Below are 55,637 nucleotides of genomic sequence, written 5' to 3' on the forward strand. Positions count from 1 at the left end.
CTCCCTTCTGTCCGCTCGACTTGCATGTATTAGGCACGCCGCCAGCGTTCGTCCTGAGCCAGGATCAAACTCTCCGAAAAAGTACAAAACCGAAGTTTTGTTTTTCGTCAGCGTTTGACTGACTACCTATGAAGTATCATAGGATTTTTTTATAAAAACTCGAATTAACAGGTACGTTTTGTCTTGTTTAGTTTTCAAAGATCATTTTTTTTCAAAATGGAGCGGGTGATGAGAATCGAACTCACGACATCAGCTTGGAAGGCTGAGGTTTTACCACTAAACTACACCCGCGTGGTTAAATGTTATTGGCGCGCCCGAGAGGAGTCGAACCCCTAACCTTTTGATCCGTAGTCAAACGCTCTATCCAATTGAGCTACGGGCGCTTAATCAGGCGACTTAATTATCTTAACATATCGTTTTTATTAAGTCAACATCTTTTTGAAGTTTGTTTGTCTTATCTGTCTGAGCATCAGTGTTTCAGATGCGTCATCAGCGACGAATAAAAATATACCACGGATCATATAAAAGGGTCAATACATTTTTCTAAAAAAGTTTCATGTTTTTTAAGAAGCGCTCTTTTGTTAGATAAATAGAGTTTCAATCGCCCTAATTTCATTTCTTTCTTCATAATTCTAATGATTCTTAAATAAAATCTTTCTAAATCCAAAGGAGGACAAAACATGGTCACCTAGAATTTTTATTTATTGGAAAATTCTTAATTTTTTCCATGCATTTAAAGGAGGTAGGAGATGATGAAAAAGTTTGTCGCTTTTCAAATCATGATCGCTTTGGTGATAGGAGCTCTTATCGGCCACTTCTTCCCTGATTTCGGAATGGCACTGCGGCCCATTGGGGATGGCTTTATCCGATTGATTAAAATGATTGTAGTCCCTATTGTTTTCTCTACGATTGTCATCGGCGCAGCTGGCAGCGGTGGAATGAAGAAAATGGGCAGTCTCGGATTAAAGACAATCATTTGGTTTGAGGTCATTACGACCATCGTTCTTGGAATCGGACTTTTATTGGCCAACGTGTTAAAGCCAGGCGTTGGACTCGATTTCTCTCAATTAGCTAAGAAAGATATTGGGGAACTCGATGGTTATACTCAAAAGGTCGTCGATTTTAAACAGATGGTTTTAGACATCATTCCAACCAATATCATCGATGTCATGGCTCAGAATGATTTACTAGCAGTGATTTTCTTCGCTATTTTATTCGGTGTAGCCGCAAGCGGCATTGGGAAGGCTTCCGCTCCTGTCCTTACCTTCTTTGAATCAGTAGCACAAATTATGTTTAAGCTCACACAAATGGTCATGGTGACAGCTCCTATTGGAGTTTTAGCATTAATGGCAGCTTCTGTCGGACAATACGGCATTGTTTTACTCATTCCTATGATGAAACTTGTTGGCACTGTATTCTTAGGATTGTTTATTATTCTATTTGTTTTGTTCCCTCTTGTCGCACTGATCTTCCGTTTTAACTACTTCGAAGTGTTGAAAATGATTTGGGATTTGTTTTTGGTTGCCTTCTCTACTACAAGTACAGAAACTGTTCTTCCACAGCTCATGTCACGAATGGAGAAATACGGCTGCCCAAAAAGAATCGTTTCCTTCGTCATCCCGTCAGGTCTTTCTCTTAATTGCGATGGTTCAAGTTTATATTTATCGGTTTCCTGTGTGTTTCTTGCACAAGCGTTTGGTGTCGATATGAGTTTATCACAGCAGCTCCTCATGATGCTTGTCCTTGTTTTAACAAGTAAAGGCATTGCAGCTGTCCCGTCTGGCTCACTTGTTGTTCTTTTGGCAACAGCTCATGCAGTAGGTCTGCCAGCAGAAGGTGTCGCTATTATCGCCGGGGTTGACCGGATTATGGATATGGCTCGAACAGGCGTGAATGTTCCTGGACATGCGGTTGCCTGTATTGTCGTTTCTAAATGGGAAAAAGTATTCCGAGAGTCTGCATGGGAAGTTCCAAAAGCAGGTGAAGAAACAAAAGGAATGTAATGTTTTTTATGAAGGAAAGGGGTCGCCCTTTCCTTTTTTTATGGCAAAAATGTCTGCTTCAGCACGGCTTTACCTTCTTGTTGCAACTGCACCTCCGCATATGCTCCGTTAATGAGGGTCATTTGCGGAGGTACGTGTCCACAATCAATATCGTAAACAATCGGTATGTGTAATTCTTTATGCAATTCTTCATATAGATCCGTATATTCATATCCCTCCACAGGAGTGTCTACTGCACTCCTGCCAAACATGATGCCAGAGCAATGATCAAACCAGCCTGCTAGTTTTAATTGAACAAGAGACCTCTTCATGCTCGCAGCATTTAATTCACAGTTTTCAAAATACCATAGAATGGGTTCACCTTTCAGGTATGTTTCTTGAAAAGCTTTGACATCTCCAAAAGGCGTGCCAGCTAAGTGCCGAATCACATCAATACAGCCACCCATCAGTCTTCCCTTCATCGTCGTCTCTAAGTGATCAACAGTACGCCATGCGGTTGGTTCGGTTAAATGAAAGACATGAATGCTTGGATGGTCATACTGCCATTCCTTTTGATACATATCAGAAGAAAATTGAGTAACGTCCTTTTTCTCTGGAGTGGAAAGTATTTGTTCCCACATAGAAGTCACCTGATCAAGCTCTTCCCCCTGAAGATCCACCAGGTTCGGTCCATGCGCTGTCGCAATGCCTGTGTTTAATGTCAAAGCTAATAGAAGGAGACTTGTATCTGAGTAACCAAGAATCCACTTTTTTTGCATCACTGAGAAATCAAGATGCTCTAACACTTCAATAAGCAGCTGTCCGCCCCATGGCGGGATGATGTGGTCAATCTCATGACAAGTCATCATCCACTGTAACTCATTTGCTCGCTTGATTGCAGGGGCTGATTTCGCTTTTTCCTGCTGCCATACTGTCTCTCCACATATGACTTCATAGCCTCTTTTTTTCATCCGATCGCAAGACAGTTGAAACATCTCATGCAAAGAGGGTTGTACACCTGAGGACGGTGCTGTCACCCCAATCGTTTGTCCTTTTTGCAAAAATGGATACTGGATCATCCTGCTCACCTCCACCTTCTATGAATCTCTCATCTATTCATTGTAAAGAAAATTCCCCTTCTTCAAGGGGAATCTCGTCTTACTCTCTCTGACGCAGGACAGTATATACACCTGCGAAAATACACAAAATCCCAACAAACGAACGTAAGCCCATCTCTTCACCTAGAAGCAGCCATCCAAGGACCGTACCAACGATTGGTTGAAAGAAGAAAAACAGACCACCGCTTGAAGCGTCCATCAGTTGAAGCCCTCTATTCCACAAAAAGAAAGCAAGGGCCGTTGAGATGATACCTAGATACAGAATGCCGCCCCATATTTCCGGTCTTGCCATTTGATGCACATCCAGATGAGGCAAACGAAACAAGACAGGTGGTGTTAATACGATAAAGGCCACAATGATCGCATATGTTGTCGTCACTACTTGAGGATACTTTCCTGGAACTCGTTTCAAAAGAACAGACATGAGCGCCCATGTTAATGCAGCAATAACCAGTGAAAGACCGCCAACAAACTCATCCGTTTGAACAGCGACAGGCCCAATCATCGTCAGCACACCTACTGTAGCAAGCAGAATGGAGACACACTTTCTCATTGTGAAAGATTCTTTTAATAGAAAGAAAGCGAAAAGCACCATAAAAGCAGGTGTGGCCGATGTGATGACGGCACCCATTTGTGCAGACGTATACATTGTGCCAATTTCTTGGGTCACGATCGAAAGAAAGTTGCCAATCAATCCAATCGCCACAATCAGCGGGATATCCTTTTTGTCTAATCGAAAAGAGTAACCCAAACGCCAAATCGTGAACACAAGAACGACTCCAGCTATTGCATATCTCATCCAGACAAGCTCAAGTGGCGGGACCACCGCAACTGTTACTTTGACCACTACATACATACCGCCCCAAATACTAGCAGCTAACGCTAAGTAAAGGGCTCCTATATATTTTTCATTCATTTTTTCCCCTCCGTTACTGGATATATTCACTGCGATATCCACAAACGGAGATCACTCTCCGTTATGGACGGAGGTGATTTGGTACATCATGTTCAAATAAAGGCTTCCATTGCATATCAGTCACCCCAATTGTTTTTATTTTCTGATTACTTTATAACAAAATCTGGTTCACTTCAATCCTTTTTTATCGCCATGTTTCTTCATATAATAGAAGTTCAATAGGATTGACATGATGAATTCGTTTTCTTATAGTAAGTAAAACAATTGATGTTTACACAGAAAAGGAGTAGAGTTCTTTGGATGTTGAAGCTAGGAAACACATTCCCACTGCCGGAAACGAACCGTTTCTTGAGGGAATAAAAGATTGTGTGCCAACCTTGCTTGGTTATATGAGCATTGGGTTTGCCTTTGGAATTGTTGGCATTAGTTCGCAGTTAAGTATATGGGAAATCGCGCTGCTCTCTATCTTTATTTATGCTGGCGCTTCACAGTTTATCATCTGTGCATTACTTGTGACAGGAAGCCCCCTTTCCGCTATTATTTTCACCACGTTCATTGTCAATTTACGGCATTTGTTACTCAGCCTTACGCTTGCCCCCCATTTTACACGCTACTCTGTAAAGCAGAACATCGGGTTTGGTCTTCTGCTTACTGATGAATCCTTTGGCGTAGCGATGAATAAATTAGCACAGCAAGGAAAATTGAATAACAGATGGATGCATGGACTGAATATTACAGCTTATTTATGCTGGATTGCTGCATGTACACTTGGCGGAATATTCGGACACTGGATTTCAAATCCAGAGGCGCTTGGTCTTGATTTTGCCCTATCCGCGATGTTTGCTGCGCTGCTCATTCTTTCTTTACAGACGGTGCCAAAAAATAAGCTCACCCATCGCTTGTCACTTGTTTTATATATGTTTGTTGCGATGTTTGTGCTGCTTCATTTTGTTCCTTCACACGTGGCTGTTTTGTTGGCAACTGTGCTTGTTGCCACTATTGGGGTGGTGACAGATAAATGATTAGTGGTTTTATGTTATGGCTCATTCTTGGCTGTATGATTGTGACCATCATCCCAAGAGTCGTTCCATTTTTATTTGTAAGGAGTATCCAGATGCCAGAAGTGGTGCTCAAATGGTTATCGTTTATCCCCATTTGTATATTTACCGCTTTGATTGCAGAGCATCTTTTCATACATACTACAGCAGGCGTCACCATTCACTGGATGTACCTTGCTGTCTTGGTTCCAACTGTGTTAATCGCTATTTGGACAAAAAGCTTGTCCCTCACCGTTCTAGTAGGCGTCATGCTGATGGGCACAGCTAGATGGCTTTTCTAAAAGAAAAAGCTTAACCGGATGCGGTTAAGCTTTTTGTCATTTTACGATACCGTATATAAAGCCGTCATAGCCTTTTTCGCCAACAGTTTGAATAGCGGTTGCTTCAATTCTCGACTCTTGTTTGAGTAAATCGAAAAATTCACGCGTTCCCTTCACTCGCTCATCTTGATCAGAGGCATGAAGAACTGCTCCATTTCTGACCACATTGTCTGCAATAATGACTGTTCCCTTTTTTGAGAAATGTAACGCCCACTTCAAATATTTCGGGTTGTTTGGTTTGTCTGCATCAATGAAAATCAAATCGAACGGAAGCGTATCCTGCTCTTTTAACTGAGATAAAGTATCTAACGCTTTTCCTTGTAAAATGGTGACACGTTCTGCTAGGCCTGCTCTGTCTATGTTTTGCTGTGCGGTTTCTGCATGATGTCTGACAGCCTCTAATGTCATGAGTTCTCCATCCGCTTCAAGTGCACGGGCAAGCCAAATGGTACTATAACCGCCAAGTGTACCGATTTCTAAAATGCGCTTTGCACCCTTGGTTTTTGCTAACAAATAAAGTAGTTTTCCTTGGGCCGGCGACACATCTATTTCTGGTAACCCGGCTTGCTTATTCTTGATAAGAGTTTGCTCCAATACGTCATCTTTAGCCATCAATTTGTCTTTGATATACTCGTCAACTTTCCCCCATACTTGCTCCAAGTTATCCATCTCCCTTGTTCATGTCTTCTATTTAAATTCTACATGACGGAAGCGAGAATTTATAATCAATTCTTTTCACACACCTATTGATTTTATTGATGAAAGGAATGTGATGATGGATACATGGGGCGAGTGCAAGTATACGCAAACTACTGATTCAGCTTATTTTTCACGTCACCTTTTTTATCTTGAAGCTTTCCTTTTACTTGATCTTTCTTTCCTTCTGCTTTCAGGTTTTGACGATCTGTCGCTTCGCCAAGTTTTTCTTTCACTTGACCTTTGACTTGATTTGTTTTTCCTTTCGCTTTATCCATATGTCCATTTTGTTCACTCATTTGTTCCACCTCCACGTTTGATACTGTTTATTTAGCCTTTTTGCACATGACAAAACATCTGAGTGTGCTGTGTGCGCGTTTCAGGTATGATAGACATAATGGAATGAAAGGTTGGTGGTCTGTTCAATGATCATTTCTGAAAGTACGTTCACTGTACGTGGTGTGACCTATCGTATTCACTCTGCTGCATTAGCAGATGCCAAACAGTTATCAGCTCTCAGACTGAAAATCGATGGTGAAACCGAATATTTAGATCGCGAACCGGGTGAAGCTTTTATTGATGAGAAAGGGTTCGAGGCGTTGATTCAAGAGGATTCCAAGGAATGCCGTCATCTCTTTTTAGTTGCAGATATTGAAGGAGACATTGTCGGTTTTTCAAGATGCGAAGGGCATTCTCTTAAGCGCTCTGCTCACAAAGTAACGTTTGGCGTCGCCGTACAGAAGGCCGCTTGGGGCTATCACATCGGGAAAGAACTTTTAGCTGCATCGATCGACTGGGCAGATCAGCAAGGCATTCAAAAGATGTCACTTCAAGTAATGGAAACCAATCAAAAAGCCATTCGTTTATATGAACACTATGGCTTTGAGATTGAAGGCTTGCTAAAAAAAGATAAACGACTGGCGGACGGCATGTATTATGATACGGTTGTGATGGGCAGGCAGCGACCAGTCTCCTGACCGCTTACATGACATATCCCCAGATCATCGAAATCGCACTATAGATAAGCAGAAGCCCCATGACGAACTGGAACGGCCGCTGATAAAGAGTTAAAAACCGCTTGAATACAGAGCCAAATAAACTCCAGCTAAATGTGCCTAAAAAACCGATGATGGCAAGAATCAGTGTCAATAACATGTATTGCATATTGGACTGTCCATACGGCAGAACAAAAGTGGAAATGACGGTTAATCCATACAAGATGGCTTTCGGATTAATAAATTGCAGCAGCATCCCCGGGATAAAATGATTATAGCGGTCTAGTGTTTCGTCATCTCCGCCTTTACTTTTCATGATTTTGACAGCCAAATAGATCATGTAACTGGCTCCGATGAAAGCCATGACCCAGCCGATTTTCGGCATGACTTGATAAAGAATCATATTGAAGAAACCGCTCAAACACAAAATGACCAAAAATCCGCTCCCAACACCTAAACAAAATCGAAATGTTTGCTTGACCCCATATTTATTCGTAAAGACCATCGCCATGATATTATTCGGTCCAGGGGTAAAGCTGGTAACAAAAGCATAAATCAACATGGAAACAATCAAACTGTTACCTCCTTCTTCATACGTTATTTAGACTTAAAAGTCTTTATTGCGTATATATTACGTTTTATTGTACTATTCAGTCGTTATAAAGTAAATGCAGAAAGGAGTTTTTTTGATGGAGGATGTACAATCGATTATTGCTAGAAATGTAAAACTGCTAAGAGAGCAAAAGAAATTAAGCCTAGAAAAGATGGCTGAGGTAACAAATGTGAGTAAAACGATGATCGGACAAATCGAAAGAGGAGAATCCACACCGACCATCACCACTCTGTGGAAAATCGCCAATGGGTTGAAGGTGTCTTTTAGTGAACTTATTTACGCACCGCAGCCTGAGATTAAGTTTGTGCGAAAAGAAGAAGGACAAGTTTTAACAGAGGACGAGGGAAGGTATCGGGTATATACGACGTTCCCATTTGATGACCTGAGAAAATTTGAAGTCTATCAGGTAGAAATTGATCCTCATGGGTCGTTAAGTGCGGAAGAACATATCGGCGGTACAGAGGAATTGATTACCGTGTTTGAGGGAGCACTTGATTTATCGATCGGTGATGAGCAATACACATTACAAGCTGGCGACTCGATTCGGTTTAAAGCTGACCGTGCCCATGAGTATAAACAATCAGGAGAACAGATGGTACGGATGCAAATGATTCTTTATTATCCCCATTAAAAAAAGCTGACAGGCTTGTCCACCTGTCAGCTTTACATTTTATTTAATTAAATCCTGGATCGCGTACAACCGTTCCAGTAAAGGTAACTCTATATTTTCCTAAACCTAACTCTTCAATTGACGATTGATAGAGAATACCGACCCATCCATCCTTTGCATATGTAATACTTGATGGGATGTTTGAGGTCGTATATGTTCTCGTTTCCGAGACGGTTCGACTTGCTTGTACCGTTACTTCACTGTTTACTTTCCCCTTCGCTTCTACCGGGACAGCGGTGACACCCGCACCCGTTAAAACAATTGCTCCAACCAAAACAGAAGTTATGACCTTTTTCATACAAAAATCCCTCCCTTTTTTTGTTGAACATATTAACCATACCATAATTTAGAACTTTCGTAAGTTATTTTTTCATTTTTTTGAAAATTATGATATGATTGTCTTATGCTGGATAGAGGGTGTTACATACTTCTATGCTTTTATCCTCATCTCGTTTCTAGTGAAACAATTGATAACGGAGGTGATTTCATGAAAAAATGGCTTATCTGTTTTCAACTTGTTTTCCTCTTCACCTTGACGGCCACACCATTTGCTTCTGCTGCTTCATGCCCTACAGTGAAACCATGTGTTATTGATCCTTAAGCATAAGAAAAAGTCGATCAAGCCTATTCCCTTGATCGACTTTTTTGTTATGCTTGTTCGGCTTCCCAGCGGGCAACCTCTTCTCTTACTTTAGGAGCCACTTCTTTTCCAAATAACTCAATAGCTTTCAGCACTTGATCATGCGGCATCGAACCGACCGGTACGTGCAGCATGAAGCGCGTAATGCCTACATTTTTTCGCAGATGAATCACTTTCTCTGCCACGGCATCTGGATCTCCTACATACAATGCACCTTCTAATGTTCTTGCTGCATCGAATGTAGAACGGGTATAAGGTCCCCAGCCTCGTTCTCTTGCTAATGTATTCATGACATGCTGTGTAGAAGGGAAGAATTGATCTGCTGCCAATTCTGTTTCCTCTGCAACAAATCCATGTGAATGGGATGCCACCGTTAATTTCTCAGGGTCATGTCCAGCGTGAATCGCAGCTTGCTTGTAGAGCTGCACGAGCGGTGCGAACTGTCTAGGGCTGCCGCCAATAATGGCAAGGACAAGTGGTAATCCTAATAATCCAGCACGTACGACAGATTCTCTGTTTCCTCCACTGCCAATCCAGATGGGAAGCGGATCTTGAACAGGTCTTGGGTATACGCCGACATCCTGAATGGAAGGACGATGCTTACCGCTCCATGTCACACGCTCTGACTGCTGTAATTTCAATAGTAAATCTAGTTTTTCTTCAAATAATTCTTCATAATCATCTAAGTCATAGCCAAAAAGCGGGAACGATTCAATAAATGATCCACGGCCAGCCATGATCTCTGCACGCCCGTTAGAAAGGCCATCTAATGTCGCAAAATCTTGAAACACACGAACAGGATCTGCCGATGAAAGAACAGTTACGGCACTTGTCAGACGAATATTCTTTGTTTGCGTTGCCGCAGCTGCTAATACGACTGCTGGATTTGATGCGGCGAAATCTTCACGATGATGCTCCCCTACACCAAAAACGTCGAGACCCACTTGATCTGCTAATATAATTTCTTCTACTACTTCACGAATACGCTGTGCGTGGCTGACTGTTTTTCCTGTTTGAAAATCAGGTGTTGTTTCTACAAATGTACTAATTCCTAGTTCCATGAATGGAACCCCCTATCTTATAAATATGTCACAAATTCAGAGACCGGCTTGCGATAGCCTCTCGCTTGTCTGCTCTCTACTTTTTCTTTTCCGAGTGTAATCATTAATACAGGAACCAAATCTGATTCGATGTTTAACACCTTTTTCATTGCTTCGGGGTCAAAGCCGATCATCGGGCAAGTATCCCATCCCTTGTTTTTGGCGGCGAGCATAAATAGCATCGTAGATAATGAAGCATTGCGAATCGCCTCTTCTTTCTGAAAGTCTGATCCTCTCTGCTCATAAAAACTCATCGTCTCTCTGACCATTTCCTCATATTGTTGCGCATTTAAGATGCCGAGCATTTTTAGGCCTTCATAAATGTTTCCTGCTTGCTCATAAGCTTTCGGATCGCCGAGCACAATGATCGCTGCTGAAGCGGATTGCACCTTATATTGTCCAAATGCAGCATCTCTTACCTGCTCTTTAAGCGCTTCTGATTGAACGACGACATATTGCGTATGCTGTAAATTAAAGGCTGAAGGTGCCAGCTTCACTTCTTCAAAGATACTATTAAGCTCTTCTCTCGAAATCGAGATATTCGGCAAAAAATTTGATGCTGATCGTCTTTCACGTACCAATGTATCAAAGCTGTGTGTCATCTTGTTTCCCCTTTTCGTGAAGTTGTTTTGCACCTAAACCGATTTTTTTCAACCATTCAATGAGCTGCTCTTTTTCCTCTGTTTCGATAAAGGACAGATTTTGTGAAATGACATCTGTATGTTTTGGAAAAATATCGTCAAATAGCTGCTTCCCTTTATCTGTCAGTAATACATGGAATACACGTTTATCAGAAGGTGCACATTGTCTTTTGACTAATTCTTGTTTTTCTAATTTGTTGACCACATAGGTGATGCTCCCACTTGGAATGGATAAAATCTCACTAATTTTTTGAACGGGATGTGGTCCCTTACTATACAGTAATTCAAGAATTTGAAAGTTTTCAAATCCGATATCATAACGTTCAATGTCTTTTTGGATATTTGCAAAAAGGGCATGATAGGCTTTCATCCATACTCGGAAAAGCCTTAAGTCTAATTCCTGTTCTTGCTGCACCATGGCAACTACTCCTTTTTCAATAAATCCTAAAACTAGGATAAATTTATCCTAACACTAGGATATTTTCTTGTCAACGTGTTTGTTTGATTAAAAAAAAGACCCCTGTGATTCAGTGATCTTCTTTTAACACAAAGTGCATTTCAGCAATTTGCTTGTATTGATTCACTTGTTGTAATGAAAATCTAGATTCCTGTTCAGTTGGAGGGAAAAGAGGGATTCCTTTTCCAATCATGACAGGTGCGATTTGGAGATACAGCTCATCGACTAATCTTTCTTTTAATAATGCTTGAAGCAGTTCCCCGCCTCCTACTATCCAGATATGCTGCCCCTTTTCATTTTTTAAGTTGTGGATAAACGAGAGAACATCTTCACGAATGATACGGGTTCCTGTATGACTGTCTTGTAAAGTGCGAGAAACGATATAACATGTCTTGTCTTCATAAGGAAACTCATCAGGTGAAAGTTTGAGAACCTGCTCATATGTGTTCCGTCCCATGATCAGCGTATCGACTGATGCATAAAATTCCTCATATCTCGTATCCTCTTCGCCCTCTGTGCCTATGAGCCAATCTAAACGGTGATCATCCCTTGCTAAATATCCATCAATGCTCATTGCCCCATAAAATAGTAATTTCCTTTTCAATCTCACCACTCCCCGCCTGAAATAAGAACGTATATTCCCATTTTAACAGAAAGAATAGAAAAATGATATATGATCAATTCGTTTCTTACGATTCCTGTTCTACCTTCATAAGAAGCTTGTACAAGATGTGCGCAAGCTGCCCCGCTTCGACTGTCATCCCTTCATGAATCCATTCCTCCAGTACACCAACAACACCAGACACAACAAATGAAGCCTCAATCTGTTCACGTTCCGTAATTTGACGCTGATCAAGTTGCCACTCTTTCATGATTTTTTCTTTAAAAAACGCTTTAAATTGATTCGTCGTTGGGCTATTCGGTTTGACAAATAACGTCATCATGAATTGTTTTTCTTTTAAATACTCAGTTGTTTTGTTTAAAAAGGACAGCATATCAAGCGGGTCCTGGCTTGGAAACGATTCATCGTACAGTCCGCCAAGCTGATGAAATAGTTCCTTCTCAAGCTGTTCATGCAAATCAAATACATCTTGGTAGTGCAAATAAAAGGTCCCTCTACCTAAATCCGCTCTTCTAGATAGCTCTGATACTGTAATTTGCTGAACATCTTTTTCCTTTAAAAGCTCAAGAAAGCTTTCCCGTATCGCCTTTTTGGTTTTGATTGTTCGTCTGTCCTTCATCAAACACCCTCCATTTTTGAACAATCTGGCTATACCTGTCTATTTATGAACAAGAGATCATTCATTGCCGATGTTCGGTTTATTTTCCTCTTATTATAATGGACACATGTTCAATAATCTATATCTGTTCAAAAAAGGAGGACCATCATATGCTTCAATTCAGACTTGCTAGAGAGGATGAACTGCCTCAAGTGGCAGCGTTGTTAGATGATTCATTTCAGAACTATTCATTTTTTGATTTATTATGCGAAAAGGTGACCAAGCGTTCTGCTTTCGCCCGTCAGCTGCATTTGATCAATACAAAGGTATATTTTCAGCATCAAATCTGTTTGGTCGGGGTTGAGAACGAGAAAATTGTGTCTGCCGCCCTGTTAAAACATCCCCGTCTTCCTGAACCAGGACTCATGGATTATGTGTTATCTGGTGGGTTAAAGCTACTCTTTACTGGCGGCATATCGGCGATTCAGCATGTGTTCCGTATGTTAAAGGAGGCAAAAAAAGCGTGTTCTTCCTTAAAGAAACCTTACTGGTATTTAGAAGCTCTTGTCGTTGCAAAAGACCAACAAGGAAAAAAACTTGGAAGCCGTATGCTAAAGCAATGTCTTTTCCCCTTTATCGCCCGGCAAGGCGGCGGACTGTTCACACTGATTACACACAACGAGGCCAATCGTCATTTCTATCGAAAAAATGGGTGGACGGAGTTTGATGAGAGAGTACTGCACGGAGAAAACATGTCCCTAGAAAGCTGGAGTTATAAAACCGTGATCAAATAAGGTATCTTCTTCAAGGGATGATATAATAGAAACAGTTCAAACAATGATCATACTTGGAGGAGAGACTGATGATACGACGACTTGATCATATCGTGTTGACTGTACAACATATGGAGGAAACCATTCGCTTTTATACAAACGTATTAGGAATGAAGGAAGAAACTTTTGGAGAAGGCCGTAAAGCCCTTCGTTTTGGCTTACAAAAGATCAACCTTCATGAAGCGGGTCATGAATTTGAACCAAAAGCTGCTCATCCCAAGCCTGGATCTGCTGACTTGTGTTTTATCACCGATTTAGATATAGACAGTTTATTGCTTCATCTTCGAAAGCAGGTTGTTCCAATTGAAGAAGGTCCGGTCAGACGTTCTGGTGCATTAGGTCCGATTGAATCCATTTATATCCGTGATCCTGATATGAACTTAATTGAAATCTCCCGATATATAGAGGAGGCTGATCCATCATGACTCGATTATTCTTGAGACCGATTGAAGAAAAAGATTATCCTGGTATTCATAGAGGATGCCAGCATGCAGAAACACTTTATATGACTGGCACACGCAAAACGTTCACACTAGAAGAAATTCGTTCAGCCTATACCCGTTTTCTGCAGGATGACAGTAGACGAGACTTTGCTATTTGTCTGCTAGACACGAAAGAAATGATTGGGGATGCGGCGATTGTGGATATTGATCCGATAAACCATACGGCAAGTTTCCGCATTGCGCTGCATGGTCCAGAGCATTTTCACAAAGGGTATGGCACTGAGGCTGTTCGGATGGTTCAAACATTTGCCTTTGAGACGTTAGAACTCAATCGGCTTGAGCTTGAAGTTTTTTCCCATAACCCACGAGCCTTTCGAAGCTATGAGAAAGCCGGATTTCAATATGAAGGAAAAAGACGTCAAGCGCTCTATTTCAACGGTGCTTATTCGGATGTCATCATGATGGGCATCCTTCGTGAGGAATACGATAGAATCAAATCATAAAGATGTCCCAGCCTACGAAGGGTCATCTTTTTTAAACAGATGAACCCCTGTAACGATGATCAAACAAATGATAGAAGAGAGAACGATAGAGACGCTTGATATGCTGAGCGCCATCCCTTCCCATCTGCCAATGAAGAAACTGCCGATCAATAAGAGTAATCCAAACATAGTGATACATATCGGGACAATTAGCCTGGCATGGCGATGCCTGCGTCTTTTTCCTGCCCACCACGAGAGACAGAGCACAATGACAGTAAAAATAGCGGTTTGTAGCCAGAACATATCGCATCAACTCCTTTTCTTTTTTATCTTATGACAACGGAGGTTTTTACAATGAATATTAGACCGATTCAAAAGCAGGACAATCCTTTTATCGCGGCCATTATCCGCCAGTCATTAGAATCAGCGAATCTTGCGATTGAAGGTACAGCCTACACAGACCCACACCTTGATCAGCTTTTCGAATACTATCAATCATTGACTCATGCAGCCTATTGGATTGCCGAAGAACATGGTGAAATTGTTGGTGGCGTTGGCATTGCCCCTTTCACAGATGGCATTTGTGAGCTGCAAAAGCTTTATTTAAGCCCAAAAGCACAAGGCAAAGGTGCGGGCAAGAAACTGATGGATACGGCCCTCCAATATGCTGCTACATACTACGATGCTTGTTATTTAGAAACCCGCAGTGAATTAACAGCTGCTACTGGCCTTTATCAACGGTATGACTTTTCTCTTCTTCCTGCACCGATTGAAGGCTCAGAGCATTCTGCCATGGATGCTTGGTATCTCAAAACCTTTTCAGCGTGAGGCATAAAATAAGCGATACGTCTTTGTCCACTGAAAACCTAGCTTCTCTGCCAATTTGGCCGAGGTTGCGTGATGGACATCGCAATCCCAATGCGGTGTCTTCCCTTTTTCAACACAGATGCTGATCATTTGCTGAGCTGCTAACAAAGCCAACCCTTTTCCACGGCAGGCTTCATCTGTCCAAATATCGATTTCCACTCGTTTTTCACTTGAAAAAATAGAGATACATTCACTGACCACGTCTTCACCGTTTAAGATGGCAACTCCGACGCCATTAGATAAAAAGTGATCTACTCCTCCCCAATATGCTTCATAATAGCTGGATGGGAATACTTTGCTTGCGGCAATGACTTGTTCATTCGTGCGTTTGATCATTTCATCTTGATCAGGCACAATCAGATCAGGAGAGGTCAAGTCATAAGAATACGCATGTCTTTGCATTTCATTCAGTTGGGAACCGAAGCATTTTTTCATCATCTCATCTGATGCTGGATTTGCTGAAAACAAAGTGAACCGTCTGTTCTCTCTTTTCTGCTTTTTATAAACATCCACAATGAACGTTGAACATAATGAAAGTGCTGCTTCTGTCCTGCCTGCGACATAATAAATGCCGGTTGTTGTCCCTACAAAATAGACACACGGGTGATCTCGGTGATCCACATATAAATCTCCTTGTATCACCCCATCGAGTATCGCATCTACGAACACTGGATAGGCAGGATCAATCCGCCGAATTTCCTCTTTTACCGCTTCTGTCCTTTGTTGATCTACAAGATACAACATCATTCCTCCATTCACGAACGAGTATCTTTTCATTATAAAGGAAAGCCGCAGACACGCGGTGAATCTTTGCAACAAAAAGAATTCTTCTGCATCAAAGCAACATTCCATCGCATTCGCTTTCATCTATTGCTATGCTCATTGTGAGAGGAGGTTTATGAATGAAATTTCGTTTTTTCTGGAATCAAGAAAAGGATGTGACGGAAGTAGTCGTCATCAGCCATCCACATAATCAAGAGCGTTTACAAAAGATAACATCAATGCTGGAGACTAGTACATCTCTAACGGTCAAAGATCCAAAAAATGATCGGCAGTCTCTTTTACCATTAGAACAAATTGAAGCGATCTCTGCGCTTGGACATCTGTCAAAGGTGATCACGACTCAAGGTACGACGTATTTTCTCAGTAAACGGCTGAAGGATCTGAAGTCGTTAGAGCGTGAACATTTCTATCGTATCAACAATGCAGTCATTCTCAATTTAGCGCAAGTCGACAGCTTTGTCGCTGGTACGTACGCTCGCTTAGAGGTCGAAACCATCTCTAAAAACAGCTACACCGTCAGTCGTCATTACGCCAAATATATAAAGGAGCGATTCAAATGATCAAGGAACTAAAATATCAATTTATGCAAACAGCTTTTGTCTCTATCGTATGGCTGACACTCATACTGTCAATCACTCAATGGTCATCCTCTATCTCTTTTCATTACGTGTGGCACATCATTGCCATCGGGACTTTGGCAGGCATCGTCTTTGGGGTCATGTATCCTTTACTATGGAACTACTTTACCTTCCCAGCACCCATCAACATTCTCATCTCCACTGTCGTCAATTTAGGGTTTCAAGTAGGAGCCGTCGCTTTATATTCGACTACACTGCTCGAATGGATCATGCCTTATTTTATCGGTATAGCCTTTCTCACATTAGTAGGCCATATCATCGCCTTTCTATTTTACAAAAAGCAACAAAATCAAAAACTGGCGCAGGCACTGAATCACCTGAAGCCGCAGCCTTAAAAAAAGAGACCTTATTTGAAAGGTCTCTTTTCTATTATTCTGCTGATGCCTCTTCTGTCGCCTTCCCCTTCCAAATAAGGGTTAAGCCCAATCCAAGAAATAAGACAACACCTGCAAACAGGAATGGGAAATGAATATTTTGATCGAATAAAATGCCGCCAAGTGCCGGGCCAAAAATCGTACCAAGGCTTGTGTAGGTAGAGTTCATCCCTGCGACAAATCCTTGCTGATTGCCAGCGATTTTTGATAAGAAGGTCGTGAGGGCAGGGCGCAATAAATCGAACGCAAGGAAAATCACACACGTCACGATCAGCACAACCATAAAGCCTGACACGACTGTAGAAACAAAAGCGAGAACTGCTCCAACAATCAAGCATAGTTGAATAACTCGTTTCTCCCCAAGCGCATTCACCATTTTACCAAACACGAGGACTTGGATAATGACGGCTACAATTGAACTGACGGTAATGATAATCGCAATATCCTTCGGACCAAATCCAAACTTGTGATTTGTAAACAAGCTAAAGACCGTTTCATATGCAGATAGTCCAAACGCCAGCACAAAGACAATGATGAAGGCGATGAGATAGCTTGGATGAATCGATTTTTTCAAGTCTTTAAAGAAGGTCGATTCCTTCACTTGATCCATTTGTTTCTCTCGCTCTTCTTTTGTTAATGGTTCCTTCAGCATAAACATAGACGAAATCACAGCAATAAATGCAATCCCTGCTGCAAAGAAAAACGGCAGGCGAACGCCATATTCTGCAATAAATCCGCCAATTCCCGGGCCGATGATAAATCCGGTACTAATAGCAGCGGATACATACCCCATTGCCTTTGATCTTTCTTGAACAGTCGTGATATCGGCGACATAAGCGGTGACAGCCGGCATGATAAATGCAGCACTAATACCGCCAAGAACCCTTGCAAAATACAGAACATATACGTGTGTTCCTAAGCCAAAAACGAGTTCTGATAACGCAAATAGAAAAAGGCCTGACACAATCATGATCTTTCTTCCGTATCGGTCTACCCATCTTCCCGCAATAGGTGATGCGATAAGCTGTGCAACGGCAAACGCCGCCACAAGATATCCCATCGTACTGCCCGTTAAATGCATGACATTCATAAAGAGCGGCATGACAGGTATAATCAGACCGATACCTAAAAACGCAATAAATATATTACTTAATAAAATAACAAGTACGGCTTTTTGCTCACGAATCGGTTTTTGCATGATGTTTGTTTCCCCTTTACTGACTCACTTGTTACTCATGATGGTTGGTTCCGTGAATAAACAATGAGATCGCCTCTTTTTGTAATTCCTTTTTCTGCTGCATCGTGTCATTTTTATATAACACGTCTAATCCATAAAATACAGAAAGTAATATTTTCACTTTTGATTCAACATGCTGAATCGACCAGCTGCCATCTTCGTTTCCTTCAAGCAGGATGTCTCTCATCACATCATCAAAGTCTACATCAATCTTGTTCAGCCGCTCCATGACTTCATCTGATGTAAATGCACTGGCACAGAATTCTTCACTTGCTCTCATTAAAGGATAGTTAATCCCCATTTGACTAAGTAGCTCTGCAAACCCTGCGAGCTTATCAATGGCCCGGTGCAGCGTTTGTTTCTCTTCATGCCACGTCTCCATCATGAATCGATGATCCTCTTCCATAATATGAAGGAACAAAAACTCTTTTCCTTTAAAATGATGATAAAGGTTGCCTTTACTTATCTCAGCTGCCTCTAGAATATCTCGCACGGAAGTTTCCGAATATCCTTTTTTCGCAAATAAATCACGTGAAGCGGTGACAATTTTCTGCTTCGTCTTTTCACTTTTTCCAGCCCCGCTCTGTGCACTTGTCATCTATGAACAATCCCTTCTACCTTGCTTTTCTTCACATGGACAAATAAAACCGACCAGTTGGTTTATTTTTTTATTATAAATGGAGATCGCCCATAATACAATGAAAAAGTCATCGACTTCTTAAGGAGTGAATCTAAGTGAAAACAAACAAAACGATCATTTTTGCCCATCACCAAACAGGAAGTATTCTTTGTCCATTGTTGATGAAAAAAGTGGAGGTAGAGGTCATTTTCTCAGTAGTCTATCCTCCTTTTATTTAATTTTTCTTAACATTTAACTTCACTTAAATATTAAGATCGCATATAATATAGGAGAAAAGAGGTGATGTCATTGGATGAGGATATCATTCATTACAGCAAAAAAATCATTGAGTACTCAAATGCACTAGGTTCTATCTATGTAGAAGAGTATCAACGATTCTTAAAAAATGAGTATGCAGATTTAACAAGCAAACAAGAACTGACCCTTGAATTGCTGCGGTCGAAGACGAGAACAATCAATGAACTGGCTGATTATTTCTCCATTTCATCTAGTGCCGCTAGCCAGCTCATATCAAAGCTTGAGCAGCTTGGATATGTGAAAAGAGAGATTAATCCACATAACCGTAGAGAAATCATTGTTGATTTTGCTCAAAAGGGCCATGACTATCATAAAGATATTGAAAAAATTCAGCTGCATCTTATTCAAAAATACTATGCCCAGCTTTCAAAAGAAGATCTAAAAACATTATTATCGCTTTACGAAAAAATCTATCAAATTGCGAAAGAAACGCCTTAACCCGGCGTTTCATGCATGAATATGTAAGTTAGATAAACGATGAAAGGGATGATCAAATGGACAGGATTCATTTGCAAGATGGACGTCATATTGGTTTGTCTCAATACGGTGATCTTGAAGGATTCCCAGTATTCTTTTTTCATGGGACACCTGGATCGAGAGTGATGTTTTTAGATGATGATCCAATCTCAAAAGAGCTTGACATTCGTCTCATTTCTTTAGACAGACCTGGTTTTGGTTTATCTGATCCGCAACCGAACCGCACTATTTTAGACTGGGCAAAAGACGTACAGGAAGTGGCCGATCATCTTGATATCTCCCATTTTTCAGTGATTGGTGTCTCTGGAGGCGGGGCATTCGCTGCTGGTTGTGCCTATCAATTGCCAGACCGCATTCTTTCAGCTGCTCTCGTCTCAAGTACCACCCCATTTCAGGATGGTAAACCGCCTAAAAGTATGCTAAAGGAGAACAAGATTGCCTTTTTCCTCAGTAAAAGAATGCCTTGGCTCTTAAAGGCAAGTTATCGCGCTCAGAAAAAACTCATTGAAAAGAAACCAGAGAAATTCAAGAAACTAACGAAAAAAGGGAACAAACATTTACATCCATCGGATCGGCAATTTCTTCAAACCGATGAGCAACTGGAGCTGATGATGCGGCATTTATACGAAGCTACTCGTCAATCGGTTGATGAATGTATTCATGAACCAGATTTACTCTCACGGTCATGGGCATTCGATATGAAAGATATACAAATCCCTGTGGATGTCTGGCATGGAAAAGAGGATCAGATGGCCCCTTTTGCAGAGATAGAAAGCATTGCTCCCAACATTCCAAACGCCAAAACGCACTATATCGAGCAAGCAGGACATTTTCTTACTGATATAGATGATGTTTGGAGAGACATTTTACTCTCTTTAAAAAAACGGGCTGAACATCAGGTACACATATAAAAAAAGACCCAATGATACGTCGGGTCTTTTTCTTTTTAATACTGCTCGTAATAGGATTGAATTTTATCTGGATCTTTTGTTTTCGTCAGAGCCAGCATGAGTAGAATGCGTGCTTTTTGTGGATTTAATGAATCCGATGAGACAAAATGATGTTCATCATCCATTTTTTCATGTGTGACAATGCCATTTCCTGCACGGCTTGACCTCACAATCACCACGTCTTTTTTCACAGCATCTGTTGCCCCATTGATCGCTTCTGTTGACATCGTTCCATTTCCTGCGGCGGCAACGACAATGCCTTTCGCTCCTGCTTTAACCGCAGCATCATACACATACTTTTGATCATTTTGATAGCCGTATAAGATATCCACTTGCGGCAGTTCTTTTAGCTTTGAAATATCGAATTCACTGTCAGCTGTATGTTTTCTTGTCGGTTCGTTATAAAAAGAGACAACTTCACCCGCCACTTCTCCAATGTACCCTTGCTCAAGAGACTTGAACGAATCGGTTGTGGTGGTATTTGTCTTCGTAATAAAACGAGCAGAGGCAATTCGGTCATTTAATGTCACCATTACACCTTTGCCTTTGGCTTCTTTTGTCGAAGCAATTTTCACTGCATGATACAGGTTAAGCGGGCCATCCGCACTAATGGCAGATGCCGGCCTCATGGAACCCACAACCACCACTGGCTTATCACTTTTTACAACCAAATGTAAAAAATAGGCCGTTTCTTCTAATGTATCTGTACCATGTGTCACCACAATGCCATCCACTTGATCATCATTTAAAAGCTGATTGACTCGTTTCGCTAATTTTAAAAGCAGAGCGTTATCCACATTTTCACTGCCGACGTTCGCTACTTGCTCACCCGTGACATTTGCAATATCCTTCAGCTGTGGTACGGAAGCAATGACTTTATCGATTCCAAGTGCACCAGATTTATATCCAGTCGTATCTGTATTGCTGTCTGAACTACCGGCAATCGTTCCGCCTGTTGCCAGCACCTTAATATTGGATAAAGATTTATTCCCTGTCTCAACAGCCGTGTTTTTTTCTTTTGTTTCACTGGTAGTGCTTTCTTGATTACTTTGATTATTCTCTTGAGTGCTATCGTTCGCACAAGCTGCGGTCACCAATAGTGAAACAGAAAGAAGGGCAGCACCAAACCATTTTGTTACGTTCATAAGATCATCTCTTTTCTTAAATGTGATGAATAATTATCTGTCTATAGGGTTTACTTTATACCATTCCTTCATTCATCAGCATGAGGTGAAAGTCACAGAACCAAATAAAGGAAAAAGGACACTATTATCAAAATTTATTTATACCATAATACCTAAATTGACTTCAGAAATCGTTCTCAACCCATTTATGATAAAATATAGGAAATCTTACAAAAAAGGAGTACATACAGTGCGTTACGTTCAACCATTTTACAAAATTCTACTCACACTATTCTTCAGTTCCATTTTACTCAGCTTGTTCGTATGTTTGTATCCACCGATTCAGGGCGAGCCTGCGTTTATGATGCTTTACACTCCCATCTTTTTTGTTTATTATTTCATCTTTGCGGTACCTTTACAGTTGTTGTTTTCTTTACAGCCCAAGGCTTTTCATCCTCTTTATTTAGCGGCTTACTTACTGATAGCAATGATTGTCATGCTTTTTGTTATGGATGGAATTGAGAGCTCCACATCCCTTCCGATCATGATTGTCAGCAGTCTCATTTACTGGACCTGCGATTCTTTCATTCATCAAAGAAGCATAAAAAAAACACCTAATGTGTAGGTGTTTTTATCTATTCTAGTATGTGTTGACAGTGCTCCACATTATCCAAGACATCTTTCGGCTCGGTGACCTGCTGATCACTAAGAGAATCTATCCTCATTGATTGGAACTTTTTATTTCATGCTTGTGCCAGCGTGTGAAAAGATGGGGTCCTTCAATTCAAAATCAAATGTCTTCCCATCAACGATACCAACTGTTTTTGAACTGTCGTAAAGCTCAAGCAAGCACGCTGCCATTTCTTTTGATGTGTGATATTTCTTGATAGTGCCTTCATATTCGAATTGATCGACATCTAATGAACGCTTTGCAAATTCCGATTCTGTCGCAGCAGGCGCTAATACTTTTGCCTGTAATTTGGCTCCTTTTTCTTTCAATTCTAGGGCCAGTCCTTCAGTAAAGGCGCTCACATAAAATTTCGTGGCTGAATAAGTGACAGCATTTCCGACGACGGTATAACCCGCTCTTGAAGAGATATTGATTAGCTGCGTCCCCTCTTTTTGCTCATAATCACGGACAAACAGAGTGGATAAAATTGTTAACGCTTCAATATTGAGATGAAGCATGTCCCCGATTTTTTTCACATCCTGCTCTCCTATTGAACCAAAATGGCCAAACCCAGCATTATTAATGAACGTATCCAGCTCATCACCAGCTAATGACTCATAGAAAGAATACACTTGCTCTCTGTCTGTTAAATCAACAGACTGGATTTTCACTTGAATATCGGGATATGTTTCTAGAATCTTTTCTTTCAGTTCTTGGAGTTTATCAAGCCGGCGTGCAGCTAAGATCAGATTTTTTCCTCTTGCTGCAAAGGCCAAAGCCGTTTCATATCCAATACCTGAACTTGCTCCTGTAATGACTGTATAGCCCATTGTATATCCCCCTATTCGTATCTTCTAGCTGTTTAAAGTATAGCGAGAGCATGTGACTCTAGTCAATTTTGAAGAGATTCAAAGAGACATGAACAACTGAACGTTCAGCTTTTAATTGGTTTCTTTTGAATCATGTTGGAGAATAGCCTGCTGAGCTTTTTTTGTTAATTTGTGAAAAACCAGTTGATAGGAATGTTCAATTAGCTCTTCGACAAATGAAGATGGAATATCTGCATCAAGATAAATAGAATTCCAATGCGTCTTATTCATGTAATAGCCGGGAATAATTCCTTCATGCATTTCTCTTAATTCTTCAGCGCGTTGCGGATCACATTTTAAAGTGATGACTGGCTTGCGATCGACGTCTCCCCCCATCATGGCGAACATCTTTCCACCTATATGATAACGATCTGCCTGCCACTCAGGTTGATAGTCGTGGGTTGCTCCTTGTAAAGAAAGACAAAATGCCTGTAGTGTCTCTTTTTTCATTCTATTAGCTCCTTTTTAGATGTCTTCTATCTTTCTATTATATCGACTGCTGTGATTGTTGTATCTACACTTCTTTTCAAGACGTCAGCAAGAACAAAAAAAGCACAGAAAAAAAGTCTGTGCTTTTTACTTATATCCGAATATTTCTTATTCAAACGCCTTCTTAAGCTGATCGCTCATCAGATGCCAAGCCTCTTCAGCTATCTCTAAGTCTCCGGCATGAGTGAACGCATGAGGGACTCCTTTAAATTGTTTGTATGTGACATCTACCCCTGCTTCTTTTAACTTGTCCGCATAATGCTCAGCTTCTTCAGCTAGTGAATCCTTCTCAGCTGTGATAACAAGAGCTGGGGGCATTTGTGCTAACACTTCTCTCTCTGCAAAGACCGGAGAAACGAGCGGATTGTGCGGGTCTTGACCTTGCAGGTAGAAGGCATTAAACAGTCTCGCCAATTCAACTGGAATTGCTTCTTCAAACGCTGGCTTTTGTGCTGGATCAGTAGCTAAATCAAGCGGCGGATAGTCAAGCACTTGATAGACAATCGGAAGTTTGTTCCCTTTTTGGATATCAAGCAAACAAACCGCTGTTGCCAAATTCCCACCTGCACTATGTCCACCAATGGCTAATCGATTTGGGTCTATTTGTAGTTCTTCAGGATGTTCATATAACCATTTCATCACATCGTAGCATTCATGAAGAGCGGCCGGGAAAGGGTGCTCCGGTGCCAGCTGATACTCCACATTGACGACGATACACTCCGCACGATCTGCTATGACCGGACACCAGTGATTATCCATTTCAGCACTTCCAAGTATAAAACCGCCCCCATGCAAATTCACGAAAACAGGAAGGGGTTGTTTCAATGTTTTCACAGGTTTAAATACCCACACCTTTGTTTCACCAGCACCAGTTGGGATATCATATTCCATTTTGTTCACTTCAGGAGGGTGGACTGGCTTTAATTCTGATTGACCAGCTAATGAATCTTCAGCTGGTTGACGTAATGACTCAGCCATTTTGATTTGTTCGTCTAAGTTCATGATCTCAGCTCCTATCTTATTCTTTTATCTCTATCCATTCGTTACGAATTTCGTCTTTTCCTTCAATGTCGTCAGAGAGTCGTTGCTTTTTATCTATCTCCCCATTTTTAGCTCCTTTGAAACAAACATTCACCCCTATGAATAAATAAAAAAAGCACTGTGGCGCTAAGTCCTCAGTGCTTTTCATATATTATGATACTTGTTGTTCGACTTTCACTCGTTTAATAAAGAAAGCAATCACCAAGCCAATCACTGTCATAATGACAGCAAAGATAAAGGCATGCTGGACGCCATTTGTAAAGGCGAGTAGCTTATTGACTGGATTTGCGGGTTCAGCCACATTTTCCATAAAGCTGCGCGCTCCTGATGAAAGGATCGAGATACCAACCGCAGTCCCAATCGCTCCTGACACTTGCTGCAATGTATTCATAATCGCTGTACCATGAGGATATAGCTCTGGCGGCAGCTGATTCAAACCGTTTGTTTGGGCAGGCATCATGATCATCGCAATCCCAATCATTAACGTAATATGAAGCGTCACGATATAACCTATGGACGTATTCATACTTAAGTTCGTGAAGCCAAACATGGTCGCTGCAACGATGACAAGACCTGGGATGACAAGCCATTTCGGTCCAAATTTATCAAAAAGCCCACCCATGATTGGCGATAGCAGTCCATTGATAATTCCACCTGGTAATAGCATTAAACCAGCTGTAAATGTAGAAAGTGCCAAGGACGTTTGCAGATATAATGGCAAAATCATCATAGCAGACAGCATCACCATCATACACACTAAGATCAGAAGTAACCCGATCACAAACATTGGATATTTAAATGGGCTTAAATTCAACATCGGTTCTTTCATGTTTAACTGTCTTAGGGAGAACACAAGAATGCCAATGACACCTACAACAATCGCCACAATCACATGCATACTGCTCCAGCCGCCGCCTTCACCAGCACTGCTAAAGCCATACACAATTCCACCGAAACCGATTGTTGATAGCACAATCGATAAAATGTCGATTTTCGGTCTTGTGGGTTCCGTAATATTTTGCATAAAAATATACCCAAATACAAGTGCAGCAACCAATAACGGAAGCGAAATCCAAAAAATCCAATGCCATGTTAACGATTTAAGAATGAGACCAGAGACCGTTGGACCAACTGCTGGGGCAAACATAATAACAAGACCGATAATCCCCATTGATCTACCTCTTTTATGAGGCGGAATGATAACCAAAATCGTATTAAACATCAATGGAAGAAGCAAGGCTGTTCCTACTGCCTGCACCACACGTGCCACCATTAAGATACTGAAGACAGGTGCAACTGCGGCAATAAATGTACCGATGATCGAAAAGACCAGTGAGGTGATGAAAAGCTGTCTTGTTGTAAACCATTGAAGAATGAGGCCTGAAATTGGAACAAGAATCCCTAGTGTTAATAAATAGCCGGTTGTAAGCCACTGAGCAGTCGTTGCTTCAATACCAAAGTCTAATGTTAAACTTCTCAGCGCCATGTTGAGTGCCGTTTCACTAAACAGTCCAATAAACCCAGCTGTGATAAATGAAATAATAATGGGCAGCGTTCGAATGTCGGAAGCTGCTGTTTGCTGTTTGTTCATATTAAGTTGGCTCCTTTTCTTTTTCAATTTTGATGAACCATAAGTAGTTAGACTGGACAGAAATGAGCCACTTCAATGTCTAGGAAAAGACAGACAAAACCTGTCTTTCTGCAGCGAATTGTGCAATTTTTTCGATTGAGTAGCCGGATTCATGAATATAAAACATGAGTTCAGGCGTCATTGGAGAGGACATACATAATGTCGTCAACTCAATGTCTTGTATGTTCGCTTCTCCTTTTACTTTCGCTTCCTCGAGCAAATCACGAATGATTTGTTTGAGTGATTGACTGTAATGACAATCATATACTTTACTTGTCTGCTCTAAATTTCCAGAGATCGTCAGCATCCGGATCCAGTCTAAGTGATGACCAACGATGAGATGGATCTCCTCGAGAACATATTGCAAACGATCTTGAACCGGCTGATCACTGATTTTATTTAAGTAAAGATGCAAAGCAGGGATCAGCTGTTCAAATCTCTCACCAAGAATAGAGAGACACAAATCACTTTTATTTGCATAGCGGCGGTAAAGGGTTCCTTGACCAACACCAGCTGTTTTTGCGATTTTATGCATGCTGACATTCTCTACACCAAACTCTTGAAACAAAGAGAAAGCGACCTCTTCAATTTCCTTTCCAATATCCTTTTCCATGATGCTTCACCTTCATCCACCTTGCATATATCTCTATGTGTAAATCAAATTTCTTTCATTTTCATTAGGACAATTGTACCGGTATTATCTTACGGACAACTGTCCGCTTTGTCAATCATTATTTTTTACCTATCAATTTTCTTTTCATTCTATTAAAAAAACACACTGTTTATCATTATTTAGACCGATTTTCCATTTTGAGAGAATCATGTATGATCAAAAAGAAAACGCTTTCAAAAAAAGAGAGGGGAATGCCTACATGTCTTACCGTGTAAAACGAATGTTGATGCTGCTTGTCACTGGATTATTCTTAAGTTTGTCCACATTTGCTGCAAGTGCCTCGGCACAAACGGGCGGGTCGTTTTATGAACCGTTCAACAACTACAATACCGGGTTATGGCAAAAAGCCGATGGGTACTCGAACGGAAATATGTTTAACTGTACGTGGCGCGCAAACAATGTCTCCATGACGTCGTTAGGGGAAATACGATTATCGCTCACTAGTCCTTCGTATAATAAGTTTGACTGTGGAGAAAACCGCTCCGTTCAAACATATGGCTATGGACTTTATGAAGTCAACATGAAACCAGCCAAAAATGTTGGGATCGTGTCTTCGTTCTTTACTTATACGGGACCGACTGATGGTACGCCTTGGGATGAAATCGACATCGAATTTCTAGGAAAAGATACGACAAAGGTTCAGTTTAATTATTATACCAATGGTGTCGGAAATCATGAAAAAATCGTCAACCTTGGTTTTGATGCAGCAAACTCTTATCACACATATGCGTTCGACTGGCAGCCTAACTCGATTAAATGGTATGTGGACGGTCAATTAAAACATACGGCTACTACTCAAATCCCTCAAACACCTGGAAAGATTATGATGAACTTATGGAATGGTGCAGGTGTCGATGAATGGCTCGGCTCCTACAACGGTGTTACTCCACTTTACGCTCATTACAATTGGGTGCGTTACACAAAAAGATAACCACATCACAAAACCTGTGACAAGTCACAGGTTTTTCTTCATTTAAATAGAGTTCGTTTTTAATTGATGAACTAGTTTTTGTTCATAACTGTGGATAATATCTTCATAACTTTCAATCTTGTAATCTAACCGTTTAATCGTTTCTTCGATTTCCTTTTGTTTGTCTACAAGTCTTTCTCTCTCATTGACCAAAATACGCTTCCTTGAGGACAATGTACGATCCTCTCCCTCGATAAATAAAGCCGTATATTCTCTAAGAGCATCAATTGACAGACCCGCATTTCTCATACATTTAATAAATTCTATCCACTGAATATCTTCTTCTGTATAATCACGAACACCATTTTCATCACGCCTGATCGGTCTAATTAAACCTATATTCTCATAATACCTGAGCGTAGCAGTAGATAAATCGAGCTGCTTGGCGGCTTGTGCTATTTTCATTGTTTTCACCCTTCTCTTCTTTCTCTTACTTGACGATCTCCCTTTTCCCATCATCTCCATTTTTATCGAGAAGACAAGATACTTTTGGCTCAAATCTTGATTCAAGGTTGATGCTAAAGCCTGAATTGAGGCGATCACAGGGTTCTATGTTGACTTAAAGTTCACTTTAAGACGTACAGTATAGAGGAAGGACCGAATCTTACTTTTGAAAGGATGATCCAGAATGTGTCAGACGCACCAATCAAATGTTTTAAGTGTTTCCCATGCAAAAGCAAACTTTGAACGGACAACCATTGAACGAAGAGCACTTCGTCCACATGATATTTTAATTGATATTCAGTTTAGCGGGATCTGTCATTCAGATATCCACAGTGCCTTTGATGAATGGGGCGGCGGTATTTTCCCAATGGTTCCGGGTCATGAGATTACTGGAGTTGTTTCAGCTGTTGGGGATGCTGTCACGAAATTCAACATTGGTGATCGTGTAGGCGTCGGTTGTTTTGTCGATTCTTGCGGTACATGTGAATATTGCCAAAATGGAGATGAACAATATTGCAAGAAAGGAGTCGTTCAAACTTATAATAACCTGGATTATGATGGAGAACCAACTTACGGCGGCTACAGTCAGAAAATTGTTGTGACAGAACGATTTGTTGTCAATATTCCTGACCAGCTCTCCCTCGATGCCGCCAGCCCTCTTCTCTGTGCCGGTATCACAACGTATTCTCCGTTAAAACACTGGAAGGCTGGGCCTGGCAAAAAAGTGGCGATTGTCGGAATGGGCGGTCTAGGTCATGTCGCCATTCAATTTGCACGCGCACTTGGTGCAGAAGTGACTGTATTAAGCCGCTCTATGAATAAAAAAGAAGAGGCGCTGTCATTTGGTGCAAAAGACTATTTTGCTACAAGTGACCCTGATACGTTTAAGACACTAGCCGGTCAATATGATCTCATTCTCAATACCGTCTCTGCCAATATCAACGTGGATGCCTATTTGTCCTTACTTCGTGTTGACGGAACATTAGTAAACGTCGGTGCACCACCAAAGCCAGACAACTTCCATGTGTTTTCATTAATTACGGGGCGTCGCAGCATCGCCGGCTCACTCGTTGGCGGCATCCAAGAAACACAAGAAATGCTCGATTTCGCAGCTGCTCACAATATCGCACCACAGATTGAAGTGATCAACGCAAAACAAGTCGATGAAGCGTATGAACGTGTGCTCAATAGTGATGTGCGTTATCGGTTTGTGATTGATATTTCGACATTATGATCAAAAAATCATGTTCAAAGACTAGCCAGTTTGGCTGGTCTTTTGTTGTTTCAATCAAAATAAAAAAGGCTACTATATGAATAGTAGCTCAAAAGATCGGTTTATATTTTGCGAAAAAGCATATTATGAACGATTTGTACTCCTATTGGTTACTCGATGTATATGAATGATTAAATAGACAAGCTCTTCATCGGTAGGAGTGATCCTATCATTTTTCTCTAGGTATGTGACCATTTTTTGTGCACAGCTATATGCTTTTGGATAACGGTTTTTTATTTGTTCAAAAAGCGAATCATTTTCATCCGGTATTCCCTCTTTAGAGAGAATTCGATAGGCAAAATATCTTAAATGTGTCATAAACCTACTATAATTTATTGAATTTTCGTCTAGTTTAATGCCATAGTGGTATTTCACAATATTGATTAGATCATTCACAATCTTGGTCACTTCAATGGTTTGCTTCATATCACTCCCGCTCTGTTGAGCATTTACAAAATGAAGCGCAATGGACGCAGCTTCTTCAGTTGGCAGTGCAATTTGAAGCCGCTCTTCAACGATTTTTAGTGCCTCTAAAGCCACATGATATTCCTCTTTATGAAATTTTTGAATTTCCCATAAAAGCGGGTTTCTGATATCGATGCCTTCTTGATATCGTGTTATGGCAAAACTAATATGGTCCGTCAAGGTTAGGTAAATATTTTGGTTGAAACTTACGGCTAATTTATTTTCAGCATATTCAATCATGTCTTTTGTTAGTTCTAAATATTCGATGTTAATATGTTCAATGAGTTCAGTCAGCTTGTTGGTTTGACCTTTGTCAATGACAAACTTTTTATCCACTTTCGAAAAGTCTACCTCTTCACTGTTATGCTTATTAAAACCGATCCCTTTCCCCATCACAATCATTTCATGATCCATCTCATCACTTAATAAGATGACATTGTTATTAAAGATTTTTTTGATTTTCATTTAGATCACCCACTTTCCTACAATCCTAAAGAAGAAAATCCAGAGAAAATTTAACGTTCTCATTTTAATCTATCATACTTTATTAAAAAAATACTTTTATCATTTTAAAATGTTAAAGCTGACTAAATGAGATCAGTTCGATGCCTTGTTCTTTCATGTAACCTAACCACTCCTGCTTTAACAATAACTGTAGATCCTCTTCTCGCTCATCATTTAATGAAGAAATTGTTCGCAACTCATCATCAACAAATCCAGGATGGCACGGTATTTCAATCGTTGCGTTTGTCTGTTTATATTTTGCTATCGTATTGATGAGGACAGATTCCTGCATAATGGGAACTGAGAAATCTGCGCATAATACATCTGTCGTTTTCACACCCGATTCGGCTAATTGAGATTTAATGAAAGGATCATCCGTTAAAACATCATCTTTTCTCATAGGAACACGATATTCTTTGGCCAATTCAAGGATGATCTGAAACATCTCTGCATGCATAACACTAAAACCATGATGTGTGTCAATATGTGTCAGTGTTAATCCCGAAGAAAGGAACTTTTCTATTTGGGCTCTGAGCTCTGCACGGACTTCTCCTTTATGAAACGTACTTGGAATCAATGATGGCTTTCGATAGAAATTCCCTTTGCCATCTACAATCGACTGAACCTTCCCACTTTCAAGTATAGGTTTCAATAATGTAAGGTTTAAGTGGACTCCCATTGCTTCAATTCCTGCTTCTTTTGCTAATTCTATAGATCGATCAAAATGTCTTGTATTCGTCAACATCGTGGTATCTGTAATGATCCCTTCTTGCATCCCTTTCAAAATGCCTTTACTCACTGACTCTGTTAAACCAAAGTCATCTGCATTGATAATTAACCTCACGGAAGCACACTCCTTTTCCTGATATTTAGAGACAAACACCAGGTAAAGAATACCTGGTGTTCATATTAAGATTTTTTCTTTAGATTCAGTAAATCTTCGTTCTTTTGAATTTGCTCTTCAACTGGAACAACCGCATCTATGTGCTCATATTGGTCGGAATTTGTGATGACAATTGGTGTTGTCGTCTGAAAACCAGCTTCAATGATTTTATCTAATTCAAATTTGATGAGAGGCTGGCCTTGTTTCACATCATCCCCTTGATTCACCAAACAAGTGAAATACTTTCCATCCAGTTTCACCGTATCTATTCCTACATGGATTAATATTTCGGCTCCCTTTTTAGAAATCATGCCAACTGCATGTCCACTTTCCATTGTAACCGATATGACGCCATCTACCGGGGCAACGACTTCCCCTTGGCTCGGTTCTATCGCAATTCCTTTCCCCATCGCTTCTGAAGAAAAAACAACATCACCCACTTGTTGAAGTGCTTTCACTTGTCCAGAGAGAGGGCTCATGATTGACTCGTTTGTTTCAAGCTCTTTATTCGTAGCGTTGTCTTCTTTTTTCTGTTGATGCTTCAATTCATATCCAAATATGATGGGAAGAACTGCTGCAATAACAATCGTTATCACAATACCTAGGATATAGAGAATCATCGGACTTTGAGCCGGGAACGTAAATACGTTAAGGAAGAAATTAAAGACAACTAATTTTACGTTAAAGATCGCAATCAGCGCTCCTCCAATGGCTCCTGCTACAACCATATAGATCATTGTTTTTCTATGTCGAAGGATAATCCCATATAAAATGGGTTCCGTAATTCCAGATAAAATGGCTGATAGAAATGTCGAACCACTTAAGGCTTTCATATCTTTGTCTTTTGTTTTCAAGAAGACCCCTAAAGCAATCCCCATTTGTGCTGCAACAGATGCTGCTGCCAATGGCACAATTAAATCAGATCCACTTTTAAGATTTTCTAAAATGATAGGCACCATTGCCCAGTGCAGTCCAAACAAAACTAAGAAAGACCAAGACCCTCCAATGATAATACCCGATACAATATGACTGCTATTGATCAAATAATTGACCAAGTCGCCTAACCATGTCCCTAAATAAACACCAAATGGTCCAACGAGCATGGTTGTTAAAGGTACAGTGATCAAGATAGATAAAAACGGAACAGCAAATATTTGAATATTTTTGTGAATGACTTTCTTTAAATTTCTTTCAATGAATGCAAATAGACTGACGGCAATAAATATAGGAAATATTGATGATGCGTAATCTAATAAAGGAACTGGGATTCCTATAAAGGAGACAACGTTTCCTGCCTCACGCAGAGCAGTGAAGTTAGGCTCTAGCAGTGCTGCACCAATAGCACCTGCTACATATGGGTTTGCACCTAATACTCTAGCAATCGTGACTCCTAATAAAATGGGTAAGAAATAAAATACTGCATTACCAGCTGCCGCAAGAACGGCGTACGTACCACTTTCTGGCGTTAATATATGAAGATTTTCTAAAACGATTAACAGTGCTTTCATCAAACCTGCCCCTGCAAAAGCAGGAATTAATGGCGTTAAACTTCCTGAGATTAAAGCAAACACTTTTGATAAAATGGTTTGTTTTTGCTCTGATTTCCCGACGGAATGGTCATCATTAAATTGCCCTTGACGTTCAATTTCTTGATAGACATCAGATACATGACTTCCAATGACCACTTGCAATTGCCCGCTACTTTCAACTACCTTTAAAATGTCTGGATGTTGCTCCAGTTCACCTTTTTTCACTTTATCACTTTGGCTCACCCTAAAGCGCAGCCTTGTTGCACAATGAGTGACACCTTGAACATTCTCACTGCCACCCACCAATTTTAAAATATCTTTTGCTAACGTCACTTTATCCACTTTCATCGCCTCCAGAAAAATAGTTTAAACCAAACTTTTTTACGAGTTCCCCCCTTCAAAACAATAAACATGTTATCTTTCTATGTTGAAATAAAAAAACCTGAATTGAGGCCGGTTAATTGCATCGCAATGCAATTAACTCACATCAATTCAGGTTTCGCCTGCCGAACAGTCACAATCCCTTTTCATATATGTCATTGTCATGAAGATTTGCTGAAAAAAGGTATAAAAAAACCTAAACTGAAACCAATACAATAACAAACATTATTGTACACGTATCAATTTAGGTATCGCCCTTAACGGTCACAATCCTATTATGAAACTGCTTACACATTTAATATAGAGTATTTTTTTAAGAAATACAATATAAATTTTAACTAATTCAATTCTTGTTAAAGAACGTTTGAGTAAAAAAGAAAATAAAATAATTTATGGAAATTCCGCATTTTGTCAATCTAGTATGTTATACTATACACTAACCTTTGAAGCATGAAATTTTTTACGAATACCTTGCACCATCTCCCTACTTGTACGCTGAGTAGGGTTTTTTCATGCAAAAAAAACAGGCCCTCTGTAGAGAACCTGTTTTGAAAAAAGAAGATTAAGCAGTTTTTTGAACGTTAGCAGCTTGAGCTCCACGAGAACCTTGCTCTACGTCAAATGTTACTTTTTGACCTTCGTCTAAAGATTTGAATCCGTCACCTTGGATAGCTGAGAAATGTACGAATACATCGTCGCCTTCTTCACGTTCGATAAATCCAAAACCTTTTTCTGCGTTAAACCATTTTACTGTACCTTGTTCCATGATTGTTGCCTCCTCGTGCGTTTACCACACAATGTATTATACTATCCTTGCCCAAAGTACCCTCAAGACGAAAAGTCAATCTTCATACTATCCTTTACGCCGAACAAAAATAATTACTTTTTATTATAGCATGAATCGGAAATAATTGCAATTTGTTGATTTAAAAGCATATCACACATGACATAGTGACTCAAATAAGAGAGGTGAATTGATGGTAAAAAGAATAATCTAGTTCCGTCTCACTCCAGTAAACTCTTATTGATAAATACTACACATTTTCCGACTCCAGTCTATTTAACCAGTTATGGACTAATGAATGAAACACATCGGGTTGTTCAATCTGCAGGTTGTGACCAGCCATATCAAGCACTGCAAAAGTGGCCCTTGGATAGTCTTCGATCAGCCGCCACGCATCGTGATATCCGACGACATGGTCTTGACGTCCTGTGATCATGAGCGTAGGATACTGAAATTCAGAAGGAATATCGAAAGTAAAGCCATATCCATTTTGAAGAATATTGTTGATGAATTCATGATTTGTTTGTTTAGAAGGAAGGTAAATTTCATCGCGAAACCTCTCCCATTCCGTTTTTCCTTGCACAACCGCCATGGAGCAAAATTCATCCGCCTCTTCTGAAGACAGTTGTGAAATTAAGTGACTGTCACTTTTTAGAACGGTCTTCTCTGGCACGACTCTTTTATCGAATACAGGTATAGTCATTGGAGCCACAAGCAGTAATCCACGAACGGTTTCCCGGCGTGAATGAACAATACCTCTAGCTATGTACCCTCCATACGAATAACCACAAACAATGAACTGTTCATCAGGGATCATCTCGTCCAAAAGACGCAATACCGCTTCTAACATATCATCTGAGTTCTGAATAGATGGATGCGGCTTGGAACGTCCCATCCCCGGTAAGTCTATGTATATTCTTTTCCAACCGCTTTGTTTTTCAAATACCGGTTCCAATGCATGTAACATCACTTGATGGTCAAGTGTCCAACCATGCAATATCACGATCGGAAATCCCTCTCCAATGACTTTATGGTAAATTGACATGTATTTTCCTCCTTTCCTAACCTTCAACATTTTATCACAATTTGAGCAATATTCTTCGTTTCACAGAACTTGATATTATCGTAATGCCATAGATAATGGTTCTATCACTTCGAAAATATAAAAAACCAAAGGTCTATAACCTTTGGTTTCTTAGATGCGGCCGAGAGGACTTGAACCTCCACGGGTTATTCACCCACTAGGCCCTCAACCTAGCGCGTCTGCCATTCCGCCACGACCGCGTGTATGATGTGCTCATATATTCATAAGTGCACTGTTTGAAAAAACAATGCGGGTGAAGGGACTTGAACCCCCACGTCATAAAGACACTAGATCCTAAGTCTAGCGCGTCTGCCAATTCCGCCACACCCGCATGAAAATGGTGAGCCATGAAGGACTCGAACCTTCGACCCTCTGATTAAAAGTCAGATGCTCTACCAACTGAGCTAATGGCTCATCTGCTATGCAGAAAAACATATATAAAAAGTGGCTGGGCTAGCTGGATTCGAACCAACGCATGACGGAGTCAAAGTCCGTTGCCTTACCGCTTGGCTATAGCCCAACGAATCAACATAAAAAAGAAAACATGACCCGTACGGGATTCGAACCCGTGTTACCGCCGTGAAAGGGCGGTGTCTTAACCGCTTGACCAACGGGCCATATGATAATGGCGGAGAAGGAGGGATTTGAACCCTCGCGCCGCTCGCGCGACCTACACCCTTAGCAGGGGCGCCTCTTCAGCCACTTGAGTACTTCTCCATTATGGCTCCGCAGGTAGGACTCGAACCTACGACCGATCGGTTAACAGCCGATAGCTCTACCACTGAGCTACTGCGGAATAATAAGACATGTTTCATTATATCTATGCCAGAAAAATGTGTCAAGAATTTTTAAACGTTTCATTCCTGCTCCATTTGCGACGGCTTTTATAATTTAACATATACTAATATAACAGTCAAGCCTTTTCCCCTTCCTTTTTTAACTTCCCATGACAAATCCCGCAGACATATCGCGTGGTGTCAAATCGGCGCTTCCTCGTATAACGTCTTCCGCATCCTGTGCACACATAATAATGAAGCGTCACCGCTCTTTTTTTCTTTTGAACGGTCTTCAGCGGGGTACAAAAGCGCGGGGCTCCTACTTGCTGCAAGAGTTCACGAAAATCCCTGTCCCGATGCTGATAGCCCTTCCCTTCAAGGTGCAGGTGATAATGACATAGTTCATGCTTAATGATACCGATCAATTCGTCTCTGCCATGCTCCTCAAGATATCGGCGATTTAGCTCAATATGGTGTGTTGTAAGTAAATATCTCCCGCCTGTCGTTTTTAAACGGGGGTTGAAAACAGCTTGATGACGGAATGCCTTACCAAAGAACTGCTCTGAAATGTCTTCTGTTAACTGCTGTAACTCTCTTTCGTTCAATCAAGATCGTTCCTTTCTATAAAAACCTCGAACGGGACAATTTCCCCTTTGCATACATTGAAGGTACACCCACTGTTTTGATCAAAGGAGGAATGGGCGATGCCCAACTGGCTGAAAAATCAGATGCAGAAAGCATTTTATGAGAAAAATCATTATCAAATCAAATTGCTTAATCAATGCTGGTACTTCTATAGAAAAAAGCATTCAGTCACATCAAGGCACACCCCATCCTAAGGTGCGCCTCGTTTTTTGTTTACTCTGGTTTTAGCATCGATAGAGCTACCCGGCCTTTTGCCTGGTCAACGGAGTCTACCCATACGGTCACAATGTCACCAACTGATACCACGTCAAGCGGATGTTTCACAAAGCGGTTGCTTAGCTTTGAAATATGGACAAGCCCGTCCTGCTTGACACCAATATCAACGAATGCGCCGAAGTCTACGACGTTTCTTACCGTTCCTTGCAGCTCCATTCCTTGCTTTAAATCCTCTAATTTCAACACATCCGTTTTCAAAAGAGGTTTCGGTACTTCATCGCGCGGATCACGCTCAGGTCTTGTCAGCTGATCGATGATATCCTGGAGTGTAATTGGACCAATGTCAAGCTGCTGTGCGGCTTCGTCTAGCTTGACCTCTGCGATTTTCTCTTTTAACTGCTCTGTACCAAGATCGTCTGGCGTCATCTTAATCATGCGTAAAAACTGTTTTGTTTCTTTATAGCTTTCAGGGTGAATACCCGTGCGGTCAAGTGGATCTTGTCCATCTGTGATGCGCAGGAAGCCGATACACTGCTCATAAGTCTTTGCACCAAGCCTTGGGATATCCTTCAACTCTTTTCTGCTTGTGAATCTCCCAATCTCTTCGCGGCGCTTGACGATGTTCCCTGCGACGGCTTTTGAAAGACCTGACACATATTGCAGCAGTGCCTGTGAAGCTGTATTAACGTTCACACCGACCTGGTTAACAACCGTCTCTACCACAAAGGTTAACGAGCTGTTTAATTGCTTTTGACTCACATCGTGCTGGTATTGTCCCACACCGACAGATTTTGGATCTATTTTGACAAGCTCTGCTAATGGGTCCTGCAACCTTCTGGCGATGGAAATGGCACTTCTTTCTTCCACTTGCAAGTCTGGAAACTCTTCTCTTGCCAGCGCAGATGCAGAGTATACACTTGCCCCTGCTTCATTCACGATCAAATATGAAACTGGCTGGTCCAGCTCTTGAATCAAGTCTGCAATGAATTGTTCGGTCTCTCTTGAGGCTGTTCCGTTTCCGATCGCAATGACTTCAATGTTCGATGATTGAATGATTTCTTTCACTTTTTGTTTGGCTTCCGCTTTTTTCTGTACAGGCGGATGCGGATAAATGACGCCAATATGATGGACTTTTCCTGTATCATCCACGACGGCTAATTTACAGCCTGTACGAAACGCAGGGTCCACCCCAAGTACACGTTTCCCTTTCATCGGCGGTTGAAGTAGGAGCTTTCTTAAGTTTTCAGCGAAAATATGAATGGCTTGTTCCTCAGCTTTTTCTGTCAGCTCTTTTCGTATTTCCCGTTCAATTGATGGCTGAATCAGGCGTTTATATGCATCATCAATGGCCGCTTCAATGTAAGGTCTCGCCGTCGTTTGCTTGCCTTTTAAGACTTGTTTATCGAGGTAGAAACGAATATTTTCAGCAGGTGGTTCAATGGCTGCTTTCAAAACCCCTTCTTTCTCGCCTCGGTTGACCGCAAGTACACGATGGGGCACAATTTTTTTAATCGGCTCTTGATAGTCGTAATACATTTCATAGACGTTTTTCTCGTCGTTTTCAACGTCTTTTCCTGATGTGACAAGACTTCCCTTTTGGTACGTCTCACTGCGAATCCATTTCCGCATATCTGGATCATCAGCCAGCTGTTCAGCAATAATGTGCTGGGCACCCTCCAGTGCTTCTTCTGCAGTTGTGACTTCTTTTTCTTCATTGATAAAAGCCGATGCTTTCTTTTCAATCTCATCGTTTGGCAGCTGCAGTAAATACTCCGCCAGCGGCTCAAGTCCTTTTGCTTTGGCTACATTTGCCTTTGTTTTACGCTTTTGTTTAAATGGTCGATATAAATCTTCGACCTCTTGCAGCTTATGCGCCTGTTCGATCTTCTGTTTTAATTCATCTGTTAATTTGTCTTGTTCAGCGATTAAGCGAATCACTTCTTCTTTTCGATTCGTCACATTTTGGATATATGTATAGCGTTCAGAAATGGTTTGAATTTGCACCTCGTCTAGTGAGCCTGTCTGCTCTTTCCGGTATCGTGCAATAAACGGGACGGTGTTGCCATCCTCTAATAGCTGGATCACACTTCCAATTTGTTTTGTTGAAAGCTTTAATTCTGTCGCAATTTGTTTCAATAAAAAGTCAGATGTCTTCATACTTTGCATCCTCTCACTGTGTCTTCTCTTTTAGTGTATCAAAAAAACTGGCAAAACAGAAAAAAGGTCAGCTATTTCATGTAAGCTGACCAAGTACATAGGTGAGATCGTCTTTCTTGTCTTGTGTGTATGTTTCAAGTTGTTTGGCGATATCTGCAACTGATTGGCTATGCTTTAAACACATTCGCATGTTTGGCACATTCAGTCCGTCTGAATACATAATGAATGTCGATCCTTTTTCGTAGGAATAGGTGTATGTTTTGTATTTTCTAGGTTTACCTGATAGATATCCTGATGTCGGAAGTGGATAAATATAGTCGCCAGAAGGTGCATTCAAGATAAATCGAATATTGCCAACCGAACAATAGGTAAACTGCTGCTGGGAAAAATTCACCTTTAATATGGCTACAGTGGCCCCACGTTTATTTTTCATGGCCTGATTGCATCTATCAATGAGGGTTGTTACATCCTCATGTCCATATTCTTCGACAATTTCGCTGACTAAAGAAGATGATTCATTGGCGAACTGGCCGCTGCCTAATCCGTCTGCTACAGCACAAATTAGTTCTTCATCATCTGCTTTAATAAAAAAACTGTCCCCGCAGCATGATTTTCCTTCTTTGTTCGATTGATAGATAATGGCGTTTACATGCTCATGCTGTTCGATCTGCTTCATTACCCTAGCTCCATAGACGCATCTTCTGACAATGCATCTCGTAGCTTTTTAACTGCCTTCCGCTGCAGCCTTGATACATGCATTTGAGATATGCCGAGTAAATCGCCTGTTTCTTTCTGGCTTTTATTTTGCAAATACGTGAGATTGATAATTTCTTTTTCTCTATCTGTCAGAACGTGAAGCACACTTTCAAGCATCATTTTTTGGTTTACACGTTCGTACCCTTCTTCTTGTGAGCCGACGACGTCTAAAATCGTCACAGTGCTTCCTTCAGAATCTGCCTCTACGCCTTGGTCAACAGACAGCGCTTGATAGCTTTTGCCCATCTCCATTGTTTCAAGAACTTCTTCTTCTGTTACATCTAGATATTCTGCGATTTCTTGTACTTTAGGTGACTTTTGCGTTTCCGTTGTCAGGTGATCAACTGCCATCTTGATTCTTGGTCCAAGCTCTTTAATTCGTCTTGGTACATGGACACTCCATGTTTTATCACGTAAAAAGCGTTTGATTTCCCCGATAATGGTTGGAATGGCAAATGCCTCAAATGATTTACCGACAAGTGGATCATAACGCTTAATTGCGCCGAGTAGACCAATCATTCCAACTTGTCTTAAATCCTCATGAAAGCTTTTTCCTTTGGAGTATTTCTTCGCGAGCATATCCACAAGATTTGTATAACACTCAACTAGTGTCAGCTGCGCCTGCTCGTCTTGGTTGGATTGATAGCTTTGAATGAGGCGATCCACTTCATCTTTAGTTAGTTTCATAGTTTTGGATGGTTGTGTCATGGTCAACTCGCTCCCTGTTTAAAAACTTTGTCATCGCCACGGTAACTCCGGAGTTTGCTTGCACCTCGACTTCATCCATCAATGTTTGCATTAAGTATAAACCAAGACCTCCTTCTGCCAATTGATCCACCGTGTGAGCAGATGTGTACGGCCCTAGGTCTTCCTGCTTTTGCTTAAAGTCAAAGCTACCGCCTTTATCAGCGACAATGATCTCTAGACGATCTTCATAGACAAGAAAGCGAACCGCTACCTCTCCATCTTCGCCATCTGCACCTTTATAGGCATGCTGAACTGCATTTGTACATGCCTCACTGACGGCAATTTTCAAGTCCTCAATCTCTTCGTAGGCATAGCCCATCCGGCTTGCAACGCCTGAAAGAGTCAGACGAATGATGCCTACATATTCTGGTTTCGCCGGTATTTTCATCTCGATTAGATCTACTGATTCGTTCATTGTACCCCACCCTCTGACTTTGCAGAAATGTCAATGATGTCCTTTAGTCCAGTGATTTCAAACAATCTGATAAGCCGATCCGACAAGTTCTCAAGCTTTAATGATCCTCCTGCTTTTTGAGCCGCTTTGAACAGCCCAACAAACACACCTAAACCTGTACTATCCATGTAAGTAACATCTTTCAGACAAATGTCAAGATGCTCTCCTTTCTCTGCTTTGGGCATAAGGGTTTCTCTCAGCTCAGGAGCAGAGTACACATCGATTTCTCCGCTGACACTAATTTTCGTCTTATGATCTATTTGATGCTCTTTTACAGACATATTCATTATGCATTCACCTCGAAATTCTTGTTTCCTAAAGTTTTATATACCCGCATATTCACTTTCTAAACCTTTCTTTTAAGGACAAGTAAAGTAAAGTCATCGTGAAGCTGAAAATCTTGTAATTTGAGTAAGCTTGCATAGATAGCGTCGACCATTTCCTGCGCTGAATAGGAAAGATGCTCTGCTATGAGCGCTTTGATATCTTCGCGCTCTAAGAAGCCGTCCTCTGACTTGGATTCGGTGACCCCATCTGAAAATAAGATCACCATATCTCCTACGTCCAAATGTTGCTCATATTCCCTGTAATCAAAGTCTGGTGCGATTCCAAGAACAAGACCCTTTGCATCTAAATCGTAAAATTGATTCTCTTTTTTGCAATAGAAAAAGCCCGGCTCATGTCCAGCCGATGCGTACTTAAATTCATGTGTTTCTTTATTATAGCTGCCATAAAACATGGTGATAAACATGCTTGGGTCTACGTTTTGCTCGACCACACGATTAAGGGTTTTGAGCACTTTCGTTGGGCCGCTGCCTGACTCTGGCAAGGAATCCATCGCATACTTAATCATCGACATACAGAGCGCAGCTGGAATTCCTTTCCCAATGACGTCTGCAATCGCGATATTGATTGTATCGTGATCTGTTACGAAATGGTAATAATCCCCACTCATCTGTTTTGCCGGCACACTGATGGCTCCGATATCAAATGTGTCTCCTTCTGGAATTTTCGTTTCCAGAAGGGTTTGCTGAACATTTGCAGCAATTTCAATTTCCGACTTAATTTCTTGCTGGATGCCTCTTAGTGTTAAATGCTCCTGGTAGGCAAGGCCATATCCAATCATCACTTCAATTAAGAAGTCTAGTGAATGAAAGACATCTTCCGGCAAATCAGGGTAAAGCTCCTGAATCACTTTTCGGTGAACACTCACTATTTCTTCAGGAGGTATTTGATGCTCAATGGTTTTTCGGCTAAATTTTTGAGCTTGATAAAGCGATGTTTCAGTTAAATCACTGATATAACGACTGAGCAGCTGATGATACCGCTGCTCCATTACCTCCTTAAAATCCATGGTTTCCCTCCTAGCGAAGCCACTTGACAGCTTGTATCTCAGTTCCTTGTTCTGGTGCAGAATCTAATGTGAAATCATCCATCAGCCTTCTGACTCCCGGAAGACCTGCTCCGAGTCCGCCTGATGTTGAGAATCCATCTTCCATCACTTTGCGTATATCCGTAATACCAGGCCCCTCATCGGCTGCGATGACTTTGAGTCCACGCTTTCCGCGCTCCATTACTTCTTCTATACAAATCTGACCTTTACCAGCGTATAAATAGATGTTACGAGCTAATTCTGAAATGGCCGTCGTAATTCTTGCTTGGTCAACTGTTCCAAAACCAAGTTCTTTTGCAACATTGCGCCCCAATTGTCTTGCTGCGACTATGTCCCATTCCGTCAATATTTTTACACAGGATTGGTCTTTCATATCTATTCCCCCAATTCCCGCTTCAGTGTCTCAAGCCCTTGTTCAAGATCTAGTGCTGTCTGAATTTCTTCCAGCGAAATGCCAAGTTCAATGAGCGTCACAGCAACTGCCGGCTGTATTCCTGTTAATACAACTTTTGCCCCCATGAGCTTAGACATGGTAATGACATCACCTAATACCTTGGCGATAAATGAATCAATCATATCGACAGACGTTAGATCGATGACAACACCGTTTGCTCCTGTTTCATGAATTTTATTCAGCAAGTCTTCTTGAAAATGAAGAGCTGTTTGGTCATCAAGCTCCCACTGAATCGAAATCAGAAGACAGTTATATAGTTTTAAGATTGGAATCTTCGGGTGATTTCTCACTAGGTTATCCCTCCAATGAAACAATTTTTCGATTTGTCATTTCCAAAGCAGTTTGAATTCCTTTTTGAAGGGTATTCTTTGTTGTAACCTGAGATAAATCAATTCCGAGGTTAACGATCGTTTGAGCAATTTCGGGGCGAATACCGACCAGCAAACATTTCGCACCTACTAATCTCACAGCCTCGGACGCTTGAATGATGTGGTGCGCAACCATCGTATCAACAACAGGAACACCCGTGATATCGATCAAGACAACCTGTGAACGATGCTTTACGACACCATTCAGTAAATTCTCCATAATTTTTTTCGCACGTTCTGTATCAATTGTTCCAACAAGCGGCATGACGGTGATATGCTCAAATACTGGGATCAGCGGGGCAGACAGTTCCTGCAGCGCGATTTTTTGAAGGTTCACGGTTTTTTCCCATGAGATGGAATATTGATTCAAAATTTCATTATGAATCGGTGTGATGAATCGATCAATTTGCCAGATGAGGTCATTGCTCTCTTCTGCTGTATCTTTGTCGTTGTTCATTTTTTGATATAAATGAGTACGGATTTCTGTTAGACCATTTGCCAGTAACTTAAGTGATATACCCATTTGAACAATTTTTAAAGCAAAAGTTTGCATTTTTTCTTCAAAATCTTCGGCATATCCCTCAGAAAGAGAGGCAATAATGAGCTGAACATATTCCGAACAGATGGTTTCATACATTTTGTCGTTCAGCATCATGTCCGTTTCTTCTTCACCGAGTCGTTTAAAAATGTCCGTCCACTCTTTTTCTAATTCCTTTTGATGCTCTCTTGCGAATGCTAACACGATATGATTCGACATGTTTTACCCCCTGCGTACATAAAAAGCACTTCTTTTAGTCTTTCTTCATTATAACGTTAATAAAAATTGAACACAAAAAAAAGTTGCTCACAAGAGAGCAACCAAATCTCACCATATTAAAAATCAATAAGAGCCAAACTAACTTGTAAGGCTTCATCAACCTTCTCCATCATCTCATCATCAAGATGTGTGATTTTATCTGTCAATCTTTGTTTATCTATCGTACGAATCTGTTCCAAAAGAATGACAGAATCTCGTTCAAAGCCGTATCGCTTTGCATTAATTTCGACGTGAGTCGGTAATTTCGCTTTTTGTATTTGGGCTGTTATGGCTGCAACGATAGCAGTCGGGCTGAAGCGATTTCCAATGTCATTTTGAATCACCAATACCGGGCGAACCCCGCCCTGCTCGGAGCCAACAACAGGAGATAAATCAGCAAAGTAAACATCACCGCGTTTAACAATCAAATGTTTAACCCCCGCTGACTAATCGCTCAACTGTATTCTCAGCCTCAAATTCTGCGTATTGTGCCTCTGAAGAGATATTCAGATTAATTTTCGCCATCTCCATGTAGCCGCGTCTCATCGATTCACGATTTTGTCGAATATTACGTTCACGAATATACGTTTTTGTCGCTCGGTAGATCAATTCATTTCTTGTTACCTTATCCTGCTCTGCTACTCGTTCGATTTCAGACATCAAAGCCTCCGGCAGTCGAATCTTCATTTCGTTTGTTGCGCTGGATTCAGACAAAAAACATACACCTCCACAAAACTTACGGATACCGTTTCGATCCATTCCAAGACTAATCATACCATTATTCAATGCACAAGCAAAGCTGTTTTTTCATGATTTCTTATTAGAACATGAAGCGGCTCGCCACCCGTAAATCAAGATGATAATGGAGTTCCTCTTTCCCATTATACGCTTTTTTCCGAAAATCATACGGTATTTCCAAAATCTCTAAAAAAGGGAGAATGTTTATGATGCCTTTGTAGAATAAAAGAGAACGATGTCAGTTTGAACATCGTTCCCGTGGATGCTGTTTATAAAAAGCTTGGACCGCCTTGAAGTAGCGGATTTCGTACATGAACCCTTTCGCCGTCCTCTATATAGACTCTTGGGACGCGGTAGCCAACAGAACATGTGACTTCGTAGTTAATGGTTTCAAGCCGCTTGGCTATTTCATCGACGGATATCTTGTCTTCGCCTTGTGTCCCGATGAGCACGACTGGCTCCCCTGCCGGAATGTCCTTTTTCAAATCAACCATGAATTGATCCATACACACCCTTCCAGCAATCTTTCGGCGTTTTCCGCCAACGAGCACTTCTGTTCCGGCAAGCTTCCTAATCCAGCCGTCTGCATACCCGATTGGAATCGTACCAATCCATGTATCTTGATTCGCTGTATAAGTTGCACCATAGCTCACGCTCTCACCCTTTTGAATGGGCTTTACATGTGCAAGTTTTGTATGAAGAGATAATGCTTCTTCCAGTTTAAACGGCAATTCATCTTTGATTTCTTCCGACGGCGACAGCCCGTACATACTGATGCCAAAACGAACCATATTAAATAAAGTGTCTTTAAACCTTAGACCTGCTGCACTGTTGGCGCAATGAATGAGCAGTTTGTCCGTATGAAGCGGTTGAAGCAATGTTTTAAACGTATCAACCTGCATACCGAAGTAGTTTTCATCTTTTTCATCCGCTGTGGCAAAGTGAGTAAATACTCCTTCCAGCTGTAAAAAAGAATGATCGTGGACAAGCTCTTTTACTTCGCTCACCTGCTCGATTGTTTTCACACCTAACCGATTCATGCCGCTGTCGATTTTCAAGTGGAAACGAATGGGTTGTCCCATCTGCCCTTTCATCACTTTGACGACTTCTCTCAGCCACTGGATAGAGTAAGCAGTCATGATGACGTTGTATCTAACGGCGACTTTGACATACTCTGACGGTACTGCGCCGAGCACAAGAATCGGGGCTTTGATGCCTTTATTTCTTAAAGAAATGGCTTCATCTAAAAAAGCGACGGCTAACAGGTCTGCTCCTGCTTCGAGGGCAGCTCTTGCCACTTCTATATCTCCATGTCCATATGCATTGGCTTTCACAACAGCCATTAGTTGAACGTTTTGACCAATATGGTCTTTCATATGTGAAACATTATGCTTGATTGCTGTTAAATCAATTTCTGCCCATGTGTCTCTATAAAAGGCATTTGTGTCCATTCATCACACTTCCCTATTGAATGATTCAATACTTCATTATGATACTAAAAATCCAGAATAATGTGAAACAACTCAAAGAAAATCAGCCCATGCACAGGGCTGATTTGTTGTTATGTTAAGAATTTCGCCTATTTCGCTGACTGTCCTTCTACACTTTTGGCGACCATTAAGAGTTCTTCTTTCGATAAATCACTTGAAGAGATTAAATAGTCAACTCCATCAGATGTCCAAGAAAGAGATTTGTCTGTCAGAACACCCACTGTCATGCCAAGATCGACTGGCTCGCCATTCATCGTCACAGGCGTAGACGCTTCTGCTACCCGCGCTTTTTCCTGAATGAGCGTGAAGGATTTCTTTCCGCCATACGTCATCACATACCGCTTTCCAGCATCTGTTGTCATTTCTTTCTCTTCCATTTTCTTCACGCCCTCTGGCATATCCACAGGCGTTTTCACAGCAAAGCTGTCAGATGGATCTGCACTTGTGGCAACATCCATTTGAGAAAGTGTCATATTTTTCTTCTCATCAAAGGCGTCTTTGTCAAAGGATTTGTTGAATTCAAAGTGAGAGAATTCTACTTTCACCATTGGCTTTTTATCGCTGTCCAGTACTTTTACACTAGCAGGCGCCATTGTTTTTTTATGAAAAGTAATCTCTTGGGTCGGCAGCATTTGGTTGTGCTGATAGTTGGTTTTTGTTTCAAAAACGTACTTCGACTCTTTTGCTTTGAACTGAGCTGCACTGTCATTTTTAATGTCTTTCACAAGTGATTCAAATAAATACACCTGACTGCTGTTGTTCGGCCAATCGCTATGGAAGCGGAAGCTTTTGTTTAATGAAGGTGTCAGCACAAATACACCATTGCCATTTCTTAAAATGACTTGACTCTGATCCTTCTTCGGATTTTCTAAGTAGACACGGTAAAGCTCCGGCTTCTTGTACCAAATTTCCACATGGTATTCCTGCGGATCATTTCCTGTCTCAATGGTCATTTTTGCTTTGGCTTTGTATGATGTCATTTCCTCTGCCTTTTTGTTTAAATCTCCAACGATATCCTGTTGAGATTTTTGACCGCATGCGGAGAGAATCAGTACAAAAAGGATCCCCGTTACAAGCAAAACAAAGCTTTTTCTCACCCTTTTCAACCCCTTCGTTAATTGTGTTAAAAGGAAGAAACCGCTTGTTTGACTTTAACAGTACGCCTCAAGAGTTAACTGCGTACCGCGAACCATCAAAGCCTGTTAGCAACTCGCCCTTCCTTATCGCACTACCCAATATATGAAGGGGGGACAAACAATATGCAGACTAGCTTGACAACCTTTCAATTAAAACTTGTGCTGCAGCATATTCTTTTGTATGTGTAATGGATACATGAACGTAGTCTTCTTTTGTTTTCTCACTTTTGATGAGAGGTTTTCCGTTCGCATCTTTTTGTATCTCGATGTCGTGAAAGCTGACATACTGACCAATTCCCGTACCGTATGCTTTTGCGAATGCTTCCTTCGCCGCAAAACGTCCTGCCAGAAACTCCAGCTGTCTCTTTTTACTTAGTGTGCGAAAGTCTTCCTGTTCACGTAAAGTCAAAATTCTTTCTGGTAAACGGGGCTGCCTGCTAAGCACTCTTGACAGCCGGCCGATCTCTACAATATCCATACCGATTCCTTTAATCATGAGGTACCTCCTATGATACTCGTACTAATTTAGATGTTCGCTTCATAAACGTGTTACTATAAACTTACCATTATCTAGTCAAAAGGGGTTTGTTATGTTTATTCGAACGGAGAGCTTTCAACAATTTATTAAATCGTATCCAATCGTAACAGCGATCCTTGCTTTGCAAATCGGCCTATGGCTTTTATTTGCAATCCCTATTCCAATGATCCAGCTTGGGCAGGACCATCTCGTTGGTTTTAATTATGGTGTTGCAGCAGGAGAATGGTGGCGGCTTTTAACGCCTATTTTTCTTCATGGAAGTCTGACACATATTCTGTTCAATTCCATGTCGCTCTTCCTATTCGCTCCAGCACTTGAGTATTTGCTTGGAAAGGTTCGATTTCTTGTGATTTATCTGGGTGCTGGATTCATTGGCAATCTCGGAACCTATTGGGTGGAGCCTTTAGAGTACGTACATGTCGGGGCTTCTGGTGCGATATTTGGTTTATTTGGCGTCTATCTTTATCTTGTCCTATTTAAACCGCATATGATGGACCGTGGTAATTCTCAGGTCATCTTAACGATTCTCGGCGTTTCTGTCATTATGACGTTCGTCAACTCGAACATCAACATCATGGCCCACTTATTTGGATTGATAGGCGGCATGATCCTAGCACCGATCACCCTATTCTTCCATTCAAAAAAACGACGCTATTAAGCTCATAAAAAATGTCGATCACTCTGTTTAACGGGAGCTGATCGACATTTTTTGTTTAAGTTGATTGATTCGTTTCATAGGAATACCAATCGCATACACGTTCAGCATCTTCCTCTTCAAGGTGATGCACACCAAAGGAATCAAGCAAGGCAGAGGACTTCACAAAGGTGTGAATACTTGCCACCCGCCCTTTCTTTTGAAAATAGGATTGGGTCATCGTATAGTTTTGCATTCGTTTTCTTAAAACAATTCCGGTGGTCTTGCCGATACCTCTTGTCGTTAATTGAATCAGTTGATCTTTGATCACATATCCTGATTGTTTATAGGCTAAATACCCAAAAAACAAGGCAAATGGTAATGGAATCAGCGCCAAATACCCCCATGGTGGAAAACGTACAGAAAGGATTATACCTACAAGTAATGGAACAAATCCGTAAGATATCAGATAACGTTTTAGTGAACGCTTCGGCACTTTTTTCAATTCACTTTCTGGTGCCAGCTGATATTGATCTGTAAATTGCGTTAACAATTCATTGATCTTTTTCTTCCGTATGAGTGGAAATAAGACAGAAGAGGTCTCTTTTTCTGTAATGGAACCTCCTGCGCTGACAAGCATGACCGTCGCAAAACCAAATGGTTCACGCAGAATATTTTCTTTGATTTTCACTGCTTGAATTCTCGCAAGCGGAAGGGTCATTTGATGCCTTTCGATGAGTCCTCTTGTGATGATGATGTCTTTCCCTTTTCGTTTTGCGGTAAAATTCGCATATTGAAGGGCTGTTACCCCAACACTAAGAATCCACGCAATCAATACGGCAATAAATATGAGAATCGCATAAATCTCAACACTCGCATGACTTAAAAAAGAAAACCGTTTAAGGAATCCGTCCAAAGGTAGAATTTCATCTATTTGTGTGTAAATGGCGAGACACCCAGAAATAATGACGCCGATTCCGCTTGAAGTGGTCGCAGCCAAAAGCAGCTCTGGTATACCCATTCGGTAGGAAACACTGATTTCTTTTTCTACAGGCTGTTGCGCTGTCAGAGAATCAGGGAAATCTAAATTTTCATCAATCATTTCTTCTTGTTGCAAGCTTTTCTTCCGGTTGAAAATCGATTGCTTTAGTTGCTCAGCTTCTGCTTTTGTAATGGCCGTCAGGCTCACTTCAGGTCCATCCGTCCCGCCTGCCGTTTCGATTTGCACCCGAACCAAACCGAAAATCCGCTGGAAGATGCCTTCACTTGTATTCACCGTTTGAATTCGTTCTAACGAGATATACTTTTTCTTTTTGGTGATGACACCTGATTCCACTCGAAATTCATCGTCTTCCATTCGGTAGGTGAATCGTCTCCATGCTAAAACGGTTGAAACAGCTTTCCATAAAAGAAGCACCCCAAGAATAATGAACGCATAAAAACGAATACTTGAATTCGAGTTCACAAAAATAAGCACGAAAAAAGGGATAATGAAGTTTTTGATCATGGATACGGCATCTGATATAAAATCAATGAACATCGAGATTGGATGTACACGTTTTGGTTCAGACATCATCTTCCGTCACCCTTGCTAATCGAGATATGTAATCGCGAAGCTCATCTGCCTCTTCTAATTCCAGTGCCGGAATATCATGCACTGTCGCAGCCGTAGAAATTTGAACAGATGCCAACCGGTAGCGCCTTAAAAGCGGCCCTTGAGATGTATCCACATGCTGAACACGTACCATTGGCACAATGACACGTGTGACACGAATCAATCCGTGCTGTATTTCAATTTCGTTCTCAAATACTTCATAGCGCCAGATGTGATGGCGGATTTTCGGTATGAGCCAGATTCCGAAGATGACCTGTAAAATCCACAAACCGATGAGGATGGCTCCAATCCAATATGGCCATTGAAAATAATAACTAGCTACAAATACCCCAATGATGATGAATAAGAAAATCAATGAGATAATTCCATTTTGAAGACGCCATACTTTTAATCCATTTAAGCTGATTTGACGTTGCGGCTGTTTTCTCACATTCTTCCCCCATTCTCTTACTTTTCTATCAATATATTACGAAAGAAAGCCTAAAAAGTTTCATTAGGACTGTTAAAAAAAGCGAACCCTGCAAAGGATTCGCTTTTGAATTAGTTGTTATAAGATTTCTTTTGACGACGATCGTTAGAAGAACGATTGCGGTCATTTGAAGAACGCTTTTTATCACCGTAAGATGAACGGCTTTTTCCGCGATAGCCGCCACCACCGCCGCCGTCTCTACGTTTAGAAGAGCTGCGGTTGTTACGATTGCGTTTTGAAATCATTGGTGCTTCATCTGTCAAACGAACAGGCGTTGCATCCGGCTCTTTTGTCATCATTTTGATGGCAGCCGCAACCACTGTAACAGAATCATGATCTTCTAACAATTCAGCAGCTGCTGTCATGTAGAAGTTCAAGTTGTTTTCACTAATGATTGTGCGTAGACGGTCAACTGTGACTTGTTGTTGTCCTTCAATTGCCTCGTCTAGAGTTGGTTCTTTCATACGATCCATTTTACGCTTAGTCGTTTGCTCAATCGCACGAAGCATATCCTTTTCACGTGGTGTGATGAATGTCATCGCCATACCTGTACGTCCAGCACGGCCTGTACGTCCAATACGGTGTACATAGCTTTCTGGATCTTGTGGTACGTCGAAGTTATACACATGTGTAACACCTGAGATATCAAGTCCACGTGCTGCAACGTCTGTTGCGACAAGCACATCGATTGAACCTTCTTTAAATTTACGAAGCGCAACCATACGTTTCGCCTGAGTCAAGTCACCATGAATTCCTTCAGCTGTATAACCTCTAAGGTTTAATGCTTCAGTCAATTCGTCAACGCGGCGCTTTGTACGGCCGAAAACAATTGAAAGCTCTGGTGATTGAATGTCAAGAAGACGAGTCAATGTATCGAACTTCTTACGCTCGTGAATATCCAAGTAGAACTGCTGGATGTTAGATACAGTCATTTCTTTCGCTTTTACTTTTACATGTTCTGGGTTTGTCATGAAACGCTCTGCAATACGCTTAATTGGTGCAGGCATTGTCGCAGAGAATAAAAGTGTTTGGTGTTCACTTGGTACATTTGAAAGGATCGCTTCAATGTCTTCGATGAAACCCATGTTGAGCATTTCGTCTGCTTCATCAAGCACGACTGTTTCAACATTTTGAAGACGCATTGTGCGACGATTAATGTGATCAAGTAAACGTCCTGGAGTTCCTACAATGATATGAGGATTTTTCTTGAGCGAACGGATTTGACGGCCGATATCTTGTCCACCGTAAATTGGAAGTACACGTGCACGCTTGTCTTGGCCGATTTTGTATAGCTCTTCAGATACTTGAATCGCTAATTCTCTTGTTGGCGCAATGATGATCGCTTGGATGTTAGGAGACGCTGGATCGATTTTTTCTACAAGAGGAATACCAAATGCTGCAGTTTTTCCTGTTCCTGTTTGTGCTTGTCCGATGACATCTTTATTCTGAAGACCGAGAGGAATCGTTTCTGCTTGAATCGGTGTTGCTTCTTCAAATCCCATGCGGTTAATAGCTTTCATGAGACTTTCGCTTAATTGAAAATCTTGAAACGTTATAGTCAATTTATTCAAACTCCTTCTAATTGCTGTTTCAGTAATCTCGTGAATGATCATTAAAAACTGCCCTTTGTATGAAAGGACAGGTCCATTATATACAAAGCCCGAATTACCCTACATTATATCTTACCATTACACTATTTGTTTTTCAACAAGACAGAAATGGATATATCTACTGCTCGACAATGACTGATTCACCTTCACTTTGATCTCCGTCCATCCATTTCCACTTTTCAAACAGTTGGATTTTCCCGTTATCCAGCTGCTTAGGGGTGGAATGACATGAACCGCTTCTCATGCTGCCATCCTTACTTACATGATGATATCTAAAATGAAGTGCTCCGTCTTTATTCACAGTTCCTACAAGTACGCCAGATTGAATACTGCCGCCTTGATATGTGCCCGTTAAAATATTCCCGTCCTGACGATATTGAAATATGGTTCCTTCCGATACTTCCCCATTGCTCGAATTAGACTGCGGGACAAAGGTTTTTCCGTCATATTGAAACAACCGAATCGACCACCTTTTCTTACCTATTGTAACATAGGCCTGTCACTCATTCGACAAAAATGATGCAAATTTTAACAAGTGGGATTCAATTTATATTAGTTTAGCCACATTTTAGCTTTTCTATAGATTAAATTGTTTTTTTAGAAATTGTTCGACTTTCTCAAACAATTGCTGTGCACAAGGCTCATGACAAACGTGATGTTTACAATCCGGTAAATAGAACATTTCTTTCTGACGGGACGGGATTTTATGATAAATGAATTCTGCACTAGAAGCGGGGACGATCCCATCGCTTTCACCTTGAACGATCAAGACAGGTAGATGAAGCTTTTCAAGAGAACCTTTCGTTTGCTTCACCAATTTCATAAATTCTACAGCAGCTGATAGCGGTGTACTCTTCAGCTTATGACGATATCGATCATACAATGGGTTCGTATCAATCAAACCAGACAAGGATTCCTTCACCATCTGCCTTGTGTCTTGAATCATTTGTTTTGGGTTAACATATTTAGCAGCAGCACTTAACAGAACAAGACGGGCCACTGGATACTTCGCTGCTAAATATGAGGCAATCATCCCGCCCATAGAAAAGCCGACCAAATAAATGGTGTCACATGTTCGGTAAAGGGATAAGAGTTCTAATTCAGCGGTGGCAATCCACTCCTGATAGAGAATGCCTTTGAGCTGAAGTTCCTCCCCATGCCCCGGAAGCGTGACAGATTGTACCGTCCAATCTGTCGTCTGCTTTAAATATTCCGCAAGCGGCTCTACTTCATACGGGGCACCAGTAAAACCGTGTATACATAGACAGCCAATCACCCTGTCACCTTCTTTGCCGATCTGATTTATAGTGCAGTAATCACGTCTTCCAATCTCATGCCACGGGAAGCTTTGACCAGAACGACATCGTCAGGTCCTGCCACATCCGCTAGTTTTTTCTTCAGTTCTTCTTTGTCCATATAAGAAGATACACGGTCGTCTCCAAATGCTTTCTTTGCTCCTTCAGCAATGAATGCGCCAAGACGGCCAAACGTTAAAACATGATCAATAAACTCAGGCTTGATGTACTCCCCTACTTCAAAATGATAGGTTTCTTCTTCACTGCCCATCTCCAGCATATCTCCGAGAACGAGTATGCGGTTAGCAAAGCCATCCATATCTCCTACAAGATCAATCGCTGCCTTCATCGACGTAGGACTCGCATTATACGCATCGTTGATAACCGTGATGCCCTTATCTGTTTTAAACAGTTCTAAACGCATGCCTGTCAATTTCGTTTGCATTAGCCCTTGGGCAATTTGCCTTTCATTCAGACCGAAATGCTGGCCGATTGCAATAGCTGCAAGAGCATTCTTTACATTGTGTTTCCCTAATACAGGAATGAGAAACCCTTGAGCATATCCCTCCACTTGAAATTCAGTGCCTTCAGCGAGTTGGTGGATGTGAATCACCTTGATATCACAGTCCTCTGATTCCCCAAATGTTTTTACGCTACGTGCAAGGGCATTTGCTCTTTGGCGGAGTAAAGGCTCGTCTCCTAAATAATAAAAAGTCCCATCCTCTTTTAACCCTTTTGTGATCTCACATTTTGCATCTGCAATGGCTTCTCTTGATCCTAGATCCTGCATATGAGATTCTCCAATATTGGTGATGACAGCTGCATCAGGTTCAGCGAGATTAGATAAAAATTCGATTTCTCCTTTTGCACTCATGCCCATCTCTAATACAGCAATCTCTGTTTTTTCTGGCATTGCAAGGATGGTCAGTGGAAGTCCAATATGATTATTAAAGTTGCCATCTGTTTTATGGACTCTGTATGTCGTTTGTAGGACAGAATGGATCATGTCTTTCGTCGTTGTTTTGCCATTACTTCCAGTAATACCGACAACTCGAGGGTTTTCCTCTTTTAAGTATGATTTCGCAAGCTGTTGGAGTGCTGTCAGAGTATCCTCTACAAGAATGACAGGTACACCGGATGGTGGGTTCGCTTCTGTTTCATTCCAAAGAACCGCTGCCGCTCCAAGCTCCACTGCTTTTGAAGCAAAAGTGTGACCGTTAAAATGTTCCCCGATAAGCGGGATAAATAGTGCGCCTTTTGATACTTTTCGTGTATCTGTTGTCACTCCGTGTATCTGTTCTTCGCCAAAAGCTTCATTCGATAATGTGCCACCAGCCATTTGGGCGACTTGTTTCACTGTACGTTTGATCATGTTTTTTCGCCTCTCTTTCTCATTTCACGTTTGAAGGAAAAGAGACACTACCTGTAGGATAGTGTCTGCTTGCTTCTTACATTAAAAAGTGGTTTTAATGGTTTGTTTTTCTTGATGGCGCTCAATTGCAAGTGACACCAGCTTCTCAATCAGCTCAGGATACTCTACACCAGTATGTTTCCAAAGCAGCGGGAACATACTAAAAGGTGTGAACCCTGGCATTGTATTCACTTCATTGATCAGCACTTCGCCTTCTTCTGTTAGGAAGAAATCTGCACGTACGAGGCCAGATCCATCAATGGCTTTAAATGCCTTAATCGCCATATCATGAATCGTCTTGTACTCTTCCTCTGACACACTCGCAGGAATGATCAAATCTGTATCGCCATCTTCATATTTTGCTTTGTAGTCATAAAAATCTGTTTTAGGTGCAATTTCACCAACAACTGAGCATTTCGGCTCGTCATTTCCTAATACACCAATTTCAATTTCTCGTCCTACAACGCCTTCTTCCACAACAACACGACGATCATATTGGAAAGCCAAATCAAATGCTGTTTGCAGCTCTTCTTTGCTGCGGCATTTACTAATTCCGACACTTGATCCCATGTTGGCAGGTTTCACAAAACAAGGATACCCGAGAACTGCTTCTACCTGTTCTAGACTGTCTGATATGGCTTTCTCATAATCCTTTTTATTGAAGGAAAGGTGCTTTGCC

Annotated in this window: 67 protein-coding genes, 9 tRNA genes and 1 rRNA gene (1 of these 77 running past the window's edge); 18 read left to right on the forward strand and 59 right to left on the reverse strand. The window is 41.1% G+C overall.

Annotated elements, in window-relative coordinates; all coding sequences use genetic code 11:
* The 3 genes from ES896_RS12750 to ES896_RS12760 all read right to left on the reverse strand — a co-directional run.
* Window positions 1–80: ribosomal RNA gene (locus tag ES896_RS12750) — 16S ribosomal RNA — on the reverse strand; the annotation flags it as partial.
* A 137-nt stretch (window positions 81–217) separates the two neighbouring features.
* Window positions 218–291, reverse strand: a tRNA-Gly gene (locus ES896_RS12755).
* 15 nt (window positions 292–306) lie between these two features.
* Window positions 307–383, reverse strand: a tRNA-Arg gene (locus ES896_RS12760).
* Between the two features lie 369 nt (window positions 384–752).
* Here ES896_RS12760 and gltP point away from each other — a divergent pair.
* A complete protein-coding gene (gene gltP, locus ES896_RS12765) occupies window positions 753–2,003 on the forward strand; it encodes a glutamate-aspartate/proton symporter GltP (protein ID WP_024719154.1) in 1,251 nt (416 codons plus the stop codon).
* A gap of 38 nt (window positions 2,004–2,041) precedes the next feature.
* Here the strand turns inward: gltP and ES896_RS12770 are convergent, their stop codons facing one another.
* Entirely contained in the window at window positions 2,042–3,061 is a 1,020-nt protein-coding gene (locus ES896_RS12770) for a S66 family peptidase (protein ID WP_135226855.1), read from the reverse strand.
* Between the two features lie 79 nt (window positions 3,062–3,140).
* Entirely contained in the window at window positions 3,141–4,016 is an 876-nt protein-coding gene (locus tag ES896_RS12775; protein WP_046526821.1) for a DMT family transporter, read from the reverse strand.
* 296 nt (window positions 4,017–4,312) lie between these two features.
* Here ES896_RS12775 and ES896_RS12780 point away from each other — a divergent pair, with 296 nt between their 5' ends.
* Entirely contained in the window at window positions 4,313–5,038 is a 726-nt protein-coding gene (locus ES896_RS12780) for an AzlC family ABC transporter permease (RefSeq protein ID WP_007496390.1), read from the forward strand.
* A complete protein-coding gene (locus tag ES896_RS12785) occupies window positions 5,035–5,355 on the forward strand; it encodes an AzlD domain-containing protein (protein WP_035390312.1) in 321 nt (106 codons plus the stop codon). The genes ES896_RS12780 and ES896_RS12785 overlap by 4 nt, the downstream gene beginning before the upstream one ends.
* Before the next feature lie 36 nt (window positions 5,356–5,391).
* Here ES896_RS12785 and ES896_RS12790 read toward each other — a convergent pair whose 3' ends face one another.
* A complete protein-coding gene (locus tag ES896_RS12790) occupies window positions 5,392–6,054 on the reverse strand; it encodes an O-methyltransferase (RefSeq protein ID WP_081038914.1) in 663 nt (220 codons plus the stop codon).
* Window positions 6,055–6,203: 149 nt separating this feature from the next.
* Window positions 6,204–6,389 carry a CsbD family protein gene (locus ES896_RS12795; protein ID WP_035390316.1) on the reverse strand — a complete coding sequence of 62 codons (186 nt, stop codon included), beginning with the start codon at window positions 6,387–6,389 and terminating at the stop codon, window positions 6,204–6,206.
* A gap of 126 nt (window positions 6,390–6,515) precedes the next feature.
* On the opposite strand from ES896_RS12795, the gene ES896_RS12800 reads away from it, so the two are divergent.
* Window positions 6,516–7,067: a GNAT family N-acetyltransferase gene (locus tag ES896_RS12800; protein WP_035390318.1), complete on the forward strand. Its 552-nt coding sequence runs from the start codon at window positions 6,516–6,518 to the stop codon at window positions 7,065–7,067.
* 4 nt (window positions 7,068–7,071) lie between these two features.
* Here the strand turns inward: ES896_RS12800 and ES896_RS12805 are convergent, their stop codons facing one another.
* Window positions 7,072–7,659: a LysE family transporter gene (locus ES896_RS12805; protein ID WP_035390320.1), complete on the reverse strand. Its 588-nt coding sequence runs from the start codon at window positions 7,657–7,659 to the stop codon at window positions 7,072–7,074.
* A 115-nt stretch (window positions 7,660–7,774) separates the two neighbouring features.
* Between ES896_RS12805 and ES896_RS12810 the strand changes: the two genes are divergently transcribed.
* Window positions 7,775–8,329 (forward strand): helix-turn-helix domain-containing protein, encoded by a 555-nt coding sequence (locus ES896_RS12810; RefSeq protein ID WP_035390323.1) that lies wholly within the window; start codon window positions 7,775–7,777, stop codon window positions 8,327–8,329.
* 43 nt (window positions 8,330–8,372) lie between these two features.
* Here the strand turns inward: ES896_RS12810 and ES896_RS12815 are convergent, their stop codons facing one another.
* The 6 genes from ES896_RS12815 to ES896_RS12840 all read right to left on the reverse strand — a co-directional run bounded on the left by ES896_RS12815 (window position 8,373) and on the right by ES896_RS12840 (window position 12,447).
* The gene (locus ES896_RS12815) at window positions 8,373–8,666 is read right to left on the reverse strand and encodes a hypothetical protein (protein ID WP_008346693.1); all 294 of its coding nucleotides are present in this window, start codon (window positions 8,664–8,666) and stop codon (window positions 8,373–8,375) included.
* A gap of 350 nt (window positions 8,667–9,016) precedes the next feature.
* Window positions 9,017–10,069, reverse strand: a complete 1,053-nt coding sequence (locus tag ES896_RS12820) for an LLM class flavin-dependent oxidoreductase (RefSeq protein WP_024719164.1) — start codon at window positions 10,067–10,069, stop codon at window positions 9,017–9,019.
* Window positions 10,070–10,086: 17 nt separating this feature from the next.
* Entirely contained in the window at window positions 10,087–10,710 is a 624-nt protein-coding gene (locus tag ES896_RS12825; protein ID WP_058214392.1) for a nitroreductase family protein, read from the reverse strand.
* Window positions 10,694–11,167, reverse strand: coding sequence for a MarR family winged helix-turn-helix transcriptional regulator (locus ES896_RS12830; protein WP_017358433.1), 474 nt, complete (start codon window positions 11,165–11,167; stop codon window positions 10,694–10,696). The genes ES896_RS12825 and ES896_RS12830 overlap by 17 nt, the downstream gene beginning before the upstream one ends.
* 109 nt (window positions 11,168–11,276) lie before the next feature.
* Window positions 11,277–11,780 (reverse strand): dihydrofolate reductase family protein, encoded by a 504-nt coding sequence (locus ES896_RS12835; RefSeq protein WP_050805661.1) that lies wholly within the window; start codon window positions 11,778–11,780, stop codon window positions 11,277–11,279.
* Between the two features lie 115 nt (window positions 11,781–11,895).
* Window positions 11,896–12,447, reverse strand: a complete 552-nt coding sequence (locus tag ES896_RS12840) for a TetR/AcrR family transcriptional regulator (protein WP_008346703.1) — start codon at window positions 12,445–12,447, stop codon at window positions 11,896–11,898.
* A 149-nt stretch (window positions 12,448–12,596) separates the two neighbouring features.
* Here ES896_RS12840 and ES896_RS12845 point away from each other — a divergent pair, with 149 nt between their 5' ends.
* From ES896_RS12845 to ES896_RS12855, 3 genes are all read left to right on the forward strand, one after another.
* A complete protein-coding gene (locus ES896_RS12845; protein WP_008346706.1) occupies window positions 12,597–13,220 on the forward strand; it encodes a GNAT family N-acetyltransferase in 624 nt (207 codons plus the stop codon).
* Window positions 13,221–13,288: 68 nt separating this feature from the next.
* Window positions 13,289–13,684 carry a VOC family protein gene (locus ES896_RS12850; protein ID WP_017358436.1) on the forward strand — a complete coding sequence of 132 codons (396 nt, stop codon included), beginning with the start codon at window positions 13,289–13,291 and terminating at the stop codon, window positions 13,682–13,684.
* Window positions 13,681–14,205 (forward strand): GNAT family N-acetyltransferase, encoded by a 525-nt coding sequence (locus tag ES896_RS12855; protein ID WP_008346711.1) that lies wholly within the window; start codon window positions 13,681–13,683, stop codon window positions 14,203–14,205. Before ES896_RS12850 ends, ES896_RS12855 begins: the two co-directional genes overlap by 4 nt.
* Before the next feature lie 12 nt (window positions 14,206–14,217).
* On the opposite strand, the gene ES896_RS12860 is transcribed toward ES896_RS12855, so the two are convergent.
* Window positions 14,218–14,487, reverse strand: coding sequence for a YesK-like family protein (locus ES896_RS12860; RefSeq protein WP_039956342.1), 270 nt, complete (start codon window positions 14,485–14,487; stop codon window positions 14,218–14,220).
* A 51-nt stretch (window positions 14,488–14,538) separates the two neighbouring features.
* Here ES896_RS12860 and ES896_RS12865 point away from each other — a divergent pair, with 51 nt between their 5' ends.
* Window positions 14,539–15,012 carry a GNAT family N-acetyltransferase gene (locus tag ES896_RS12865; RefSeq protein WP_008346715.1) on the forward strand — a complete coding sequence of 158 codons (474 nt, stop codon included), beginning with the start codon at window positions 14,539–14,541 and terminating at the stop codon, window positions 15,010–15,012.
* On the opposite strand, the gene ES896_RS12870 is transcribed toward ES896_RS12865, so the two are convergent.
* On the reverse strand, window positions 15,004–15,792 hold the full coding sequence (locus ES896_RS12870) for a GNAT family N-acetyltransferase (RefSeq protein ID WP_129548115.1): 789 nt from the start codon (window positions 15,790–15,792) through the stop codon (window positions 15,004–15,006). The two genes, ES896_RS12865 and ES896_RS12870, sit on opposite strands and share 9 nt — an antisense overlap.
* A gap of 161 nt (window positions 15,793–15,953) precedes the next feature.
* Here ES896_RS12870 and ES896_RS12875 point away from each other — a divergent pair, with 161 nt between their 5' ends.
* Together ES896_RS12875 and ES896_RS12880 are read left to right on the forward strand one after the other, a co-directional pair.
* Window positions 15,954–16,394 (forward strand): LytTR family DNA-binding domain-containing protein, encoded by a 441-nt coding sequence (locus ES896_RS12875; RefSeq protein ID WP_135226856.1) that lies wholly within the window; start codon window positions 15,954–15,956, stop codon window positions 16,392–16,394.
* Window positions 16,391–16,807 (forward strand): hypothetical protein, encoded by a 417-nt coding sequence (locus ES896_RS12880; RefSeq protein WP_129548114.1) that lies wholly within the window; start codon window positions 16,391–16,393, stop codon window positions 16,805–16,807. The genes ES896_RS12875 and ES896_RS12880 overlap by 4 nt, the downstream gene beginning before the upstream one ends.
* A gap of 34 nt (window positions 16,808–16,841) precedes the next feature.
* Here ES896_RS12880 and ES896_RS12885 read toward each other — a convergent pair whose 3' ends face one another.
* Together ES896_RS12885 and ES896_RS12890 are read right to left on the reverse strand one after the other, a co-directional pair.
* The gene (locus ES896_RS12885; RefSeq protein WP_050826998.1) at window positions 16,842–18,044 is read right to left on the reverse strand and encodes an MFS transporter; all 1,203 of its coding nucleotides are present in this window, start codon (window positions 18,042–18,044) and stop codon (window positions 16,842–16,844) included.
* Between the two features lie 31 nt (window positions 18,045–18,075).
* On the reverse strand, window positions 18,076–18,681 hold the full coding sequence (locus ES896_RS12890; RefSeq protein WP_017366681.1) for a TetR/AcrR family transcriptional regulator: 606 nt from the start codon (window positions 18,679–18,681) through the stop codon (window positions 18,076–18,078).
* Window positions 18,682–18,818: 137 nt separating this feature from the next.
* On the opposite strand from ES896_RS12890, the gene ES896_RS20415 reads away from it, so the two are divergent.
* From ES896_RS20415 to ES896_RS12900, 3 genes are all read left to right on the forward strand, one after another.
* Entirely contained in the window at window positions 18,819–18,941 is a 123-nt protein-coding gene (locus tag ES896_RS20415) for a hypothetical protein (protein ID WP_017366680.1), read from the forward strand.
* 64 nt (window positions 18,942–19,005) lie between these two features.
* Window positions 19,006–19,458, forward strand: a complete 453-nt coding sequence (locus tag ES896_RS12895) for a MarR family winged helix-turn-helix transcriptional regulator (RefSeq protein ID WP_007496431.1) — start codon at window positions 19,006–19,008, stop codon at window positions 19,456–19,458.
* Between the two features lie 56 nt (window positions 19,459–19,514).
* Entirely contained in the window at window positions 19,515–20,408 is an 894-nt protein-coding gene (locus tag ES896_RS12900) for an alpha/beta fold hydrolase (RefSeq protein ID WP_135226857.1), read from the forward strand.
* A 35-nt stretch (window positions 20,409–20,443) separates the two neighbouring features.
* On the opposite strand, the gene ES896_RS12905 is transcribed toward ES896_RS12900, so the two are convergent.
* The 6 genes from ES896_RS12905 to ES896_RS12935 all read right to left on the reverse strand — a co-directional run bounded on the left by ES896_RS12905 (window position 20,444) and on the right by ES896_RS12935 (window position 26,883).
* Entirely contained in the window at window positions 20,444–21,592 is a 1,149-nt protein-coding gene (locus ES896_RS12905) for a type II asparaginase (RefSeq protein WP_007496435.1), read from the reverse strand.
* A gap of 717 nt (window positions 21,593–22,309) precedes the next feature.
* Window positions 22,310–23,071 (reverse strand): SDR family NAD(P)-dependent oxidoreductase, encoded by a 762-nt coding sequence (locus ES896_RS12915; protein WP_017366677.1) that lies wholly within the window; start codon window positions 23,069–23,071, stop codon window positions 22,310–22,312.
* A 111-nt stretch (window positions 23,072–23,182) separates the two neighbouring features.
* Window positions 23,183–23,560, reverse strand: coding sequence for an MmcQ/YjbR family DNA-binding protein (locus ES896_RS12920; RefSeq protein ID WP_007496439.1), 378 nt, complete (start codon window positions 23,558–23,560; stop codon window positions 23,183–23,185).
* Between the two features lie 147 nt (window positions 23,561–23,707).
* Window positions 23,708–24,601, reverse strand: a complete 894-nt coding sequence (locus tag ES896_RS12925; RefSeq protein WP_007496440.1) for an alpha/beta hydrolase — start codon at window positions 24,599–24,601, stop codon at window positions 23,708–23,710.
* Between the two features lie 190 nt (window positions 24,602–24,791).
* Window positions 24,792–26,231, reverse strand: a complete 1,440-nt coding sequence (locus tag ES896_RS12930; RefSeq protein WP_017366675.1) for a DHA2 family efflux MFS transporter permease subunit — start codon at window positions 26,229–26,231, stop codon at window positions 24,792–24,794.
* A 79-nt stretch (window positions 26,232–26,310) separates the two neighbouring features.
* Window positions 26,311–26,883, reverse strand: a complete 573-nt coding sequence (locus ES896_RS12935; protein WP_057078413.1) for a TetR/AcrR family transcriptional regulator — start codon at window positions 26,881–26,883, stop codon at window positions 26,311–26,313.
* Window positions 26,884–27,142: 259 nt separating this feature from the next.
* Here ES896_RS12935 and bglS point away from each other — a divergent pair, with 259 nt between their 5' ends.
* Window positions 27,143–27,874, forward strand: coding sequence for a beta-glucanase (bglS, locus tag ES896_RS12940; protein ID WP_060832817.1), 732 nt, complete (start codon window positions 27,143–27,145; stop codon window positions 27,872–27,874).
* A gap of 42 nt (window positions 27,875–27,916) precedes the next feature.
* Here bglS and ES896_RS12945 read toward each other — a convergent pair whose 3' ends face one another.
* Entirely contained in the window at window positions 27,917–28,318 is a 402-nt protein-coding gene (locus ES896_RS12945) for a MerR family transcriptional regulator (RefSeq protein WP_046342750.1), read from the reverse strand.
* A 223-nt stretch (window positions 28,319–28,541) separates the two neighbouring features.
* On the opposite strand from ES896_RS12945, the gene ES896_RS12950 reads away from it, so the two are divergent.
* On the forward strand, window positions 28,542–29,591 hold the full coding sequence (locus ES896_RS12950) for an NAD(P)-dependent alcohol dehydrogenase (protein WP_017366672.1): 1,050 nt from the start codon (window positions 28,542–28,544) through the stop codon (window positions 29,589–29,591).
* 123 nt (window positions 29,592–29,714) lie between these two features.
* Here ES896_RS12950 and licT read toward each other — a convergent pair whose 3' ends face one another.
* The 13 genes from licT to ES896_RS13015 form a co-directional block, all read right to left on the reverse strand.
* Entirely contained in the window at window positions 29,715–30,560 is an 846-nt protein-coding gene (gene licT, locus ES896_RS12955; RefSeq protein WP_017358459.1) for a BglG family transcription antiterminator LicT, read from the reverse strand.
* 112 nt (window positions 30,561–30,672) lie between these two features.
* Window positions 30,673–31,443 (reverse strand): carbohydrate deacetylase, encoded by a 771-nt coding sequence (locus ES896_RS12960; protein ID WP_017366671.1) that lies wholly within the window; start codon window positions 31,441–31,443, stop codon window positions 30,673–30,675.
* A gap of 65 nt (window positions 31,444–31,508) precedes the next feature.
* A complete protein-coding gene (locus ES896_RS12965; RefSeq protein WP_035390358.1) occupies window positions 31,509–33,353 on the reverse strand; it encodes a beta-glucoside-specific PTS transporter subunit IIABC in 1,845 nt (614 codons plus the stop codon).
* 601 nt (window positions 33,354–33,954) lie between these two features.
* A complete protein-coding gene (locus tag ES896_RS12970) occupies window positions 33,955–34,158 on the reverse strand; it encodes a cold-shock protein (RefSeq protein ID WP_003214229.1) in 204 nt (67 codons plus the stop codon).
* Window positions 34,159–34,426: 268 nt separating this feature from the next.
* Window positions 34,427–35,221, reverse strand: a complete 795-nt coding sequence (locus ES896_RS12975; protein ID WP_035390362.1) for an alpha/beta fold hydrolase — start codon at window positions 35,219–35,221, stop codon at window positions 34,427–34,429.
* Between the two features lie 155 nt (window positions 35,222–35,376).
* Window positions 35,377–35,460, reverse strand: a tRNA-Leu gene (locus tag ES896_RS12980).
* 48 nt (window positions 35,461–35,508) lie between these two features.
* A tRNA-Leu gene (locus ES896_RS12985) sits at window positions 35,509–35,591 on the reverse strand.
* Window positions 35,592–35,598: 7 nt separating this feature from the next.
* A tRNA-Lys gene (locus tag ES896_RS12990) sits at window positions 35,599–35,674 on the reverse strand.
* Window positions 35,675–35,705: 31 nt separating this feature from the next.
* Window positions 35,706–35,780, reverse strand: a tRNA-Gln gene (locus ES896_RS12995).
* Window positions 35,781–35,805: 25 nt separating this feature from the next.
* Window positions 35,806–35,877: transfer RNA gene (locus ES896_RS13000), tRNA-Glu, on the reverse strand.
* A gap of 9 nt (window positions 35,878–35,886) precedes the next feature.
* Window positions 35,887–35,977 (reverse strand) — tRNA-Ser (locus ES896_RS13005).
* Window positions 35,978–35,981: 4 nt separating this feature from the next.
* Window positions 35,982–36,056: transfer RNA gene (locus ES896_RS13010), tRNA-Asn, on the reverse strand.
* Between the two features lie 117 nt (window positions 36,057–36,173).
* Window positions 36,174–36,641 carry a SprT family protein gene (locus ES896_RS13015; RefSeq protein WP_135226858.1) on the reverse strand — a complete coding sequence of 156 codons (468 nt, stop codon included), beginning with the start codon at window positions 36,639–36,641 and terminating at the stop codon, window positions 36,174–36,176.
* A 99-nt stretch (window positions 36,642–36,740) separates the two neighbouring features.
* On the opposite strand from ES896_RS13015, the gene cmpA reads away from it, so the two are divergent.
* Window positions 36,741–36,875, forward strand: coding sequence for a cortex morphogenetic protein CmpA (cmpA, locus tag ES896_RS13020; RefSeq protein WP_008346893.1), 135 nt, complete (start codon window positions 36,741–36,743; stop codon window positions 36,873–36,875).
* A gap of 19 nt (window positions 36,876–36,894) precedes the next feature.
* On the opposite strand, the gene ES896_RS13025 is transcribed toward cmpA, so the two are convergent.
* The 14 genes from ES896_RS13025 to acpS form a co-directional block, all read right to left on the reverse strand.
* Complete coding sequence (locus ES896_RS13025; RefSeq protein ID WP_135226859.1) at window positions 36,895–39,054, reverse strand: Tex family protein; 2,160 nt, start codon at window positions 39,052–39,054, stop codon at window positions 36,895–36,897.
* A gap of 76 nt (window positions 39,055–39,130) precedes the next feature.
* Window positions 39,131–39,730 carry a PP2C family serine/threonine-protein phosphatase gene (locus ES896_RS13030; RefSeq protein WP_048002358.1) on the reverse strand — a complete coding sequence of 200 codons (600 nt, stop codon included), beginning with the start codon at window positions 39,728–39,730 and terminating at the stop codon, window positions 39,131–39,133.
* Window positions 39,730–40,518, reverse strand: a complete 789-nt coding sequence (gene sigB / locus ES896_RS13035; RefSeq protein WP_012009000.1) for an RNA polymerase sigma factor SigB — start codon at window positions 40,516–40,518, stop codon at window positions 39,730–39,732. The genes ES896_RS13030 and sigB overlap by 1 nt, the downstream gene beginning before the upstream one ends.
* Window positions 40,484–40,972: an anti-sigma B factor RsbW gene (gene rsbW / locus ES896_RS13040; RefSeq protein ID WP_007496471.1), complete on the reverse strand. Its 489-nt coding sequence runs from the start codon at window positions 40,970–40,972 to the stop codon at window positions 40,484–40,486. Before rsbW ends, sigB begins: the two co-directional genes overlap by 35 nt.
* On the reverse strand, window positions 40,969–41,298 hold the full coding sequence (locus ES896_RS13045; protein WP_048002359.1) for an anti-sigma factor antagonist: 330 nt from the start codon (window positions 41,296–41,298) through the stop codon (window positions 40,969–40,971). Before ES896_RS13045 ends, rsbW begins: the two co-directional genes overlap by 4 nt.
* A gap of 59 nt (window positions 41,299–41,357) precedes the next feature.
* Entirely contained in the window at window positions 41,358–42,365 is a 1,008-nt protein-coding gene (locus tag ES896_RS13050; protein ID WP_008346904.1) for a PP2C family protein-serine/threonine phosphatase, read from the reverse strand.
* Window positions 42,366–42,375: 10 nt separating this feature from the next.
* Window positions 42,376–42,777 (reverse strand): anti-sigma regulatory factor, encoded by a 402-nt coding sequence (locus ES896_RS13055; RefSeq protein ID WP_019744214.1) that lies wholly within the window; start codon window positions 42,775–42,777, stop codon window positions 42,376–42,378.
* 2 nt (window positions 42,778–42,779) lie between these two features.
* On the reverse strand, window positions 42,780–43,148 hold the full coding sequence (gene rsbS, locus ES896_RS13060; RefSeq protein ID WP_003214235.1) for an RsbT antagonist protein RsbS: 369 nt from the start codon (window positions 43,146–43,148) through the stop codon (window positions 42,780–42,782).
* A 4-nt stretch (window positions 43,149–43,152) separates the two neighbouring features.
* Window positions 43,153–43,983, reverse strand: coding sequence for an RsbT co-antagonist protein RsbRA (locus ES896_RS13065; protein ID WP_008346908.1), 831 nt, complete (start codon window positions 43,981–43,983; stop codon window positions 43,153–43,155).
* Between the two features lie 116 nt (window positions 43,984–44,099).
* Window positions 44,100–44,450 (reverse strand): type II toxin-antitoxin system endoribonuclease NdoA, encoded by a 351-nt coding sequence (gene ndoA / locus ES896_RS13070; RefSeq protein ID WP_003214169.1) that lies wholly within the window; start codon window positions 44,448–44,450, stop codon window positions 44,100–44,102.
* Window positions 44,451–44,454: 4 nt separating this feature from the next.
* Complete coding sequence (locus ES896_RS13075; RefSeq protein ID WP_003214273.1) at window positions 44,455–44,736, reverse strand: hypothetical protein; 282 nt, start codon at window positions 44,734–44,736, stop codon at window positions 44,455–44,457.
* A 293-nt stretch (window positions 44,737–45,029) separates the two neighbouring features.
* Complete coding sequence (gene alr, locus ES896_RS13080; protein ID WP_008346911.1) at window positions 45,030–46,211, reverse strand: alanine racemase; 1,182 nt, start codon at window positions 46,209–46,211, stop codon at window positions 45,030–45,032.
* A 128-nt stretch (window positions 46,212–46,339) separates the two neighbouring features.
* Complete coding sequence (locus ES896_RS13085; RefSeq protein ID WP_007496489.1) at window positions 46,340–47,356, reverse strand: outer membrane lipoprotein-sorting protein; 1,017 nt, start codon at window positions 47,354–47,356, stop codon at window positions 46,340–46,342.
* Between the two features lie 160 nt (window positions 47,357–47,516).
* Window positions 47,517–47,882, reverse strand: a complete 366-nt coding sequence (gene acpS, locus ES896_RS13090) for a holo-ACP synthase (RefSeq protein WP_048001253.1) — start codon at window positions 47,880–47,882, stop codon at window positions 47,517–47,519.
* A gap of 94 nt (window positions 47,883–47,976) precedes the next feature.
* Between acpS and ES896_RS13095 the strand changes: the two genes are divergently transcribed.
* Window positions 47,977–48,582 carry a rhomboid family intramembrane serine protease gene (locus ES896_RS13095; protein ID WP_048001254.1) on the forward strand — a complete coding sequence of 202 codons (606 nt, stop codon included), beginning with the start codon at window positions 47,977–47,979 and terminating at the stop codon, window positions 48,580–48,582.
* A gap of 55 nt (window positions 48,583–48,637) precedes the next feature.
* On the opposite strand, the gene ES896_RS13100 is transcribed toward ES896_RS13095, so the two are convergent.
* The 7 genes from ES896_RS13100 to ES896_RS13130 all read right to left on the reverse strand — a co-directional run.
* A complete protein-coding gene (locus ES896_RS13100; protein ID WP_007496492.1) occupies window positions 48,638–50,134 on the reverse strand; it encodes a PH domain-containing protein in 1,497 nt (498 codons plus the stop codon).
* Entirely contained in the window at window positions 50,124–50,603 is a 480-nt protein-coding gene (locus ES896_RS13105) for a PH domain-containing protein (RefSeq protein ID WP_008346922.1), read from the reverse strand. Before ES896_RS13105 ends, ES896_RS13100 begins: the two co-directional genes overlap by 11 nt.
* A gap of 110 nt (window positions 50,604–50,713) precedes the next feature.
* Entirely contained in the window at window positions 50,714–52,204 is a 1,491-nt protein-coding gene (gene cshA, locus ES896_RS13110) for a degradosome RNA helicase CshA (protein WP_017358400.1), read from the reverse strand.
* Between the two features lie 166 nt (window positions 52,205–52,370).
* Window positions 52,371–52,709: an avidin-fold protein gene (locus ES896_RS13115; RefSeq protein ID WP_017366661.1), complete on the reverse strand. Its 339-nt coding sequence runs from the start codon at window positions 52,707–52,709 to the stop codon at window positions 52,371–52,373.
* 120 nt (window positions 52,710–52,829) lie between these two features.
* Window positions 52,830–53,528 carry an alpha/beta hydrolase gene (locus ES896_RS13120; protein ID WP_017366660.1) on the reverse strand — a complete coding sequence of 233 codons (699 nt, stop codon included), beginning with the start codon at window positions 53,526–53,528 and terminating at the stop codon, window positions 52,830–52,832.
* 26 nt (window positions 53,529–53,554) lie between these two features.
* Complete coding sequence (locus ES896_RS13125; protein ID WP_025206792.1) at window positions 53,555–54,919, reverse strand: UDP-N-acetylmuramoyl-tripeptide--D-alanyl-D-alanine ligase; 1,365 nt, start codon at window positions 54,917–54,919, stop codon at window positions 53,555–53,557.
* A gap of 81 nt (window positions 54,920–55,000) precedes the next feature.
* Window positions 55,001–55,637: the 3' portion of a D-alanine--D-alanine ligase gene (locus tag ES896_RS13130; protein ID WP_007496503.1), read on the reverse strand. It continues 446 nt past the right edge of the window; 637 of the gene's 1,083 nt are visible here — the last part of the coding sequence; its start codon lies off the right edge, out of view — the gene reads right to left on this strand; it ends in the stop codon at window positions 55,001–55,003.

The sequence above is a fragment of the Bacillus sp. 005/A4HT-01/001 genome (genome assembly GCF_004634445.1).
GTDB lineage: Bacteria > Bacillota > Bacilli > Bacillales > Bacillaceae > Bacillus > Bacillus altitudinis.

What these genes read in the sequence shown, in the direction of transcription:
- ES896_RS13025 (WP_135226859.1), bottom strand. Translation starts at nt 39,054, where the DNA reads ATGAAGACATCTGACTTTTTATTGAAACAAATTGCGACAGAATTAAAG.
- alr (WP_008346911.1), bottom strand. Translation starts at nt 46,211, where the DNA reads ATGGACACAAATGCCTTTTATAGAGACACATGGGCAGAAATTGATTTA.
- ES896_RS13125 (WP_025206792.1), bottom strand. Translation starts at nt 54,919, where the DNA reads ATGATCAAACGTACAGTGAAACAAGTCGCCCAAATGGCTGGTGGCACA.
- ES896_RS12970 (WP_003214229.1), bottom strand. Translation starts at nt 34,158, where the DNA reads ATGGAACAAGGTACAGTAAAATGGTTTAACGCAGAAAAAGGTTTTGGA.
- ES896_RS12880 (WP_129548114.1), top strand. Translation starts at nt 16,391, where the DNA reads ATGATCAAGGAACTAAAATATCAATTTATGCAAACAGCTTTTGTCTCT.
- ES896_RS12810 (WP_035390323.1), top strand. Translation starts at nt 7,775, where the DNA reads ATGGAGGATGTACAATCGATTATTGCTAGAAATGTAAAACTGCTAAGA.
- ES896_RS12825 (WP_058214392.1), bottom strand. Translation starts at nt 10,710, where the DNA reads ATGACACACAGCTTTGATACATTGGTACGTGAAAGACGATCAGCATCA.
- ES896_RS12915 (WP_017366677.1), bottom strand. Translation starts at nt 23,071, where the DNA reads ATGGGCTATACAGTCATTACAGGAGCAAGTTCAGGTATTGGATATGAA.
- gltP (WP_024719154.1), top strand. Translation starts at nt 753, where the DNA reads ATGAAAAAGTTTGTCGCTTTTCAAATCATGATCGCTTTGGTGATAGGA.
- rsbW (WP_007496471.1), bottom strand. Translation starts at nt 40,972, where the DNA reads ATGAACGAATCAGTAGATCTAATCGAGATGAAAATACCGGCGAAACCA.
- ES896_RS12905 (WP_007496435.1), bottom strand. Translation starts at nt 21,592, where the DNA reads ATGAACGTAACAAAATGGTTTGGTGCTGCCCTTCTTTCTGTTTCACTA.
- ES896_RS12830 (WP_017358433.1), bottom strand. Translation starts at nt 11,167, where the DNA reads ATGGTGCAGCAAGAACAGGAATTAGACTTAAGGCTTTTCCGAGTATGG.
- licT (WP_017358459.1), bottom strand. Translation starts at nt 30,560, where the DNA reads ATGAAAATCAAAAAAATCTTTAATAACAATGTCATCTTATTAAGTGAT.
- ES896_RS13095 (WP_048001254.1), top strand. Translation starts at nt 47,977, where the DNA reads ATGTTTATTCGAACGGAGAGCTTTCAACAATTTATTAAATCGTATCCA.
- ES896_RS12975 (WP_035390362.1), bottom strand. Translation starts at nt 35,221, where the DNA reads ATGTCAATTTACCATAAAGTCATTGGAGAGGGATTTCCGATCGTGATA.
- acpS (WP_048001253.1), bottom strand. Translation starts at nt 47,882, where the DNA reads ATGATTAAAGGAATCGGTATGGATATTGTAGAGATCGGCCGGCTGTCA.
- ES896_RS12850 (WP_017358436.1), top strand. Translation starts at nt 13,289, where the DNA reads ATGATACGACGACTTGATCATATCGTGTTGACTGTACAACATATGGAG.
- ES896_RS12945 (WP_046342750.1), bottom strand. Translation starts at nt 28,318, where the DNA reads ATGAAAATAGCACAAGCCGCCAAGCAGCTCGATTTATCTACTGCTACG.
- ES896_RS12785 (WP_035390312.1), top strand. Translation starts at nt 5,035, where the DNA reads ATGATTAGTGGTTTTATGTTATGGCTCATTCTTGGCTGTATGATTGTG.
- ES896_RS12930 (WP_017366675.1), bottom strand. Translation starts at nt 26,231, where the DNA reads ATGAACAAACAGCAAACAGCAGCTTCCGACATTCGAACGCTGCCCATT.
- ES896_RS13100 (WP_007496492.1), bottom strand. Translation starts at nt 50,134, where the DNA reads ATGATGTCTGAACCAAAACGTGTACATCCAATCTCGATGTTCATTGAT.
- ES896_RS12925 (WP_007496440.1), bottom strand. Translation starts at nt 24,601, where the DNA reads ATGAACTTAGACGAACAAATCAAAATGGCTGAGTCATTACGTCAACCA.
- ES896_RS12865 (WP_008346715.1), top strand. Translation starts at nt 14,539, where the DNA reads ATGAATATTAGACCGATTCAAAAGCAGGACAATCCTTTTATCGCGGCC.
- ES896_RS12840 (WP_008346703.1), bottom strand. Translation starts at nt 12,447, where the DNA reads ATGAAGGACAGACGAACAATCAAAACCAAAAAGGCGATACGGGAAAGC.
- sigB (WP_012009000.1), bottom strand. Translation starts at nt 40,518, where the DNA reads ATGACACAACCATCCAAAACTATGAAACTAACTAAAGATGAAGTGGAT.
- ES896_RS12795 (WP_035390316.1), bottom strand. Translation starts at nt 6,389, where the DNA reads ATGAGTGAACAAAATGGACATATGGATAAAGCGAAAGGAAAAACAAAT.
- ES896_RS12815 (WP_008346693.1), bottom strand. Translation starts at nt 8,666, where the DNA reads ATGAAAAAGGTCATAACTTCTGTTTTGGTTGGAGCAATTGTTTTAACG.
- ES896_RS13045 (WP_048002359.1), bottom strand. Translation starts at nt 41,298, where the DNA reads ATGAATATGTCTGTAAAAGAGCATCAAATAGATCATAAGACGAAAATT.
- ES896_RS12885 (WP_050826998.1), bottom strand. Translation starts at nt 18,044, where the DNA reads ATGCAAAAACCGATTCGTGAGCAAAAAGCCGTACTTGTTATTTTATTA.
- bglS (WP_060832817.1), top strand. Translation starts at nt 27,143, where the DNA reads ATGTCTTACCGTGTAAAACGAATGTTGATGCTGCTTGTCACTGGATTA.
- cmpA (WP_008346893.1), top strand. Translation starts at nt 36,741, where the DNA reads ATGCCCAACTGGCTGAAAAATCAGATGCAGAAAGCATTTTATGAGAAA.
- ES896_RS13055 (WP_019744214.1), bottom strand. Translation starts at nt 42,777, where the DNA reads ATGAAAGACCAATCCTGTGTAAAAATATTGACGGAATGGGACATAGTC.
- ES896_RS13050 (WP_008346904.1), bottom strand. Translation starts at nt 42,365, where the DNA reads ATGGATTTTAAGGAGGTAATGGAGCAGCGGTATCATCAGCTGCTCAGT.
- ES896_RS12845 (WP_008346706.1), top strand. Translation starts at nt 12,597, where the DNA reads ATGCTTCAATTCAGACTTGCTAGAGAGGATGAACTGCCTCAAGTGGCA.
- ES896_RS12895 (WP_007496431.1), top strand. Translation starts at nt 19,006, where the DNA reads ATGTCATTGGATGAGGATATCATTCATTACAGCAAAAAAATCATTGAG.
- ES896_RS12950 (WP_017366672.1), top strand. Translation starts at nt 28,542, where the DNA reads ATGTGTCAGACGCACCAATCAAATGTTTTAAGTGTTTCCCATGCAAAA.
- ES896_RS13030 (WP_048002358.1), bottom strand. Translation starts at nt 39,730, where the DNA reads ATGAAGCAGATCGAACAGCATGAGCATGTAAACGCCATTATCTATCAA.
- ES896_RS12800 (WP_035390318.1), top strand. Translation starts at nt 6,516, where the DNA reads ATGATCATTTCTGAAAGTACGTTCACTGTACGTGGTGTGACCTATCGT.
- ES896_RS12890 (WP_017366681.1), bottom strand. Translation starts at nt 18,681, where the DNA reads ATGACAAGTGCACAGAGCGGGGCTGGAAAAAGTGAAAAGACGAAGCAG.
- ES896_RS12770 (WP_135226855.1), bottom strand. Translation starts at nt 3,061, where the DNA reads ATGATCCAGTATCCATTTTTGCAAAAAGGACAAACGATTGGGGTGACA.
- ES896_RS12855 (WP_008346711.1), top strand. Translation starts at nt 13,681, where the DNA reads ATGACTCGATTATTCTTGAGACCGATTGAAGAAAAAGATTATCCTGGT.
- ES896_RS12875 (WP_135226856.1), top strand. Translation starts at nt 15,954, where the DNA reads ATGAAATTTCGTTTTTTCTGGAATCAAGAAAAGGATGTGACGGAAGTA.
- ES896_RS12835 (WP_050805661.1), bottom strand. Translation starts at nt 11,780, where the DNA reads ATGAGCATTGATGGATATTTAGCAAGGGATGATCACCGTTTAGATTGG.
- ES896_RS12935 (WP_057078413.1), bottom strand. Translation starts at nt 26,883, where the DNA reads ATGGAAAAGGATATTGGAAAGGAAATTGAAGAGGTCGCTTTCTCTTTG.
- ES896_RS12920 (WP_007496439.1), bottom strand. Translation starts at nt 23,560, where the DNA reads ATGAAAAAAGAGACACTACAGGCATTTTGTCTTTCTTTACAAGGAGCA.
- ES896_RS12900 (WP_135226857.1), top strand. Translation starts at nt 19,515, where the DNA reads ATGGACAGGATTCATTTGCAAGATGGACGTCATATTGGTTTGTCTCAA.
- ES896_RS12820 (WP_024719164.1), bottom strand. Translation starts at nt 10,069, where the DNA reads ATGGAACTAGGAATTAGTACATTTGTAGAAACAACACCTGATTTTCAA.
- ES896_RS13065 (WP_008346908.1), bottom strand. Translation starts at nt 43,983, where the DNA reads ATGTCGAATCATATCGTGTTAGCATTCGCAAGAGAGCATCAAAAGGAA.
- ES896_RS12775 (WP_046526821.1), bottom strand. Translation starts at nt 4,016, where the DNA reads ATGAATGAAAAATATATAGGAGCCCTTTACTTAGCGTTAGCTGCTAGT.
- ES896_RS12860 (WP_039956342.1), bottom strand. Translation starts at nt 14,487, where the DNA reads ATGTTCTGGCTACAAACCGCTATTTTTACTGTCATTGTGCTCTGTCTC.